The sequence below is a fragment of the Pseudomonas asturiensis genome, assembly GCF_900143095.1.
Taxonomy (GTDB): Bacteria; Pseudomonadota; Gammaproteobacteria; order Pseudomonadales; family Pseudomonadaceae; genus Aquipseudomonas; species Aquipseudomonas asturiensis.
Map to the genome: position 1 here is coordinate 1 of NZ_FRDA01000014.1, position 55,740 is coordinate 55,740.

Sequence of the window (55,740 nt, forward strand, 5' to 3'; positions counted from 1 at the left end):
TACTCAGTCGAAGGGTTGTGCCTGGAAGTCAGTCTTCGTGAGCAAGCTCACTCCCACAGGTTGAAAACCGGTTCATCAGCCAGTGGGAGCGGACTTGTCCGCGAAGGGGCCGGTGTATTCAGTAGAAGGGTAGCGTCTGGAAGGCAGTCTTCGTGGACAAACGGAACGCCGCCCGGTCCACTCCTGCCAGGCTGAAAACCGGTTTCAGCCAGTGCGGACCTGGCGGCGTCTTAGATGCGGTGGGACCTCCCATCCTCACCCATGAACCCTCACCCACACGGTCACCAGAAGCGTCGCGGCGATTAGCCAGGCGACAGCAGCCAGCGCCAGCGAGGCTTCCAGGCGAAGCCGGTCAACCAGCAGGTAAAGCGCTGCGAGGTAGACGAAGTAGGGGATGATCGACCACATGCCGAACAGGATGGTGGTCTTCAGATCATCCAGTGAGCGGCCTTTGCCGACGATGTAGTGGGCAATCAGTGCAAAGGTCGGGAACAGCGGCACCAGCCCCGCGATGTAGTAATTGCGTGTCTTGGCCAGCGCCGCAAGGATCACCACAACGGCTGCGCCCAGCAGGGCCTTGAGTACCAGATCCAACACAATCTCCTGTTGCTATGACGCCATTGCGCTTTGATTGAAAGGCTTAGAGCCCGTATTTTTTGACCTTGTCGAACAGCGTGGTCTTGGCCATGCCCAGCTCCTGACTGGCCTGGCTGAGGTTGCCGCCGCTGCGTTGCAAGGCTTCACTGAGCAGGTTGCGCTCGAACGCTTCCACCGCCTCGGCAAATCCCAGACTCTGATTTTCGATCACCGTGCCGGTTTGTTTGAACGCAGGCAGGCCCAGGGAAAAACGCTCGGCCACGTTGCGCAGTTCCCGCACGTTGCCCGGCCAGTCATGGCTCATCAGGCTGGATATGGTCTGGCGATCCAGCGCCGGGGGCTCACGGTCGAAGCGCAGCGACGACAACTGCAGGAAGTGCTCGAACAGTTGCAGGATGTCCTCGCGTCGTTCGCGCAGTGGCGGAAGTTCGAGGGTCACCACATTCAGGCGGTAGTACAGGTCGCTGCGAAACTGATTGGTCTTGCCCAGCGCATTCAGATCGGACTTGGTGGCGGCAATGACCCGACAATCCACTGCCACGCTCTGGTTGGAGCCCAGGCGTTCCAGGGTGCGTTCCTGCAGGACGCGCAGCAGCTTGATCTGCAGATTGATCGGCATGCTTTCCACTTCATCGAGGAACAGCGTGCCGTTGTCGGCGTGTTCGATCTTGCCGATTCGGCGTTTTCCTGCACCGGTGAAGGCATTGGCTTCATGGCCGAATATTTCGGACTCGAACAGGCTTTCCGCCAGTCCTCCGCAGTTGAGGGCCACGAACTGGCTGTTCTTGCGTCGGCTGAAGTCGTGCAGGCAACGGGCGACCAGCTCCTTTCCGGTGCCGGTTTCGCCTTCGATCAATACATTGGCCGAGGTGTCGGCGACATTGGCGATCAGGGCGCGCAGGTTTTGCATGGCCGGTGAGCGACCGATGATCTTGCCTTCCAGCGAATTACGCTCGGCCAGTTGCCTGCGCAACGACCAGACTTCCCGCGCCAGTCCACGCTGTTCAAGCGCACGACGTGTGACGTCGACCAGACGCTCGGGTGAAAAAGGTTTCTCCATGAAGTCATAGGCACCGTCGCGCATGGCGCTGACGGCCATCGAAATATCGCCATGCCCGGTGATCAGCACCACGGGCAACGTGCTGTCGCGCGCCTTGAGCCGGCTCAGCAGCTCTAGCCCGTCGATGCCCGGCAGACGAATATCGCTGATGACGATGCCCGCAAAGTTGTCGCCGATGCGCAGCAAGGCTTCTTCGGCGCTCGGCACACCTTCGCTGGCGATGTCTTCCAGCGCCAGTGCCTGTTGGCAGCCCAGCAGCACATGCGGATCGTCTTCAACGATCAGCACGGTCAGGTCACTGTTGATGTTCATGGGTGTTGTCTCATGTCGGCTCGCCCGGGCGAGGTTCGGTTGGAGCGCCTTCGATGAACGGCAGGCACAGGACAAAAGTGGTGCCGCCGTCGGCGGGGTGCTCTGCACTCAGGCTGCCTCCCGCCGCGGCGGCCAGGCTTGCCGACAGCGTCAGGCCCAGCCCGAGGCCTTGTTCGCCCGGTTTGGTCGTAAAAAAGGGTTCGAACAGATGCTTGCGGGCCTGGCTGTCGATGCCATGGCCGTTATCGCGCACCAGCAGGCGGTAGCGCCCGTCGACGATGGCGCCCTCAAGCCAGAGTTCGGGGTGTGGCTGCGCATGCATGGCATCGAGTGCGTTGCCGATCAGATTAACGAGAATCTGCTCCAGTCGGGTTTGATCGATGGCCAGTGTGGCGTCGGCAAACGCCTGATGCAGCGTCAGCGCGGATTGCTCCAGGCGCACCGCGAGCAGCTGAAGCGCAGCGTCCGTGGCCTTGCTCAGTCTGGCCTGCCCCTTGTCGTCGCCACGTCGTGCGAAGGCGCGCAGGCTGGCCGTGATACGTCCCATGCGGTCTACCAGGTCATTGATGGTGCGCAGGTTGGCGCTTGCCGTCTCCAGCGCGCCCCGTTCCAGAAAGCGCACGGTATTGCCGGACAGTGTGCGAAGAGCGGCCAATGGCTGATTGAGTTCATGGGCAATGCTGGTGGACATCTGCCCGATAGCGGCAAGTTTGCCGGCCTGAACCAGTTCATCCTGGGCTTTGCGCAGTGTGTCTTCGGCCTGTCTTCGTTCGCGGATCTGCGCCTTGAGCCGTTCGTTACTGGCGCGCAGGTGTTCGGTACGTTCGGCAATCTTGCGTTCCAGCTCATTGTTGGCGGCCTGCAGGGCTTCACGTGCGGCCAGTCGGGTGGCAATCACTTTACGGCGCTCGTTCCAGGCGATCAGCAGAAACGCCACCAATGCGCAGGCTACGGCCACCAGCATGCCCTGGCTCGCGGCTTCACGGCGCAGGTCTTCAAGGGGGGTGAGCAGGGTCAGGTGCCAGGGGCTGTCGCTCAACGGGCGCGTCTGCGCCAGGTAGCTGACCTGGGTATGTTCGCGGTCCACGCTGACATTGGCCGGAAAGGTGAGTTTCTCGACGCCTTCGGAGAGGGACTCACGCTCCAGCGGGACCAACTCGTTGAGTGGCCACCAGTAATATTGCAGGCTGCGCGCCAGACGTTCCTTGATGTCCGGCGTCAGCGGGCGCACCGATTTCAGGCGGCGCGCCGGGTCGCTGGACAGAATGATGATGCCGTTCTCGTCGCTGACAAAGGCTTCCAGTCGCGCCCGCTGCCAGCGCTCCTCGAGGGCCTCCAGACGAACCTTGATCACGGCGACGCCGATGATCCGGCCTTTCTCTTCAAGACCGTGTGCCAGGTAATAGCCCGACTCGCCGGTGGTGGTGCCAATCCCGTAGAACCGTCCGGGCAGACCGCGCACGGCATCCTGAAAATAGGCACGGAAGGAAAGGTCTTCACCTTGATAACTGTCACTGTCGCGCCAGTTGCTGGTCGCCAGAACGCGGCCGGTCGTGTCCAGAACATAGATGGCCCGGCTGCGGCTGCGGCGGTTCAGGCCTTCCAGGTACCGGTTGACCTGCTGCTGCAGCTCGGGGCCTGGATCGTTGAGCAACTGCGAAACGCTGGATTCCAGTTCCAGAACGCTGGGCAGGTAGGTGTATTTGCTGATCTCGCTTTCGACTGTGCGCGCGTGCAGCTCCAGTTGACGTTCGCCGCTTTCGCTCAGGTTCTTGATGCCCTTGTTTTCGCTGACCAGATACGTCACGTAGCCGAGCCCGATCATCAGGAGGAAGATCAGCGGAGGCAGGAACAGTTGGCGAATCAGACGGGGTTTCACGGCGAGTGATGGCGGGGCTGCGCGATAGAGAGTGGGGTCGCATTTCATCACAGTCGTCCTGAACCGAACAGCTACCCGTGCTGCACGGGTAGCTGGCGATGTAGTGCTTAGTGCTGGAGGATCTTGGCGAGAAATTGCTGAGCGCGTTCGGAGCGGGCGGTCACGTCGCCGAAGAACTCCTCCTTGGCGCAGTCTTCAACGATCTGTCCCTTGTCCATGAAGATCACGCGATTGGCGACCTTTCGAGCGAAGCCCATTTCGTGGGTCACGCACATCATGGTCATGCCTTCGTGGGCCAGTTGCACCATGACATCGAGCACTTCGTTGACCATCTCCGGGTCCAGCGCCGAGGTCGGCTCGTCGAACAGCATGACCACCGGGTCCATTGCCAGTGCGCGGGCAATGGCTACGCGCTGCTGCTGACCACCGGAAAGCTGGCCGGGGTGCTTGTGGGCATGTTCGGACAGGCCCACACGATCCAGCAGTTTCAGGCCTTTCTCGGTGGCTTCAGCCTTGCTGCGGCCCAGTACCTTGATCTGCGCGATGGTCAGGTTTTCGACGATGGTCAGGTGCGGGAACAGCTCGAAATGCTGGAACACCATGCCCACGCGTGAGCGCAGTTTCGGCAGGTTGGTCTTGGAGTCGGAAATCGAGGTGCCATCGACCACGATATCGCCCTTCTGGAACGGCTCAAGGGCGTTCACGCATTTGATCAGGGTCGATTTGCCGGAACCGGACGGACCGCACACCACGACCACTTCGCCCTTGCTGACCTCAGTGCTGCAATCGGTCAGTACCTGGAAGTCCCCATACCACTTGTTGACGTTCTTGATGGAAATCATACGGCGAACCTTTTTTGCAAACGCTTCACCAGCAATGAGGCTGCGAAGCTGATCGTGAAATACACCAGACCGGCGATGACCAGGAACTCGTTGGCGCGACCAATGATGTCGCCGCTGGCGCGCGAGGCATTGAGGAAGTCAACCAGGCCGACGGTGTAAACCAGAGAGGTGTCCTGAAACAGAATGATGCTCTGTTGCAGCAGCAGGGGCGTCATCTTGCGAAAGGCCTGAGGCAGGATGATCAAACGCATCATCTGCCCATAGTTCATGCCCAGCGCCTGGGCTGCGCCCATCTGCCCCTTTGAAATCGACTGCACGCCGGCACGTACGATCTCGCAGAAGTAGGCTGCCTCGAACATCATGAAGGCCACGACGCAGGAGGTGAACGCACCGATCGGGGTGTCTTCCCCGGTAATCCAGCGCAGCACGAAGGGCACTGCCAGGTAGAACCAGGTGATCACCAGCAGCAGCGGGATCGAGCGAAAGTAGTTGACGTAGGCGCCCGCCAAATTGGCCAGCAGCTTGTTCGAGGACAGTCGCATCAACGCCAGAAGGGTGCCGAGCACCAGACCGCCGACGACACCCATCGCCATCAGCTTGAGGGTCATGACCATGCCGTTCCACAGACCCGGAAGGGCCGGAACAATGCCAGTGAAGTCCATTATTTACCTCCCACGGAAATCAGGCCGGGCACGGCGACTTTCTTCTCGATCACGCGCATCAGCAACATCAGGCTCATGTTCAGCGTGAAGTAGATGAGGGTGGCCAGGGTGAAGGCTTCGAACAGGTTCGCGGAAAACTCGGCGGTCTGCTTGGTCTGTGCAAGCAACTCCATCAGGCCGATCAGCGAGGCGACCGAGGAGTTCTTGAACACGTTCAGGAATTCGGAGGTAAGCGGCGGAATGATGATGCGATAGGCTTGCGGCAGCAGCACGTTCCAGTAAATCTGCGGCAGCTTGAACCCCATGGCGCGTGCGGCCGATTCCTGGCCTTTTGGAAGCGCCTGGATGCCGGTACGCACTTGCTCGCAGACGCGGGCAGCGGTGAACAGTCCCAGGCAGACCACGACGCTCAGAAACGCCGAGGTCGTCGGGTTGAGATCTTGCTTGTACCACTCCTGCAGGTTTTCAGGCAGCAGGTCCGGCACCAGAAAGTACCAGATGAACAGCTGCACCAGCAGTGGCACATTACGAAAGATTTCCACATAAATCGTGGCAATGCCCGATACCAGACGGCTTGGCACGGTGCGCATGACACCCAGCACCGAGCCCAGTATCAAGGCGATGATCCAGGCGACGACTGCAATGGCGATGGTCCAGCCCAGACCGGATATGAACCAGTCCAGATAGGTTTCGCTGCCGACGCCGGTGGACTTGAAGAACACGCCCCAGTCCCAGTTGTAATTCATCAGGGTCTCCCCCTCTTGTTCTATTGCTGTCGAGATGCACGCAGTGTCGGGTCCCGAGCGGATGATTCAGTCCGCTCGGGGAGCAATCGGTTCAGCGAGGCTGAACCGAAGCATCAGGCTTTCTTTTCTTCAACTGCTTTAGCAGTCTCTGCCGCCTGGTCTGTCGGGTTTTTGATCAGCTCCTGGATTTTCTCGCTCATCGGGAAATTAAGGTTCAAACCTTTTGGCGGAATCGCAGACTTGAACCACTTTTCGTAGATGGTGTTGATGTCGCCCGACTTGTAGGTAGCAACGATGGCGTCGTCCACGGCTTTCTTGAACGGTGCATCGCCTTTTCGAACCATGCAGCCATAGATTTCATAGGATTGCGCGGTGCCGGTTACGGCCCAGTCATCCGGCTTCTTGGCCTTGGCCATTTCGCCTGCCAGCAGCGCGTCGTCCATCATGAAGGCGACAGCACGGCCCGATTCCAGCATCTGGAAGGACTCGCCATGGTCTTTGGCGGAGATGACGTTCATGCCCATCTGCTTGTCGGCGTTCATCGCCTTGAGGATGCGCTCGGACGTGGTGCCAGCGGTGGTCACGACGTTCTTGCCCTTCAGGTCGTCGAAGTCCTTGTAGCTGGAATCTTTCTTGGACAGCAGACGGGTGCCGACTTCGAAGATGCCGACCGAGAAATCGACCTGCTGCTGGCGCTCTACGTTGTTGGTGGTGGAACCGCATTCCACATCAACGGTGCCGTTCTGAACCAGCGGGATACGGGTCTGGGACGTGACCAGGTTGTACTTGACCTTCAGGTCAGGCATGTCCAGTTCTTTCTTGATGCCTTCAACGATCTTCAGCTGGATGTCGTGGGAATAACCCATCGGCACGCCTGAGGCGTCAGCAATGTAGGAGAACGGAATAGAGGCGTCGCGGTGGCCGAGGGTGATGGTGCCGGACTCTTTGATCTTCTTCAGGGTGCCGGTCAATTCAGCCGCGAACACTGGAGTGCTAATCAGAGCGGCAGCGATTGCTGCGCCCAACAGATGGGGAACGATGCGCATCGATGAATCCTCGATTTTCATTTTTTATTGATAGGACGCCCTGAGGTCGCCCATTTCTTAACGATTGCCTCAACGGCGTCCTGGTCAGACACACGCGATTGTCGAAGCTGCCGATGCAAAAGGTAGAGCATGAGTCGTGCCAAGCTATTTGGATCGGCTCATGTCTTTGAAAATAAAGAATTTTTACCGGGTAGGGCGGTGCCGGGATGCCATTCGACGTCCGGGAAGCCGAACTTGAGGCTGACGGCTGTTCGGAAAACCGAATGATCGGGGGCTAAGGGGGGAAATGAAGTGTTACTACGGGAAAGATGTCATTTGCAGCGACAAAGGCACTGTTAGGGTCAGCTACGCGATAGGTCGCCGCAGAAAACGGAGAATGGGAAGTGGCCTGCCTGACAACCACGTCGGCAACCCGCTTCCCATAAAAACCTTTCTTCAGCCAGTGATGTGTTACGTAAACAGGGCGTTGTGCCTGCTCACGCCGCCTCGATCGCCGCCTTGTTGCGTGCAACCGTTTCCAGATAGCTGCGTACAGCCGCCTGTTCTTCCGGCGTGGTGAACAGACCCAGCTTGGTCCGACGCCACAGGATGTCTTCGATGCTGGTGGCCCATTCCTGATCGCACAAGTAATCGACCTCGCGGGCATACAGACCGCCGCCCAAAGGCTGGCCCATGTCTTCCAGGCTCTGCACGCCTTCCAGCAGACGCCAGCTACGGCTGCCATAGGTGATCGCCCAGCGTTTGGCGATAGGTGCCGGCAACCAGGTATGACGCCGGGTCAACTCGTTCGCCAGTGCCTCTGGCGTGGTCATGTCTTCACCACCTGGCAGTGCGGATTTTGCCGTCCAGCTTGGTTTCATCTGCGTGAAGAACGGGGCCAGTTGCGCCATGGCCGACTCGGCCAGCTTGCGATAGGTGGTCAGCTTGCCGCCGAACACCGACAGGATGGGCGCTTCGTCGGCACCGCCAGACAACGACAACGTGTAATCACGCGTGATCGCCGACGGGTTGTCGGACTCGTCATTGCACAGAGGGCGTACGCCTGAGTAGGTGTGCAGCACATCGGCGCGGGTCAGTTGCTTCTTGAAGTGGTCGTTGGCCACTTTGAGCACGTAATCCATCTCGGCTTCGGTGATCTCCACTTTGTTCGGATCACCCTGATATTCACGGTCGGTGGTGCCGACAATGGTGAAGTGCTCCATGTACGGGATGGTGAACACGATGCGCTTGTCTTCGTTCTGCAGAATGAAAGCGTGCTCGCCTTCATATAGCTTGGGCACAATCAAATGGCTGCCCTGGATCAAGCGAATGCCGTAGGCCGACTCAAGCTTGAGGTCTTCACGAATGAACTTGGCCACCCACGGGCCTGCGGCGTTGACCAGCGCCTTGGCGTGAATCGAAAACAGGCTGCCGTCGCTGCGTTCCAGGTGCAAGTGCCACATGCCTTTGATACGGCGCGCGCTGACGCAACGGGTCTGGGTATGGATGTGTGCGCCGTTTTCCCGCGCCGCCATGGCGTTGAGCACGACCAGACGGGCGTCATCGACCCAGCAGTCAGAGTATTCGAAACCACGGGTGATGCTGGAATTCAGCGGGCTGTCCGCGCCGAAACGAATGGTGCGCGAGGCGGGCAGCTTTTCACGCTTGCCCAGGTGGTCATACAGGAACATGCCGGCACGGATCATCCACGCCGGACGCAGATGCGGACGGTGCGGCAATACAAAACGCATCGGCTTGACGATATGTGGTGCTTTGGCCAACAGCACCTCACGCTCTGCCAGCGCCTCGCGCACCAGACGGAATTCGTAGTGTTCCAGATAGCGCAGGCCACCGTGGATCAGCTTGCTGCTGGCCGACGAAGTGTGACTGGCAAGGTCGTCTTTCTCACACAGGAAGACCGACAAGCCTCGACCGGAGGCGTCTGCCGCAATCCCGACGCCATTGATGCCACCACCGATCACGGCGATGTCGTAGACCTCGGAGAGAGGGGCGGCGGTTGTCGCGTGGGTCTGGGGCATTGTTGGCCTCCTGAAGAATGCTTGAGTCTGACTCGAAAGGCGAATCTGAACATTAATGTTCACTTTCGAAAATCATAGCTCAATAAAAATCCCCTAGCCAGCGAGTATTGATTGAAATTACTGATGAAGACTGTAGAAAAGAACAAAAATGAACATTGTAGGACGGGATCGATGGGGGTTCTGAATCGTAGGCAGCGTCTGCGAACAGCGGCCCAGAGCGTTTGATTGAGTCTGCGGCGCAGGTGTTACGGCAGTCGATGCATGACTGCGGGAGACGATTTGCCGGCGAAGCGTTTTTCCAGTCGACCGGTCGGTGCCTGGAATAATGCGGTCATCGGCAAGCCGCCGCCTACCACTCACGTTCCTGCAGCAGGCTCGCGAAAGGCGTCTATTGCTTCATAAGGCTGAATAGCCTGGCCTGCGGCTGTCTTTTCAGACCACTTCAAGCCGAATCTTGTGCTGGGTCAGCAACTGCTGCAGCCCAGGCACGGGCGGCTGGTCGGTCACCAGGCAATCGATCAGCGTGATCGGTCCAAGCCTGACCATCGCATTGCGGCCGAACTTGCTGGAGTCGGCCGCCAGCAGCACCTTTCGGGCGTTGGCAATGATCGCCTGAGACACGCGGACTTCCTGATAATCGAAATCCAGCAGGCTGCCATCCTCATCGATGCCGCTGATGCCGACCAGCGCAAAATCCACCTTGAACTGCGAGATGAAGTCGACACTGGCCTGACCCACCACTCCGCCATCACGGCGCACATTACCGCCCGCCAGCAGCACCTCGAAATCATCCTTGGCGCTCAGGATCGAGGCGACGTGCAGGTTATTGGTGATGATTTTCAGGTTGTTATGGTTGAGCAGGGCGCGAGCAATGGATTCAGTGGTGGTGCCGATATTGATGAACAGCGAGGCGTTGTCGGGAATTTGTGCGGCGATGGCTTCGGCGATTCGCTGCTTTTCATCGCGCATCTGATCCGCACGCATGGCGTAGGCGGTGTTTTCAATGCTGGAGTCGTAGGCTGCGCCGCCGTGGTAGCGACGCAGCAGGGTCATTTCCGCAAGCTGATTGATGTCTCGACGGATGGTTTGCGGGGTCACGACGAACAGCGTCGCCATCTCATCGATGCTGACGTAGCCGCGATCACGGACCAGTTCGAGGATCTGTTGTTGGCGGGGAGGCAGGTTCATTGTTTTTCCTTGGGCGCCCACTGCAAATGGCGCCCATCATGCCGCAGGGACATGGGCTCTGTCAGCCGGAATCCTGCTCACCGCCAGAGCGGGGTGCTTACTCCTCGTTTTCGTGGGGTTCCCAGTCACGGGTACGGGCCACGGCTTTCTGCCAGCCCGCGTAGAGCTTCTCTTTTTGGGCTTCTTCGCACAGCGGTTCGAACACCCGCTCGATCACAGCCTTGTTGCGCAGCTCATCCAGGCTGCTCCAGAACCCGATAGCCAGACCGGCGAGGAATGCGGCACCCAGCGCCGTCGTCTCGCGCATTTGCGGGCGTTCCACGTGCGTACCCAGAATGTCGGCCTGGAACTGCATCAGGAAGTTGTTGGCCACGGCACCGCCGTCCACACGTAGCGACTTGAGGCGTTCACCGGAGTCCTGTTGCATGGCGTCCAGCACGTCCCGAGTCTGGTAGGCGATGGATTCCAGCGCTGCACGGATGATGTGGTCGACTTTCACGCCACGTGTCAGGCCGAACAGTGCGCCACGCGCATACGGGTCCCAGTAGGGCGCGCCCAGACCCGTGAAGGCCGGGACGAGGTAGACGCCGTTGCTGTCCTTGACCTTGTTGGCGAAGTATTCGGTGTCCAGTGCGTCGTTGATGATCTTCAGTTCGTCGCGCAGCCACTGCACGGTCGAGCCACCATTGAAGACAGCCCCTTCCAGCGCATACGCCACTTCGCCCCGCGGACCGCAGCCGATGGTGGTGAGCATGCCGTGCGCCGACTTCACCGCTTTCTTGCCGGTGTTCATGAGCAGGAAGCAGCCGGTGCCGTAGGTGTTTTTTGCCTGGCCTGGCTCAACGCACATCTGACCGAACAGCGCCGCTTGCTGGTCGCCCGCAATACCCGCGATCGGGATGCCGCTCTTGCTGTGACCGTAGACCTCGGACGATGCCTTGACCTCGGGCAGGATCTCACGCGGGATGTCGAGCGCATCGAGCATGCGCTGGTCCCATTCCAGCGTATGGATGTTGAACAGCATGGTGCGCGAGGCGTTGGTGTAGTCGGTGACGTGGACCTTGCCGCCGGTGAATTTCCAGATCAGCCAGGTATCGATGGTGCCGAACATCAAATCACCCTTGCGGGCGCGCTCGCGGCTGCCTTCGACGTTGTCCAGGATCCATTTGACCTTGGAGCCTGAGAAGTACGGGTCGATGACCAGCCCGGTGGTGTCCTTGATGTATTCCTCAAGACCGTCGCGCTTGAGCTGCTGGCAGATTTCGGTGCTGCGACGGCATTGCCAGACGATCGCGTTATAGATCGGGCGGCCGGTATCGCGTTCCCAGATCACGGTCGTTTCGCGCTGGTTGGTGATCCCGATGGCAGCAATCTGGTTGTGGTGCAGATCGGCCTGGGCCAGCGCTTTGGTCATGCACGCGGTCTGGGTGGCGAAGATTTCCATCGGGTCGTGCTCGACCCAGCCCGCTTGCGGGTAATGCTGGACGAATTCGCTTTGGGCAGTGCTCACCACATTGGCGTCGCGGTCGAAGATGATGGCCCGCGAGCTGGTGGTGCCCTGGTCAAGGGCAATGATGTAGTTCTTGTTCTGTGTGTCAGTCATGTCGATTGCCTTGCATTATTGGGTGGAATTCAAGATGACGCTTGAGCCTTGCCGCGAACCGCGTGGGTATCTTTGAGGGTGTTCTTTTCGTTTTCAACAGGGGCGGCGTCAGGCAGGTGACGCGCAATCAATGCGCGATAGCCCGCTGCGCCCAGGCAGGCACCCAGAATGGGCGCAAAAATCGGAACCAGAAAGTAGGGTATGTCACGACCGCCGGTAAACGCTATCTCGTCCCATCCTGCGATGAACGTCATCAGCTTGGGGCCGAAGTCTCGTGCCGGGTTCATGGCAAATCCGGTCAGCGGACCCATGGCGCTGCCGATCACGGCGACCAGGAGGCCGATCAGCAGTGGCGCGAGCGGGCCGCGAGGCAGGCCGTTATTGTCATCGCCCAGCGCCATGATGACGCCCATCAGAATGGTGGTGATGACCATCTCGACCAGAAAGGCCTGGCCTACGGAAATGGCAGGGTTGGGATAGGTCGAGAACACCGCCGCCAGTTCAAGGCTCTGCTCACTGCCACGAATGATGTGGTGGGCATGTTCGAAGTCGAAAAAAAGGCTGATGTACAACAGGTACACAAGACCTGCACCGCAGAACGCGCCGGCGACCTGCGAGGCGATATAAAAGGGCAGTTTTCGTTTTTCGAATCCGGCAAACAGGCTTAGCGCGATGCTGACGGCCGGGTTGAGGTGCGCCCCTGAAATGCCCGCGCTCAGGTAGATGCCCATGCTGACGGCCATGCCCCAGATGATGCATATTTCCCAGAGCCCTAAGGTGGCACCCCCGACCTTGAGCGCTGCAACGCATCCGGTCCCGAAAAAAATCATCAGCGCGGTGCCCAGAAATTCCGCAGTACATTGTCCGGTCAGAGTCGGTTGTCGGGTTGTGATGGTCATGAATACCTCATTCTTGTTTTTGTTGCGGCACCGTATGCAGGCACGGATGCCCATTATCTCGGCGCTTCAGAACGCACTGGGCTTCTGATCACTGAAGCGAGTTATACCGAAAATCAGCGTTCGATAATATTCGTAAACGAAAAAATATAGACAAGAAAGAACCCTGTCAAAGGTCGGAACTGAACGGTCACGGAAAAATATCATGCTCGGGGCTTAGTTCGTTTCTGCATGTTTTGTAGGAAAAGTCTTTATGGTTTTAAATAGCCATCAGTGTTGCAGGCATTGCCAATCAAGGTGCTTGCCGATTATTTGCCTTAAAGTAATGACTGCCTTGAACTGCCCGGAGTGATAAATGACCCCCGCCTTGGATTTATTGAAAAAAGTTCGCGCCGAACATCGCATTCATAGTTATGAGCACGACCCCAAAGCGGCCTCGTACGGTCTGGAGGCAGCAGAAAAGCTGGGGCTGGAGCCTGCGCGGGTGTTCAAGACGCTGTTGGCGAGCACTGAAAAGGGCGAATTGCTGGTGGCGGTGGTGCCGGTCGTCGGAACGCTTGACCTCAAGGCGCTGGCACAGGCGGCCGGGGCCAAGAAAACCGAAATGGCCGACCCTGCGGCCGCGCAACGCTCGACCGGTTATCTGCTGGGGGGCATCAGCCCGCTAGGGCAGAAAAAGCGCTTGCGCACCTTCATCGACGAAACGGCAACACCGTTCGAGACAATATTTGTCAGTGCGGGGAGACGAGGGCTGGAAGTTGAACTGTCAGCGCAGGTGCTGGCGACCCACACCAACGCCGCCTTCGCAGCGATCGGTCGCGAATGAGTGACTGTTCAGACGCTGACCGAATGCGTGGCCACACTGCCGGGCGCGGCGAACAGAACCAGATGATCGGCGGCGACCTGAATACCCACGTCTTCGCCCGTCATGTGATCGGCATGGCTGGGGAAAATCGCTTCCAACTGACTGCCCGTCGGTAACTGCAGGCGATACAGGGTTGAAGCGCCCTGGAAGGTACGGCCGATGACCCGAGCTTTCAGCGGGCTTTGCGGCGCATGGATAATGTCGTCCGGGCGCAGCAACACATCCACTGCGCTGCCGCTCACGCCAGGATACGCCCGGTTACCGCGCAGTACACCCAGTTCTGTGTGGACGGACTCATGGTCGATCATCTGTCCGCGAATGAAATAGCCCTGACCAATGAAGCTGGCGACATACGGTGTCTGCGGTTCATGGTACAGGTTGTAAGGCGTATCCCACTGTTCCAGCCTGCCTTCTTTGAAAACACCTACGTGGTCACTGACCGCGAATGCTTCTTCCTGATCATGGGTCACCAGAATCGCACTGGTGCCACGGGCCTTGAGGATATCGCGTACTTCATGGCTCAGGCGCCTGCGCAGTTCGCCGTCCAGATTGGAAAACGGCTCATCCAGCAACAGCAGTTGGGGTTCTGGCGCCAGGGCGCGAGCGAGCGCTACGCGTTGCTGTTGTCCGCCGGAGAGTTCGTGCGGATAGCGCTTGCCCAGACCGCCCAGGTTGACCAGTTCCAGCAGTTCACTCGTCACCTGTTCAAGGCGCGGGTGCTTGCGAATCCCGAACGCGACGTTTTCAACGACGCTCAGGTGGGGAAACAGTGCGTAATCCTGGAACACCATGCCGATCCGGCGTTTCTCTGGTGCCAGCGTCCAGCCCGGACGAGAAATCACTTCACCTGCCAAGGTGATTTCGCCCGCGTGGACAGGCTCGAAACCGGCGATGGCACGCAGTGTCGTGGTCTTGCCGCAGCCCGAGGATCCCAGCAGGCAGCCTATATCGCCGGCGTTGAGGTGCAGATTGAGGTCCTGCACCACACGCTGGTCCTGATAGCCGCAGGCCAGATTACGCAGGTTCAGCAGCAACGACTGACTCATGCGGGCTGGCAGGCTGGCGCGACGAGAAACTCCAGGAGCGCCTTCTGGGCATGCAGACGGTTTTCTGCCTGATCCCAGGCCACCGAGCGCGAATCGTCGAGCAGATCGACACTGATCTCTTCGCCACGGTGAGCGGGCAGGCAGTGCATGAACAGCACGTCCTTGTCGGCCAGGTCGAGCAACGCGCGAGTGACCTGAAACGGCGCAAACAACGCCATGCGTTTGGCGGTTTCTTCTTCCTGTCCCATTGAGGTCCAGACGTCGGTGCTGACCAGATGCGCGCCTTCGACTGCAGCTTTCGGGTCGCGAACGATCGTCACGCGGTTACCGGCCAGCGTCATGAATTCAGGATTGGGCTCGTAGCCCAGCGGGCAGGCCACACGCAAGTTGAAGTCGAACTTGATCGCTGCCTCTATATAGCTGTTGCACATGTTGTTGCCATCACCGATCCAGGCCACCGTCTTGCCCTTGATCGAGCCGCGATGTTCGAGGAAGGTCTGCATATCGGCCAGCAGCTGGCACGGGTGCAGATCATCGGACAGGCCGTTGATCACTGGCACTCGAGAGTTGGCGGCGAACTCGATCAGGTTGTTGTGGGCGTAGGTGCGGATCATCACCGCATCGAGCATGCGTGACATGACCTTTGCGCTGTCGGCAATCGGCTCGCCACGCCCCAGTTGCGTGTCGCGGTGGGACAAAAAGATGGCCTGACCGCCCAGCTGGATCATTCCGGCTTCAAAGGAAAGACGGGTACGTGTCGAGGATTTTTCGAAAATCATCCCCAGCACCCGATTCTTCAACGGTTCAAAAAGCACGCCGCGATTTCGCAGGTCTTTAAGCTCTACGCCACGACGGATCAAGCCCAGGAGTTCGTCTGGGGTGTAATCCATCATCGAGAGAAAGTGCCTGGCGTTCATGATTAACTACCTTTTTTGCAACAGACCGCAAAATGTCAAAGCCGGGTTTTATCGGGAAAACGGGCGAGATCAGCGGAGAAAGCCGCACTAGGCGACGAATAAGGAAGGCGCGATAGTATAAAAAAATGTCGCGTCTTACCAATGCCATACGTAACTTGGAACATTGCCATGTGTATCGGCGTCAGGATCAATGTCGGGTCTGAGGCCTGATCCGGGCAAAACCCTGATGGCTCAGATGAAGGCTAATAGCCATCTAGTCATTTTCCAAAGGCAGCATTTGTACACTGCCCAAACCGGGCTTGGCAATTAGTACCCATCCTGTAACAGTCCCTCAGGCAAATGCGACCTGCTTCACGCCGTTTGAAGCAGAGCCATTTCCTTAATTTCGGGCGTAGGTTATAAAGCGTTGTCGTACCATCATTTGATCGGGGAGATTGGGAATGGACTCAAAAGAGCGTCAATTAACGGAACTGCTCGGGCTGACTGCCCGTACCTTGACCCACCTGACAGCTTCCATGACCTCAATGTCTTTCGAACTGCTGCGCAGTGAAGACGAGGTGACGCGTTCTGCAGGTCGTCGCATGATCGATCGCATGGCCACCATCAGCTCGGGGCTCGACGAACACTGGCGCCTGATCGGCGATCTGACCGGCGTGCACGTGGCCCAGGAGCAAATCGAGACCGTGACCGAAATCCAGTTGCAGCGCAAAGTGGTTACCCCTATCGGCGGCTAATGATCGAGTCCATCCGCCCGCCTGATGCACCCTGATTCATGAGACGAACCCGAGTGGCGCAGGTCCCCGTCACGCACCATAGTGTCTGTTCCGCAATCGATGGATTGCCATGACAACACTATGAGGCAGCGATGAGCCGGACCGAACACCACCGTGCCTGTCATCTGTGTGAGGCCATTTGTGGTCTGACCATCGAAACCGCCATTGAGCCTGACGCCACGCGTCGCATCACTTCGATCAAGGGTGATCCGCTCGACAGCTTCAGTCGCGGCCATATCTGCCCGAAGGCCGTTGCGCTTCAGGACATCCAGAACGACCCGGATCGCCTGCGCCAGCCCATGCTGCGTTCAGGCGATCAATGGCAACCGATTGCCTGGCAGGATGCGTTTGATCTGGTGGCCGAGCGATTGTCTGCCCTTCAGCAACGCGACGGACAAAACGCGGTGGCGGTCTATCAAGGCAATCCCAGTGTTCACAATTACGGGCTGATGACCCACAGCAACTATTTTCTGGGTCTGCTCAAAACACGTAATCGTTTCTCCGCGACGTCCGTCGATCAGTTGCCTCATCACCTCACCAGCTTTCTGATGTACGGCCACGGCATGCTTTTGCCGATTCCGGACATCGATCACACCGACTTCATGCTGATCCTGGGCGGTAACCCGCTGGCGTCCAATGGCAGCATCATGACTGTTCCCGATGTGGAAAAACGCCTGAAAGCCATCCAGGGCCGTGGTGGCAAGGTTGTGGTGGTCGATCCTCGGCGCAGCGAGACCGCAGCCATTGCCGATCAGCACCTGTTCGTGCGGCCCGGCGGTGATGCTGCGTTGCTGTTCGGACTGCTTCACACCCTGTTCGAAGAGGGGTTGACCCGCGAAAGCCATTTGCCGGTCGAGGGGCTCGATCAGGTACAGGCAGCCATTGGAGCATTCAGTGCCGAGGCCATGAGCGCGCGCTGCGGCATCGCTGCGCAGCAGATCCGTCAACTGGCCCGGGACTTCGCCTCAGCCGACAAAGCCGTCTGCTATGGGCGCATGGGTGTTTCCACTCAGGCGTTCGGCACGTTGTGCCATTGGCTGGTGCAGCTCATCAATCTGGTCACTGGCAACCTGGATCGTGTGGGCGGCGTGCTCTGCACCCAGCCCGCGGTGGACATTGTTGGCTCCACGTCCGGCGGGCATTTCAACCGCTGGCAGAGCAGGGTCTCAGGTTTGCCCGAGTACGGCGGTGAATTGCCGGTATCGGCGCTTGCCGAAGAGATGCTTGTGGAAGGGGAGGGGCGCGTGCGTGCGCTGGTGACGGTCGCGGGCAACCCTGTTTTGTCGACGCCCAACGGGCGCCAACTGGAAAAGGCGCTTGAGGACCTGGAGTTCATGGTCAGTATCGACCTGTACATCAACGAAACCACGCGCTACGCCGACCTGATCCTGCCTTCGACGTCGGCACTGGAGAACGATCATTACGACACCACGTTCAATACCCTTGCGGTACGTAATGTCACGCGCTTCAATCGCGCGATTTTCGATAAGCCCGAAGGTGCATTGCACGACTGGGAAATCTTCGTCGGTCTGGCCGAGGCGTTCGCCACCCGAACCGGCAAAGAACTGAAACCGACAATGCCGCCTGCGCAGATGATCGATTACGGATTACGCAGCGGACGCTACGGTGACGCTTCCGGGCATCAACTCTCGCTGGCGACGCTTGATGCCCATCCCCATGGACTTGACCTTGGTGCGCTGCAACCCAACCTGCGCGAACGCTTGAAAACCGCCAACGGCCACGTCCAGGCCGCGCCTGACGTCATCATGGCCGACCTCGCCCGCTTCAAGGACTCCGCCGTTGTGCCGGCTGGCGAATTGCTATTGATCGGACGCCGGCATGTGCGCAGCAACAATTCGTGGATGCACAATTATCACCGCCTGGTGAAAGGCAAGCCGCGGCATCAACTGTTGATGCATCCCGACGACCTCAGCAGTCGTGGCCTGAGCGACGGGCAGCAGGTGCAGGTCAGTTCGCGGGTCGGCACGATCGAGGTTCAGGTGCTGGGCAGTTCGGACATGATGCCGGGCGTCGTGAGTTTGCCCCATGGCTGGGGTCATGCTCGTCAGGGTGTGCGAATGGAGATTGCGTACAACCAGCCTGGCGTCAGTGCCAATGACCTGACTGATGAGCGGCTGCTCGATGTGCTTTCCGGCAACGCTGTGTTGAATGGTGTGCCGGTGCAGGTCGCCGGTTGTTAAGCTTCAAGGCAGAGCGTCTGACTCGGGATTCCGTTACAATGCGCCACCGTGCCGACAACTGAGTCGGAAAATTCAGCCGAGGTGCTTCATGGATATCATCGAAACGATCAAAGAGCAGATTGCCAACAACACCATTCTGCTTTACATGAAAGGCGCTCCGAACGCGCCACAGTGCGGTTTTTCGGCCAAGGCTTCCCAGGCATTGATGGCGTGTGGCGAAAAATTCGCGTACGTCGACATCCTGCAGAACCCTGAAATCCGCGCCAACCTGCCCAAGTACGCCAACTGGCCGACTTTCCCACAGTTGTGGGTGGCCGGTGAACTGGTCGGCGGCAGCGACATCATCACCGAGATGATGGCGGACGGCTCGCTGCAAGAGCTGGTCAAGAACGCATCGGCCGCCAAGGCCGAGTAAAACCGCACGGTGATGGATCGGTTGTAACAGGCCGATGCATCAAGCGGTTTTAAAGACAAGAAAAAGCCCGCTCTCCAATGGAGGCGGGCTTTTTCATTGCAGCGTGTCCGACGATCAGTCGCCCATCTGCGATTGCAGGTAGTTTTCGATACCTACTTTGTCGATCAGGCCCAATTGGGTTTCCAGCCAGTCGATGTGCTCTTCCTCGGACTCGAGGATATCTTCCAGCAGTTCACGGCTGCCGAAGTCGCCAACGGTTTCGAAGTGGGCGATGGCTGCTTTCAGGTCAGCCAGACCTTTCTGCTCGATCTTCAGGTCGCACTCAAGCATTTCCTTGGTGTGCTCACCGATCAGGATCTTGCCCAGGTCCTGCAGATTAGGCAGGCCTTCAAGGAACAGGATGCGCTTGATGATCTTGTCAGCATGCTTCATCTCGTCGATGGACTCGTGATACTCGTGCGCACCCAGCTTTTTTAGACCCCAGTCTTCATACATGCGCGCATGCAGAAAATACTGGTTGATGGCGACCAGCTCGTTTCCGAGGATCTTGTTGAGATGCTGGATGACTGTAATGTCGCCTTTCATGTTCGCGGTCCTGCCAATGGCTTGTGTATATAAGCCGCGAGTGTGAGCTGCCCTTGAATGTCTGTCAAACCTAAGTTGTTGAATAATAAGTGAAATTAAATAGGAATAAGAATGTTTGAGTTCCGCATCTTGACGCTAAGCGCTTGAATTACAGGCATAAAAAAACCGGACATCAAGTCCGGTTCTTCGAAATGGGGTAATCAGGCCGCTGTAAATTCTGTGGTATAGGCCAGTGCAGCGTGACTGCTTTGCAGCTCGGTCAGGGTATCACGCACCACTTCCTTCGCCAGGCAGGCGCATTTGCCGCACTTGCTTGCAACACCCAGCGTCTCGCGAACTTCACGATAACTGCAGCAGCCTTCCAGAATGGCTTCCCGGATTTGACCGTCAGTAACACCTTGGCAGAGACAAACATACATAAGCTATGGACCATCGCTGGTTTATGGCTGGGTGATCAGGAGACTAATGGTAATGAGAATGCTTGTCAAAACTGTTTTGGGTTAGATTCAGGCAGAGCGATGAGTGGTCATCCTGATTTGGACGTCGAGCAGGTTTACTGGCGGGGGAAACATGAAAAAACCGGCACAAGGCCGGTCTGTTCATCAGCAGGGCATGACTCAGTCGTCGAAGTCTTCCCAGCCGCCCATTTCCTTCCAGCGATTGACGATGCCGCAGAACAGCTCGGCAGTCTTTTCCGTGTCATAGCGGGCCGAGTGGGCTTCACGGCCGTCAAAATCGATACCGGCGGCCTGACAGGCCTTGGCCAGTACGGTCTGACCGTAAGCCAGGCCCGCCAGTGTTGCGGTGTCGAAGCTTGAGAACGGGTGAAACGGGTTGCGTTTCATGTCCAGTCGAGCGACGGCAGCGTTCAGAAAGCCAAGGTCGAAGCTGGCATTGTGGCCGACCAGCACCGCGCGCTTGCAGCCATTGGCCTTGAGAGCCTTGCGCACGCCACGGAAGATATCGGTCAGCGCGGTCTCTTCGCTGACCGCCATGCGCAGCGGGTGATCGAGCTTGATACCGGTGAACTCCAGCGCAGCGGCTTCGATGTTCGCGCCTTCGAACGGCTCGACGCGGAAGAAATGCGTGTGCTCCGGGAACACGAAGCCTCTTTCGTCCATGCCGATGGTGACAGCTGCAATTTCCAGCAGCGCATCGGTGGCTGAATTGAAGCCACCGGTTTCTACATCGATGACGACCGGCAGGTAACCGCGAAAGCGGGCAGCCATCGGATGGCGTGATCCAACGCCACCACCATGACCTTCCAGTTCGTCGTCGAAATGATCTTCACTCACGCGTTTTCCTCCAGGCGCCAGCGCAGTTTTTCACCTGCGCGCAGCGGTATTACGGACAACTCGCCAAACGGCAGGCTGGCAGGGGCGGTCCACTCTTCACGCACCAGCGTGATGGTGTCCTGGTTGGCAGGCAGGCCGTAGAACGCCGGACCGTGAAGGCTGGCAAAGCCCTCCAGTTGGTCCAGGGCATTACGTTGCTCAAAGGCTTCTGCGTACATTTCGATGGCAGCGTAAGCGGTGTAGCAGCCGGCGCAACCACAGGCCGCTTCCTTGGCATGTTGCGCATGCGGAGCGGAGTCTGTGCCCAGGAAGAACTTGCCGTTGCCACTGGTAGCGGCATCGAGCAGGGACGACTGGTGCGTGTTGCGCTTGAGAATCGGCAGACAATAGAAGTGCGGCCGAATACCGCCTACCAGCATGTGGTTGCGGTTATAGAGCAGGTGGTGCGCGGTGATGGTCGCTGCGACATTGGCCGATGCTTCGTTGACGAACTGCACGGCCTCGCCGGTGGTGATGTGTTCGAACACCACTTTGAGCGTCGGGAAGCGTTCGACAACGCGTCGCAGGTGTTCATCGATGAACACCTTCTCGCGATCGAATACGTCGATTTCGCCCCGCGTGACCTCACCGTGCACCAACAGCAGCATGCCGACTTCGGCCATGGCTTCAAGCGCAGGGAAAATCTTGTCGATGCCGGTCACGCCCGAGTCGGAATTTGTCGTGGCGCCAGCCGGATACAGCTTGGCCGCGTGGACAAAACCGCTGGCCTTGGCGGTGCGCACGTCTTCCGGCGTTGTCTGGTCGGTGAGGTACAGCACCATCAACGGCTCGAAGCGGCTGCCGGCCGGGCGTGCAGCGAGAATGCGCTGACGATAGGCATCGGCTTGCTGTGCATTGCGAACGGGCGGCACAAGGTTGGGCATGATGATTGCGCGGCCAAAGGTGCGCGCTACGTCAGCGACGGTGTGGGGCAAAACAGCTCCGTCACGGAGATGGATGTGCCAGTCGTCGGGACGCAGTAGGGTCAGGCGGTCAGACATTGGGGATTCCAGGCGGGTCAAACTCGCAGGGAATGCTACCGGAAAAGACTCTCTCAGGCACCCGCTATCAAGTTTTGTAGGAAGTTACCGATAGCTCGACATAGAAAGCGTTTTTTGTTTCGCGATCATTTCAAGTGGAGCCTCCCGTGCGCCAGCGATATCTAGCCCTGCTCAGCGTGTTCGCCAGCCTTCCAGCGATGGCCATCAGTTTCCAGACGCGTCTGGAGAGCATCGAGTGGAAAGTGGAGGGCGATCAGTTCGAGTGCCGTCTGACTCAGCCCATCACCGATTTCGGTGTGGGTGAGTTCGTGCGCCGTGCGGGTGAGCAGGCCACATTCCGGCTCAAGGCGTCCTACAACATGCTGGGCAACGGTTCTGCGACATTGCTGGCGGCTGCGGCGCCCTGGCAGCCGGGGCGGGGCGACATCAACCTGGGGTCGGTGCGCGTCAGCAACGGCGAAATACCGTTCAATACCTCTCATGCTCAGGCCGGACGTCTGATCAACGGCCTGATGGAGGGACGCACCCCGCTGATCCGTCACTATTCCCGCGATGGCGGGCAGATGGAGGTGCGCCTGCTGCCCGTCAAGTTCAGCAAGGCGTTCACCGAATATCAGGCCTGTACCGCGAAACTGCTGCCGATGAACTTCGATCAGGTCAAACAGGCCGAGGTCGGTTTCCCTGGCGGCGGCATCGAACTGGACGCCGCTGCCAAAGCGCGTCTGGACAATATGGTTGCGTATCTGAAGGCCGACCCGACGGTCAACCATATCGAGCTCGACGGTCACTCCGACAACAGCGGCAATCGCCTGACCAACCGCGACCTGTCACGTCGTCGTGCCCTTGCAGTCATGGATTACCTGAAAGCCCAAGGCATTCCAGAGCAGCAGATCACCTTGCGCTTCCATGGCGAGCGATACCCGTTGGCGCCCAACACCAACAACGCCAATCGCGCACGCAACCGTCGGGTCAACGTTCACCTTGAGCGTGTTGCGCCCGAAGAACGCCCGGTGCCAGTGGCCTCGGCCAGCGCTGCTCACATGTCTTGACAACCCCTCCTTATCTGTCGCGAGGCTGACAAAACCTGTCGCCTCGTCGTCACAAGCTGTCGCGCCCCTGTAAATTTGCTGCTTTGAACGGTAGAATCGTCGGTTTTCCGTACAACGCGGTGGAGTGATGGCATGGCGGACGTAAACAAGGTAGTTCTCGCGTATTCCGGTGGTCTGGATACTTCGGTAATCCTCAAGTGGCTGCAGGACACGTACAACTGCGAAGTGGTGACTTTCACTGCTGACCTGGGTCAGGGCGAGGAAGTCGAGCCTGCACGCGCCAAGGCTCAGGCCATGGGCGTCAAGGAAATCTACATCGACGATCTGCGTGAAGAGTTCGTTCGCGACTTCGTGTTCCCGATGTTCCGTGCCAACACTGTCTACGAGGGCGAGTACCTGCTGGGTACTTCCATCGCACGTCCTCTGATCGCCAAGCGTCTGATCGAAATCGCCAACGAAACCGGCGCTGATGCCATTTCCCATGGCGCAACCGGCAAAGGCAACGATCAGGTGCGTTTCGAGTTGGGCGCCTACGCACTCAAACCGGGTGTAAAAGTGATTGCCCCTTGGCGCGAGTGGGATCTGCTGTCGCGTGAGAAGCTGATGGACTATGCCGAGAAGCATGGCATTCCGATCGAGCGCCACGGCAAGAAGAAATCGCCGTACTCCATGGACGCCAACCTGCTGCACATCTCCTATGAAGGCGGCGTGCTGGAAGACACCTGGACCGAACACGAAGAAGACATGTGGCGCTGGACCAAGTCTCCTGAAGACGCGCCGAATGTCGCGACCTACCTGGAGCTGACTTATCGCAATGGCGATATCGTCGCGCTGGACGGTGTTGAAATGACCCCGGCGACTGTCCTGGCCACCCTGAACCGCATCGGCGGCGAGAATGGTATCGGTCGTCTGGACATCGTGGAAAACCGTTATGTGGGCATGAAGTCCCGTGGCTGCTACGAGACCCCTGGTGGCACCATCATGCTGCGCGCCCACCGTGCGATCGAATCGATCACCCTGGACCGCGAAGTCGCTCACCTCAAGGATGAGCTGATGGCCAAGTACGCCAGCCTGATCTACACCGGTTACTGGTGGAGCCCTGAGCGTCTGATGCTGCAACAGATGATCGATGCGTCTCAGGCGCACGTGAACGGCGTTGTGCGTTTGAAACTGTACAAGGGCAACGTGATCGTGACCGGCCGCAAGTCCGACGATTCGCTGTTCGATGCCAACATTGCAACGTTCGAAGATGACGCGGGTGCCTACGATCAGGCTGACGCTGCAGGGTTCATCAAGCTCAATGCCTTGCGCATGCGCATCGCTGCGAACAAGGGTCGCAAGCTGTTCTGATCCAGTGGTTCGTTCGTTTGAAAATGCAGCCCTGAACGGGCTGCATTCAAAATTCAGGTTCGTTGATCGACCAGTTACGCTTTAAACGTTTTTCCCCTGCCTGCTTTACGTGCCTTTCCCTCGCGTCCTCCGTCAGCCGTTTTCTGCTCGCTCACGTTATTTGCAAAGAGTCCGAAAGGTGAGTTCAGAAAACTCAACAGGTCTTCTTTTTTCAGGCTGTAACGATTCATCAGCGAAAACAGTCTCTTCTCAAACTCCATCTCCTTTGACAGTTGGCTGTTGCCTTTCAGGCATTCCAGTCGCTCCATAAGAGCGTTCAGTTTTTTCTCAAGGTCTCGATACTCGCTTAACTTCGACATGGTGTGTCCACCGAAAGTTGGTTGAAAGAAAGGGTGTGTCACGGGTCAGGCTTTCCGGTGCGGCACGCCGTTTCATACCGCATGGAATGTTTATATATTTCACTGCATGTATAACCGTCTGGCGGCGTGTGCAGCGGCGCTGCATGAGCGTGTTGTGACGGTAAATAAAGCGCCTTGGGATTGAAGTTTATCGTCAGAAAAAACAGCAGCACCAACGCGGAGGGGAACGCGATCAGGAACCAGATATAAATCTGCTGATTGTGTTCGTCCAGGTACGGCAGTACGGCAGTCGCCGAGGCCTCCGATAAACTTGCGAATATCGCAATCATGCTGATCGGGTTCATGACAGGAAGACGATTTTTCATGGGTTGACGTGCTTCTGTGAATGTAACGTTATCGAATAAGGCGCTGATCATGCTGCCTGCCTCAATGCGACGTGCAGTGCGCAGGTATTGGATGATCAGCGCCGCGTCATGGAAGTGTTTTACGGCAATGTTCGGGTGGTGTGCGTTAACGTTATATTGAATGGCTTTTGATCGAACTGCTCCCTTCCGTATCAACGCCCATGTTTAAATGACACCGGTGCGGCCATCGGCTTCCAGCCGAAACTGTGTTAACGGTCCGGTTCGTGGCTGGCAAGTCCGCGTCGCTGGTTGAACTCGAACCGATAGGCCTTGCCGATGTTCCATACCTCGCGAAGGCTCAAGCCCAGTACCTGTGCGATCTCGGGCGCTGTATACCCCAGGCTGGAGTAATGCATCGCGTGGCCGGCAACGACGTCGTCAATATCGGTAGTGTCGTATCGATTCTCCTTCTGGCTTAAACGTATCGGTCGACTGAAGTTAAGTTTTATGCCATTTTCAACCGCCATCTGGCGGATGGCTTTCTTATTCATGCGCAGGGAATACTGAAGGGTGGAAACGCCAGCCCCCTTGGCCACGAGGCCTTTCAATAGTTCGAGTTTGGCGAGTTTTTCAGCCTCAGAATCAAGCGTCGTTTCGCGATTCAATAAAGGGCCTGACGTTTCTGTTCTTTCATCGTCATCAATGACGGCGATGACCCCACCCTGTGCAACGAACGCCTCCACGGCGCTGATCAGATCAAGTCTGGCGGGGTCGTCAGAGGGGTTACAAGCTTTTTTGATGTTCATGGTCTATCCCTTTTTGAACATGGTTATACACATGGCCCCACCCGCGGTTGTGCCCGTCCTGATAGGGCACTGTCCACGGGCCGATGCAGGTGATGGGCCATGTTCATGTCGCCAGAATCCTTTCTGCTCTCGATAACAAGAGTCTATATAAGTGTTGTTTTTATAATGTTGATGCTCGGCAGTGCGTGTCACAACACTTTAATAGTAGTGAAGTGAGTGTGCGCATCAACATTAATGAATGTGCTGTTAAAAAAGTAACGACTGGTAATAAAATTTGCAAGTAAAAAAGTAGAGCGTTACATGAATTGATTTGCGGGTTTTGACGTCGTCTTACGTACTCTATAACGTTGTCTGTAAGTTTTGTAGTACATTTCTTCTTTGCTCGACTGGCTATGGCTTTATAGGTGGATATGGTATTAGCTACTTGTCGGATGAGCTGTTTCTGACAGTCGTCGTAAGACGCCAATGAAGGTTTTCGTAAGAAATACCTGTGCCGGTCGCTGCCTTGATTGGCTCGCAGGCCCGGAAAGTAGGCATCACTATGGGGCGTCGAGCTTTTCGAGAAGTCAACTGGGTGTAGGAAGTTTCTGTAATTTCTGTAGCTGAAGTCGTTAAACATTTATTTGTACAAAACTGCTGCTGTATGCGTGTAATTTCTCAACGGGATCCAATGATGAATGATGGCCATTTACGGGTTAGTCGACCGATATGGGCGCCTTAGAAAGCGTGCCTGTTTCCTTGGCGTTGACGCCAGTGCTCCATCAGGAACGGGATTATCAGACAAGGCGCGTGGGCGTTGGGTCGTTGGAAGTGCACACTGAATGCGGCATGGATATCTGGGCTCGCTTGTTTTTAGACGGTATAGGCATAACGCAAGCCCGGCTTTATGTTCTTTGAGTGTGTGCAAGCAGCTTCTGTTGCAGAAGGTCGCGAACCTGGCTTTACCTGGGGTTGCTATCAGATTCTTCGACCCGTTGTGAGGGGTATTGCTTTACCTCCAACTCATGGGTTCTAACGCCAATGCCTCTATATCGGCGTTCTCTGTGGTCACAAATTATTGGATTCTCAAAAGGAAGGCTTCGTGAAAACTGTAAAAAAAGTGTTCGCTCACGGCGAGATTTGTAGGAGTTTTCTGCTGTGGTTGTATGAATGGTCTTTGGCTGTTAGTCCGCGGGGGTAAGCGCCATGCAAAGCACTAAACGACTAAGCTATTGTGCTGACTCTAAAAACTCGAATAGCGAAAATTGGACTGCCCATGAATAAAGTGCTGATCGTGGATGATCATCCCGTCATTCGCCTCGCTGTACGCATGCTGATGGAGCGTCATGGCTACGAGGTCATTGCGGAGACTGACAATGGAGTGGATGCGCTGCAGCTTGCCCGTGAACACCTGCCGGATATCGTCATTCTGGATATCGGTATTCCCAAGCTCGACGGGCTGGAGGTCATTGCGCGCCTGTCGGCGATGACCCTGCCGTTCAAGGTTCTGATCCTGACGTCCCAGGCTCCCGGCCATTTCTCGATGCGCTGCATGCAGGCGGGCGCAGCGGGCTATGTCTGCAAGCAACAGGACCTCACCGAGCTGTTGAGCGCCATAAAGGCCGTGTTGTCGGGCTACAGCTATTTTCCCAACCAGGCGTTGCACACGGTTCGTTCCAGCATGGGGAATGCGAGCGAATCGGATATGGTCGACCGGCTGTCCGGGCGCGAGATGATGGTTCTGCAACAACTCGCAAGGGGTAAAACCAACAAGGAGATCGCGGACGGCATGTTTCTGAGCAACAAGACCGTCAGCACGTACAAGACGCGTCTGCTGCTCAAGCTGAATGCGCACTCACTGGTCGATCTGATCGAGCTGGCACAACGTAACGGGCTGGTGTGAGGTGAGGCCCGTCAGGGGCCGTGTGGCTGTGTGCCGTTCAATGCGCAGTACGTCAACCCGATTGAAGCCCCTTGCCAAAAGAGGCTTCAATGACGCTGGCATGCTCTGGCTATCCCGTGCTCGAAATGGCTAAAGGTCGAAATCGTAGTCGGCCAGTTGCTTTTGCAGACGTCGCTCCTCAAGCAGATTATCAATGGTGCGCCGCTTGCTCAGATTGGTCTTGGCCGGTTCGTTAGGGGCTTGCTCGGTCTCATCCGCTTCGACGGCGACAAATTCGTCATCGATGTCTAATTGCTCTTTGCCAGTACTCATGAAGGTGACTCCAGGCTTCGGCTCTGTTGGCGCACCTTATATCGACAAACATGAAGCGGGTAAAAAAGATTTTTTCAATCGATCAGCCGGCAACAATCTATCTGCATCAATCGTCGGACGTTTTCAGTTTGTAATCGCACAAGTCTTCGATCCGGCAACTGCCGCAGCGGGGCTTGCGTGCCTGGCACACATAGCGCCCGTGCAGTATCAGCCAATGATGCGCATCCAGCAGATAATTTCTGGGTACAAATTTCATCAACTGCTTTTCTACCTCCACGACGTTTTTGCCAGGAGCAATGCCGGTTCGGTTGCTGACCCGAAAAATGTGCGTATCAACGGCCATGGCAACCTGGCGGAAAGCCGTGTTGAGTACCACGTTGGCGGTTTTACGTCCTACGCCCGGCAATGCTTCCAGTGCTTCGCGGGTTTCTGGTACTTCACTGTTGTGCTGCTCCATGAGCAACCGGCAGGTTTCAATGACGTTTTTGGCCTTGCTGTTGTACAGGCCAATCGTCTTGATGTATTCGGACAGCCCATCGACGCCCAGCGCGTAGATCGTCTCGGGTGTGTTGGCGACGGGGTACAGGCGTGCGGTTGCCTTGTTGACGCTGACGTCGGTTGCCTGCGCCGAAAGAATCACCGAAATAAGCAGCTCGAACGGGGTGGTGTACGCCAGTTCGGTTTTAGGATCGGGGTTGTCCTCGTGGAGCCTTCGGAAAATTTCCAGACGTTTTGCAGCATTCATGAAAAACGCGATTCCTTGGGTAGGTCCGACTGCCAGATGGCGGCTGGATCGTAATTTGCCACTGTACCGTCGGTTTGCCAAATGGGCTGGTGACAGTGGCTCAGGTCGGTTGGTCAGCCGATGTCGACAGCGCACGTTCTTGCGCGTCGAGTTTGCGCTGCGCATCCTGCAGTTGCTGATTCAGCGCGTCCAGCTGGTCTGGTGTAGACGCTCCCGCCTGTGCCTTCGCAAGGGCTGCACGGGCCATGGCCTGCTGAATTCTGGCACGCTTCACCGCGCTGTCATCCTTCTTGGCTATCGGGGTTGCCACCACAGCGTGTGTAGCGCCAAGAAGCTGTTCCAGAGCCTGCTCGGCGGCCTCGTACTCGAGCTGAAGTTCGACCAGCCGCCTGGCCTGTTCGGCAATGGGCGGGTGTCCGAACGCCTTGAGGGACTTGTTCAACTGCGCTCGACTCATGGCAACCGTGATGCGGGCTTTTTTCAGTGCCTGTTCATCAATGCCAGCGACTTCAGTCCTGCCGGTCTCTTGTCGAGACGTCGGGCCTGGAGCCGTTTTCTGCGCTCTGGCCATACGTTCGGCCTGACGCTGGTCCTGTTCGCGCTGCAGGCGTCTGTTGCGCGATTCGAAGCGGCGGCGGGCCTGGTCGCGCTTGTGGAGACGGGCTTGCCGCTGCGGTGCGCTCAGTGCCAGGTCACCCACCAAGGGGATAATTGCGTTCGCGGGCGATACCAGGGCTGGTAGAGGATGCATTTCAATGCAGTCCACAGGGCACGGTGCCACACACAAATCGCAGCCTGTGCATTCGTCGATGATCACTGTGTGCATCAACTTGGCGGCGCCGACAATGGCGTCGACCGGGCAGGCTTGAATGCATTTGGTGCAGCCGATGCACTCGGCCTCTCGAATAAAGGCGACCTGCGCCGGTGCCGATCCGCGCTCCGTGTCCAGAGGCAAAACCGGAAGGGCCAGCAGTTTTGCCAGCCCGGCAATGGTTTCGTCACCACCGGGCGGGCATTTGTTGATCGCCTCGCCATCGGCAATGCCTTGCGCATAAGGCTTGCAACCGGGGTGCCCGCACTTGCCGCATTGTGTCTGCGGAAGGAGAGCGTCAATGTGCTGAATCAGGTTCATGCGCTTGCCGGGGAGCGAACAGGCGTTAGCCAGTAGGGTTCAAAGGGTCATTGTTGCGGATATGCAAAAGCCCGGCACCCGCCGTCTATCGGCGAATACCGGGCTTTTCTGTCGCTTACTTGATGCGTTGGCCGGGCTTGGCGCCGCTGTCCGGGCTCAACAGGTAGATTTCTTCACCGCCAGGACCTGCCGCCATCACCATGCCTTCCGAGATGCCGAAGCGCATTTTGCGAGGCTTGAGGTTGGCAATCATCATGGTCAGGCGACCTTCCAGCTCGCTCGGGTTCGGGTAAGCGCTCTTGATACCCGAAAACACATTACGCTGCTCGTCGCCGATATCCAGTGTCAGGCGCAGCAGTTTGTCTGCCCCCTCCACGTGCTCGGCCTTGAGGATCAGGGCAACGCGCAGGTCGACTGCTGCGAACGCGTCGAAGTCGATTTCCGCTGAGAGAGGATCCTTGACCAGCTCGCCGTTGCCTTGAGGCGCGGTGTCGGTGGCGCTTGCTGCCAGATCTTCCCTGGATGCGGCGGTCATGGCTTCAACCTTGACCGGATCGATCCGCGTCATAAGTGCCGAGAACGGATTGAGCGTGTGGTTGACCAGCAGTGTCTTGTGGTCATCCCAGGTCAAGGGGGCGACGTTGAGGAACGCCTCGGCGTCGGCAGCCAGTTTCGGCAATACCGGCTTGAGGAAAATCACTAACTGGCGGAACAGGTTGATGCCAAGGGCGCACACAGCCTGGACTTCATCCTGCTTGCCTTCCTGTTTGGCCAGCGCCCAAGGGGCCTTTTCAGCGATGTAGGCGTTGGCGCGGTCGGCCAGGGCCATGGTTTCGCGCATGGCGCGGGCGAAATCGCGGGCTTCATAGGCCTCGGCAATGCCTGGCGCAGCGGCAAGAAATGCGTCGGTCAGCTCCGGCGCAGGGTTGGCAGACACCATGACCCCGGCATTGCCTTTATGGATGAAGCCTGCGCAACGGCTGGCGATGTTCACCACCTTGCCGATCAGGTCGGAATTGACCTTCTGAATGAAGTCTTCCAGGTTGAGGTCCAGATCATCCACGCCACGGCCCAGTTTGGAGGCGTAGTAATAGCGCAGGTACTCGGGCGACAGGTGCTCGAGGTAGGTGCGCGCCTTGATGAACGTGCCACGGGATTTGGACATCTTCTGGCCGTTGACGGTCAGGTAGCCGTGAACATTGATCGCGGTTGGCTTGCGCAGGCCAGCGCCTTCCAGCATGGCTGGCCAGAAGAGGGCGTGGAAGTTGACGATGTCCTTGCCGATGAAATGGTACAGCTCGGTGGTCGCGTCCTTGCCCCAGTAAGCGTCAAAGTCGAGTTCGGGACGGCGTGCGCACAGGTTCTTGAAGCTGGCCATGTAGCCGATGGGCGCATCGAGCCATACGTAGAAATACTTGCCTGGCTCGTCGGGGATTTCGAAACCGAAATACGGCGCATCGCGGGAGATATCCCACTGTTGCAGGCCGCTGTCCAGCCATTCGGCAATCTTGTTGGCGACGGCATCCTGCAGGGTTCCGCTGCGCGTCCAGCGCTTGAGCATGGCGTCGAACGCCGGCAGGTCGAAGAAGAAGTGCTTGGAGTCTTTGAGGACGGGTGTCGCACCGGAAATCGCCGACTTAGGGTCTTTCAGGTCGGTTGGGGCATAGGTCGCGCCACATTTTTCGCAGTTGTCGCCGTACTGATCCTCGGTGCCGCATTTCGGGCAGGTGCCCTTGATGAAGCGGTCCGCCAGGAACATTTTCTTTTCCGGGTCGAAATACTGAGTGATCGAGCGCGTGGCGATATGGCCTGCATCGCGCAGACGGGTATAGATCATGCTCGACAGCTCGCGGTTTTCATCCGAGTGCGTCGAGTGGAAATTGTCGAAATCCACCAGAAAATCGGCAAAGTCGGCGCTGTGTTCGGCCTTGACGTTGGCGATCAGTTGTTCAGGGGTGATCCCTTCCTTTTCGGCACGCAGCATGATTGCCGAACCATGGGCGTCGTCTGCGCAGACATAGGTGCACTGATTGCCGCGATGCTTCTGGAAACGCACCCACATGTCGGTCTGAATGTACTCGAGCATGTGACCAAGGTGGATGGAACCATTGGCATAGGGCAGGGCGCTGGTAACGAGAATCTTGCGTGGCTCGGACATGGGGCTCGGCTACTTGAACTGAAACGGAGGTCGGCCACTATAAAGGTCTGAGCGATTTTTTTCACCTCGTGCGGTTGTGGGAATGCTCCTGGATGAGGAGTGAAACCATGTCGGCGTCCGGCAGAAGAGGTAGGATAGCCGCCTGTTTTACTCAGTCTTTTTTCGGAGCGAGCCCATGAGCGCTGTCAATCGCGCGGCGGTGGAGACGATTCTTCGCCAGTACACCGACCCCTATCTGAATCAGGACCCGCTCAGCGCTGGCTGTGTACGGGCCATCGATATCGAGGGGTCGCAGGTCACTTTGCGACTCGAACTGGGCTACGCCGCCGACTTGTTCAAGAACGGCTGGGCGCACGTCCTCAAGACGGCCATCGAGAATATCGAAGGTGTATCGGCTGCCAAAGTCGAAATCACCACCGTCATCAGTGCGCACAAGGCTCAGAGCCAGATCCCCGGCCTTGCCAATGTGAAAAATATTGTGGCTGTGGCTTCTGGCAAAGGCGGTGTCGGCAAATCCACCACGGCGGCCAATCTGGCGCTGGCGCTGTCTCGCGAAGGCGCGCGTGTGGGGATTCTCGACGCAGACATCTACGGGCCGAGCCAGGGCGTGATGTTTGGCATTCCCGAAGGCACACGGCCAAGGATCAAGGACCAGAAATGGTTCGTGCCGATAGAGGCCCATGGTATCGAAGTGATGTCGATGGCGTTTCTGACCGATGACAACACGCCAATGGTCTGGCGCGGGCCGATGGTGTCGGGTGCGTTGTTGCAACTGGTCACGCAGACAGCATGGAATGATCTGGATTACCTGATCATCGACATGCCGCCAGGCACGGGTGATATCCAGCTTACGTTGGCACAGAAAGTCCCGGTGGCTGGTGCTGTCATCGTCACTACGCCGCAGGATCTGGCGTTGCTGGATGCGCGCAAGGGCGTCGAGATGTTCCGCAAGGTCAATATTCCGGTGCTGGGCGTCGTTGAAAACATGGCGGTACACATCTGCTCGAACTGCGGGCATGCCGAGCATCTGTTCGGTGAGGGGGGGGGCGAGAAGCTGGCTTCGCAATACGACGTCGAGTTGTTGGCCTCATTGCCACTGTCGATGCTGATTCGCGAGCAGGCCGATGGCGGCAAGCCTACGGCGATTGCCGAGCCGGAAAGTCAGATTGCGATGGTGTATCAGGAGTTGGCTCGCCATGTCGGCGCGCGGATCGTCTTGCAGGAGGCGGCCAGTCCGGCCATGCCGACGATCTCTGTCAGTGATGACTGATCGGTAAGGCGTTTGTCGAGAGCGGGTCGGCCCTGTTCGGCCCGTTTCCAGCGTGCATTGCGGCTAAGCTCGAATTACAGGCAAAAAAAAACCCCGCTTTTGAGGGCGGGGTTTTTAAGCTGATCAGTACAAGTTAGATAACTTGAACTTCTTCAGCTTGCATGCCTTTCTGACCGCGGGTAGCGATGAAAGAAACCTGTTGGCCTTCTTTCAGGCTTTTGAAGCCGTCGGATTGGATAGCTTTGAAGTGCACGAACAGGTCGTCACCGGATTGTGGAGTGATGAAGCCGAAGCCTTTTTCATCGTTGAACCACTTAACGGTACCAGTTTGGCGATTGGACATAGTATATCTCCTTGGACAAAGTTAACTGCGGCGTAGGAAGAGCCCAGGCCGAGACTGAGTGCAAAGAGCTGGAAAATTCATGGAGATGGTTGGATCGAAATTCAACATCGTGTAGAGATTCTCAGTGACACAAGCAACACAGTGACGCCACCTTAACCCTTTTTGTCGGACGTGCCAATGGTCTGTCGAGGATTATTTCCATTCGCGTCGAAAGTGCGGCTCAGGTCTCATGGATGGCAGATATGTTGCCTTTGAACACGTGGCGCAGGCCCGGTAAGATGCCCCACATCTTTTTCACCTCGTAAATCAGGACATTCCCATGAGCATCAAATCGGACAAGTGGATTCGCCGCATGGCGCAAGAGCACGGCATGATCGAGCCCTTCGTCGAGCGTCAGATGCGTGGCGAAGGCGCAGACCGACTGATCTCCTTCGGGGTGTCCAGCTACGGCTACGACGTGCGATGCGCCGATGAATTCAAGGTCTTCACCAACATCAACTCGGCCACCGTCGATCCGAAAAACTTCGACGAGAAAAGCTTCGTCGACGTCAAGAGCGACGTCTGCATCATCCCGCCGAACTCATTCGCACTGGCACGTACCGTCGAATATTTCCGTATTCCGCGTAACGTCCTGACCATCTGTCTGGGAAAAAGCACTTACGCGCGCTGCGGCATTATCGTCAACGTCACGCCGCTGGAGCCGGAGTGGGAAGGTCATGTGACGCTGGAATTTTCCAACACCACAACCTTGCCGGCGAAAATCTACGCCAACGAAGGTGTGGCACAGATGCTGTTTCTGGAGTCTGACGAGGAGTGCGAGGTTTCCTACAAGGACCGCGGGGGCAAGTATCAAGGGCAGCGCGGCGTCACCCTGCCACGCACCTGATTTTTTTGGTGTTCTCTGTCCCGCGATGGAATTAATGTTCGTTTTCGCACTCTATTGCCTCACATGCATTCGTTTACGGTTGTAGGCGAAAGCCATTGATCAGGAGTGACCTATGAAGACCACGTTCAAAACCTCTGAACAGGAAACATCTCCTCCACTCAACGAGATCGGACTGCTGGCCTGGTCACTGATGGCTCACACCGAGCTGAACATGGTGGGGGGCGGGATTCCGGGAGACCCGGGACCGGACACGCCTTATCCCGAGCCGAGCGAGCCGGGTGTGCCTACCGTGCCGGACGAGCCGCCACCTGCGCCAGTCGCCTGATTCCCGAACGCCCGCTGTCTCTATCGAGGCCGCGGGCGTTTTCGTTTATCAGGCCCTCAGGCTACAGGCCATATTGCCCCATCCCCGGTGACATAAATCAACGTGTCCTTCGCTGGCCGGATAGCAAAGCCCCCCGTGAATTCGCCGAAAGCAGGCAGCAGGCTCACCTTCTGGCCGAGGTAGAAGCACGCCAGTCTCAAGCTCTGTCGACCCCGCCCATGCAACCGGTAAACCGGGTGGACATGCCCGGCCAGCACATGATGCGTCGCGTGCGCGTCGGGTTCGTGTTGCAACGCGAACGGGCCTAGCAACAAGGGTTCTGCCACCACCTCGATTTCGAGGCTGGCCGGAGGGTCGCCTGCGCGTTTGTCGTGGTTACCGCGTATCAGGGTGATTCTCAGGCCTGCCCGGCTCGCCCGCCATGCTTGCAGCGAACCGAGCGTGCCCGGGGCGTGGGATTCGGGGGCGTGCAGGAAGTCGCCGAGAAAGATCAGGTGCTCGCAGAGGTAGTCATCCAGTAGCCGGTCCAGACGACGCAAGTTGGCCTGTGTGGTGCCGTGCGGTACCGGCTGGCCCAGTTTGCGGTAGGCGGCTGCTTTGCCGAAATGCGCGTCGGCGATCAGCAAGGCGCGTTCGGCAGGATAGTAAATGGCCTTGTCGGCCAGCAGCCAAAGCTCTTCATCTGCCAGCGTGATAGCAATGCAGGGCTTCATCGATCAGATTCCGGGCCGGCGGCTTTTTCCAGATCGCGCACCATGCGCGCGATACGGTCAGCCAGTTTTTCCGAGCTGAGGCTCTCGCGAAAGCGCTCCACCAACAGGGGGAAGGCAAGTGGGGTGGCGCGTTTGATTGGATGCAGGTCGAGCCTGCGGGTGTTGATCTGACGCAGGGTATGCTCCAGTCGAGCCAGGTCCAGCTCCTGGCGCAAGACCTCCTGCTCAGCCTGCGTCAGCAACATGTTGTCGGCGTCGTATTGTTTGAATACCTCGAAAAACAGCCCGCTGGACGCCTGTAGCTGACGGTTGCTCTTGGCCGCGCCAGGATAGCCCGAGAACACCAGGCCCGAGATGCGGGCGATCTCGCGAAAGCGCCTTAGCGCCAGCTCGCCCGCGTTGAGGCTGGCCAGGATGTCGGCCATCAGGTCCGCTTCGGAAAACAAGTCTGCCTGCAATGCCTGTCCCCAGTCGATTTCGCTCGCGCTCAGCAACTCCAGGCCGTAATCGTTGACGGCAATCGAGAAGGTCAATGGCCGGTGCTGGCTCAGGCGCCAGGCGAGCAGGCTCGCCAGCCCCAGGTGTACGTGCCGGCCGGCGAACGGATACAGAAACAGGTGCCAGCCTTCACGGGACTTGAGCGTTTCAGCCAGCAGCGTGTCGCGTTGCGGCAGCCCGGACCATTCTCGTTGTACTTCCAGAAGGGGTTTGACGGCCTGCATCTCGGGGCTGTCAAAATGGCCATGCGCGGCGGCGTCGAACTTCTCCACCACGGCATCCGCCAGTTCGCTGGACAGCGGCATGCGCCCGCCACTCCAGCGGGGCACAGCGGCTTTCTTGCCGGTGGCACGTTTGACATAGGCGGTCATGTTCTCGACCCGCACCAATTCCAGCAGGCGCCCTGCGAACAGAAAGCCATCGCCGGGCTTGAGGCGTGCGATGAAGCCCTCTTCGACACTGCCCAGCGAGCCGCCACCGCCGCCTTTCTTCCAGTATTTGAGATTGATCGTCGCGTCGCTGACGATGGTGCCGACGCTCATCCGGTGCCGACGTGCCAGACGGGCATCCGGCACGCGCCAGATGCCGTGCTCGTCCGGCTCGACGCGTCGGTAGTCGGGGTAGGCCGTTAGCGAATGGCCGCCATTGCGTACGAAGGCCAGCGCCCATTGCCACTGTTCATCGCTCAGGTCGCGATAGGCCCAGGCGGTGCGCACTTCTGCCAGCAACTCATCAGGCAGAAAGCCTCCGCCCAGTGCCACACTGACCAGATGCTGCACCAGTACGTCCAGTGGCTGGTGAGGCGATTCCCTTGGCTCGATCATCCGTGCAGCGACCGCATCATGGGCGGCGGCGGCCTCCACCAGTTCAAGGCTGTGTGTCGGCACCAGCGTTACTCGCGAAGGGCGGCCCGGTGCGTGCCCCGAACGCCCTGCGCGCTGCATCAGACGCGCCACGCCTTTCGGGGAGCCAATCTGCAGCACGCGCTCCACGGGCAGGAAGTCCACGCCCAGGTCCAGGCTGGAGGTGCAGACCACCGCCTTGAGCGAACCGTCCTTCAAGGCCCGCTCAACCCAGTCGCGCACCTCGCGGGCCAGGGAACCGTGATGCAGAGCGATCAGCCCGGCCCAGTCCGGGCGGGCTTCCAGCAGCGCCTGATACCAGATTTCCGATTGCGCGCGGGTATTGGTGAACAGCAGGCAGCTGGCGCTTTTTTCAACCTCTGCGACGACTTGCGGCAGCATGCGCAAGCCCATATGACCCGCCCAGGGAAAGCGTTCGATGGAGGGCGGCAAGAGCGTGTCGACCTGCAACGCTTTGACGACCTTGCCCTGAACCGTGACGCCGCCTTCGCCCAGCAGCACTTCCTGCGCGTGCTGCTGATTGCCCAAGGTTGCAGAAATACCCCACACGATCAGTTGTGGATTCCATTGGCGCAAGCGGGCCAGTGCCAGTTGCAACTGAACGCCGCGTTTGTTGCCGATCAACTCATGCCACTCATCGACCACGACCATGCGCAACGTCGAGAGCGTCGGCTGGGCGTCGGCTCGGGTCAGGAGCAGGGTCAGGCTTTCAGGGGTGGTGATGAGCGCTGAGGGCAGTCGACGCCCTTGCCGGGCGCGTTCGCTGCTGCTGGTGTCGCCGGTGCGCAGGCCAACTGACCAGTTGATGTCCAGCTCGGCCAGCGGCGCTTCAAGCGCGCGTGCAGTGTCGGCGGCCAGTGCGCGCATGGGCGTGATCCACATGACACTCAACGGCGCGGCAGGCGGTTTTTTCTTGCGGGGTTTGTCTTCGGTCGGGGATTGGGTCGAGGCGAACCGGTTGAGCGCTGCGAACCACACCGCGTAGGTTTTGCCTGAGCCGGTACTGGCGTGCAACAGGCCGGACTCACCCTGTTTCACCGCCGCCCAGACTTCCTTTTGAAAGGCGAACGCCTTCCAGCCTCGGGCCCGAAACCATCGCTGAGCGAAATCGTTGGGTCTGCTCATGCGGTCGAAATGCTCTGAAGGGCGATAACTCAGAGACAGCGACAAAAGGGTAATAGTTTTAAACGGTTATCGAGGGACACCCTAATGTTTGATACGTGGGAGGCGGCGTGCCGACGATGCAGGCGGCGCGATGCGTCAGACAGACCGCGTCATATCGTTTATCGCCGGCAAGCCGCCTCCCACAGGTGCCGGATCGTGCCCGCGCGCTACGTCACCTCCAGCGGTTACTTCAGGTTTCCGCTCAAGAACTGCTGCAACCGCTCGCTCTTGGGATTGTTCAGCACATCATCCGGGTGTCCGGATTCTTCGATCTGGCCCTGATGCAGGAACACCACCTGGCTGGCGACCTTACGGGCAAAGCCCATCTCATGAGTCACCAGGATCATGGTACGGCCTTCATCTGCCAGACCCTGAATCACCTTCAGCACTTCACCGACCAGCTCCGGGTCGAGCGCCGAGGTCGGTTCATCGAACAGCATGATCTCCGGTTCCATCGCCAGCGCACGGGCAATCGCCACGCGCTGTTGCTGGCCGCCGGACAGAAACGCCGGGTACTGGTCGGCCACGCGCTCGGGCAGGCCGACCTTGTCCAGGTATTTGCGTGCACGGGCTTCGGCTTCGGCCTTGGGCACACCCAGCACCCGGCGTGGCGCCATGGTGATATTTTCCAGCACGGTCATGTGCGCCCACAGGTTGAAGTGCTGAAACACCATGGCCAGTCGGGTGCGGATACGTTGCAGCTCGTCCGGGTCGGCCACACGCATGCCATCCTTGTCGCTGACCATGCGCACTTGCTGGCCGTCCAGGCTCATGGCGCCGTCGTTGGGCTGTTCCAGAAAGTTGATGCAACGCAAAAACGTACTCTTGCCCGAGCCGCTGGCGCCGATCAGGCAGATGACATCGCCGCTGCTGGCCTTCAGCGACACGCCTTTGAGCACCTCGTTGTCGCCATAGCGCTTGTGCAGGCCATCGATGGTCAGTTTGTACATGAGAGGTCCTCAAGGAGAAAGTAGGTAGCCGCTGCGATAGGCCCGCGTGCCCGCTATATGGGCGATGACCATGCCTGCGGTGGCCATGCGGCGCAACGAGCGCGCATACAGCAGACCCGCATTGAGCGAATGAATGCTGGTCACCGCGTCGCTGATTGGATCGATGATCTCGGCGATCAGTTGTCCGGCTTCGACGTGCTCGCCAGGCGTCGCACAGAACACCAGCAAGCCGCCGACCGGTGTCGCGACCGGCTCGACCGCGGCCAGAGGCGTCGCGGGGTAGAGCAGTTCGGGTGGCATCTGCCGTTCGCCGTCGATCAGGCCGGCATCGACCAGGTAATTGATGATTGCCTGGCTGTCACGGCTGGCCAGTGAGTGATTGACGTCGCCTTGCCCACGCAGCTCAAGGGTCACCGAGAAGCTGCCCATCGGGATCGGGAAGCGCTCGCCGAAGCGCTGCTGCAATTGCCACCAGACCAGCGTGAAGCATTCGTCGAACGACTGACCGCCTGAATCGGTCGCCAGCAGGCTCGCCTGTGCGCCGAGGTAACGTGACAGCGGCTCGACCTTCGGCCAGGCTTCGGGCGTGGTGTACAGGTGCTCGACCGACTCGAAGTCGCAATGCAGGTCCAGCACCATGTCGGCATCGCACGCCAGGCGCTGGAGCGTCAGGCGCAATGACTGCAACTGGGTGGTCGGTATCCGGGCGTTGAGCGCGGCGCGCAGGCTGTCGCGCACCAGGGTGCGGTTCTGAATCGGGTCCTGGGTCAGCCGCGCTTCAATCTCGTCGCCCACCTGTTGCCCGAGGTCGATGAACCCGCGATTGAAGTTCTGCCCGCTTTCCAGCTCGTAGCGTCCCAGCGGCGTGTCCATCAATACCTGTTCGAGACCTATGGGGTTGGCCACCGGCACTACGACGATTTCGCCCAGCAGGCGACCGGCGTTTTCCAGCTCGGCCAGCCGCTGCTTCAAGTACCAGGCCACCAGCATGCCGGGCAGTTCGTCGGCATGCAGGGAAGCCTGAATGTAGACCTTGCCCGCGCCGGTCTGAGGGCCGTAGTGAAAGCTGTGAACGCAACGCACGGTGCCCGGCAGCGGCGACAGCACGTCATGGGTGTGATGGTGCATGGGCGCTGTCCTGATTAATGAGCGGGGCCGAGGAAGGCCAGCCAGCGACGTTCGGCGAGCCGGAACAACCCGACCAGAATGAACGTAACGGTCAGGTACATGACGGCAGCGATCCCGAAGGACTGGAAGGTCATGAAGGTCGCCGAGTTGGCGTCCCGCGCGACTTTCAGAATGTCCGGCACGGTGGCGGTGAACGCCACGGTGGTGGAGTGCAGCATCAGAATCACTTCGTTGCTGTAATAAGGCAGCGAGCGGCGCAGCACCGACGGCATGATCACATAGGCATACAACTTCGAGCCGCTCAGGCCGTAAGCCTTGGCCGCTTCGACTTCGCCATGGGCCATGCTGCGGATCGCACCAGCGAAAATCTCGGTGGTGTACGCGCAGGTGTTCAGGGTGAACGCCAGGATGGTGCAGTTCATCGCATCGCGAAAGAACGCATCCAGCAAGGGCTGCTCACGCACCGCCGCAATGCTGTAGATGCCGGTGTAGCAGATCAGCAACTGAATATAGAGCGGGGTGCCGCGAAACAGGTAGGTGTAGAACTGCACCGGCCAGCGTACCCATCGTTTGTTCGACACGCGGGCGATGGACAGCGGAATCGACAGGCAGAAGCCAATGGCGATGGAGGCGCTGAGCAGCCACATCGTCATCGCCAGACCGGTCACATTCACGCCGTCTGTATAAAGGAAGGGCTTCCAGTATTCCTGAAGCAACTCGATCATCGCTGTGCCTCCCGGCTGCCTGCGGCGTAGTGCCGTTCAGCCCAACGCAGGGCGAAGTTCGATGCGCTGGTGATCGCGAGATAGATCAGTGCCGCCAGAACCAGGAAGTAAAACAGTTGATAGGTGCTTTTACCGGCATCCTGCGAAGCCTTGACCAGATCGGCCAGGCCAATGATCGACACCAGCGCGGTTGCCTTGAGCAGCACTTGCCAGTTATTGCCGATGCCGGGCAGCGCGTAGCGCATCATTTGTGGAAACACTACAAAACGAAAACGCTGGCCGCGCGTGAGGCCATAAGCGGTGGCCGCCTCTACCTGACCACGTGGCACCGACAGAATCGCGCCGCGGAAGGTCTCGGTGAAGTACGCCCCGTAGATGAAGCCCAGCGTGATGACGCCCGCGCTGAACGGATCAATCTCGATGTATTCCCACTCCATGGCGTCGGTCAGGCTGGTCAGCCAGGTTTGCAGGCTGTAGAAAATCAGCAGCATCAACACCAGATCCGGAACCCCACGAATCAGGGTGGTGTAGACCTGTGCCGGCACGCGCAGCAGCGCTGAGCTCGACAGCTTGGCGCTGGCCCCGATCAGTCCGAGCACGATGCTCAGAAACAGGGACAGCACCGAAAGTTTGACGGTCATCCAGGTGCCTTGCAGCAGCAGCGGGCCGAAGCCCTTCAGGCTGAAGGCCGAAAGTCCGAGAGTGTGCATCAGTGAGTCGAGCATGGATAAAACCTTGAGCGGTCACGAACAGAAACGCCCATCGAAAGGGCGGCGAATCATCGCCGAAATCGATGGGCGTCGAGGTGTTATTTACCGCTGTACAGATTCAGGTCGCCAAAGTGCTTTTTCTGGATTTCGGCGTAGGTGCCGTCATCGTGCAGCGCTTTGATACCTTTATCGAGAAGGGCTTTGAGCTCTTTGTTGCCTTTGGCGATGCCGATGGCGGTTTTGGCGGGCAGCAGTGGGCTGTCTACGGGTTCGCTGACTTCGTAACCGGCACCGGCTGGCGATTTCAGGAAGCCCAGTTCAGCCTGCAGCATGTCCTGAATGGATGCGTCCAGACGGCCGGAGGTCAGGTCAGCGTAAACCTGATCCTGGTTGGCGTAGGCCTGGGTTTTCACGCCAGCCTTGTCCAGTACGGCCTTGGCATAGGCTTCCTGGATGGTGCCTTGCTCGTAGCCCACGGTCTTGCCTTTCAGGCTGGCCGGGTCGGCGGTGAGGCCTGCACCTTTCTTGAACACCAGCGAGGTCGGGCCGGAGAACAGTTCGTTGGAGAAATCGATGACCTTCTCGCGAGCCGGGGTCACGGTCATGGAGGAGATCACACCGTCGAACTTGCGGGCTTTCAAGCCAGGGATCATGCCGTCGAAATCACTTTCGACCCACTTGCAGGTGACTTTCAGCTCTTTGCAGATAGCGTTGCCCAGGTCGATATCGAAGCCCACCAGGCTGCCGTCGGCGGCTTTGGATTCGAACGGTGCGTAAGAAGGATCGACGCCGAAGCGCAGCTCCTTGTACTCCTTGGCCATCGTGTTACCAGCGGCCAGGCACAAAGCCAGTGCGGAAAGGGTCAGCCATGCTTTTTTCATTATTCAGTCCTTAAAACCTGATGGGGGTGTTGGGAACGCGCGAGGCTTGTTGCTACCGGCGGGTGCCAGACGCTCTAAGGTAGCAATTTCCGAACCAGAGAGACGAACGTGCGTTTGAAGTGTAAGTGGTTGTCGCTATTTCATATAAATGCATGGCGTTCTGCCTTCGCGTCGCCGCCAAGGTCCGCAAGGATGTCCCTTTTGCGCAAAGCTGATCGCGTAAAAGAGGGTGCGGGAAGCAGATTGGTAACGATCCTGGCGAGCGCGCAACAGCAGAGTGTGTAGGAATGATCAGATTTGGTGCGCCTTATTTCGGGCGCACCCTTCAGGTGCGTCAGCTCAGCAGGTCTTGCAGCGTGGCCAGGCTGTCGGCTTCAGACACGGGCTTGTCCTGCCTCCAGCGCAGCATTCGTGGAAAGCGTACGGCAATCCCGCTCTTGTGCCGTTTGGACAGCGCGATGCCCTCAAAACCCAATTCGAACACCAGCGTGGGGCTAACACTGCTCACCGGGCCGAACTTTTCGACGGTGGTCTTGCGCACGATGGCGTCCACCTTGCGCATCTCTTCATCGGTCAGGCCTGAATAGGCCTTGGCAAACGGCACAAGGGTACGTTCGCTCGATTCAGGCGGGCCGTCCCAGACCGCAAAGGTATAGTCGCTGTACAGGCTGGCGCGGCGTCCGTGGCCGCGTTGTGCATAAATCAGCACCGCGTCCACGCTGAACGGATCGACTTTCCACTTCCACCAAACCCCCATGTCCTTGGTGCGCCCGACGCCATACAGCGAATCACGCGCCTTGAGCATCATGCCTTCGACACCCAGGCTGCGGGACGCTTCGCGCTGGCTGGCCAGGTCCAGCCAGTCCTTGCCGGTCAGCACCGGAGAGGGCATGAGCACTTCACTGCGCGCCTCGCCGATCAAGGTTTCCAGTTGCGTGCGGCGTTCATGTTGCGGACGGCTACGCCAGTCGTGGCCTTCCCATTCGAGCAGGTCGTAGGCCAAAACCACGACCGGCACATCCGTGAGGATCTTCTTGCCCAGCGTCTTGCGTCCGATGCGTTGTTGCAGCAAGGCAAACGGTTGAACCGACGGGCTTGTCTTCGGAGAGTCGCTGTCCAGCGCGAATTTCGCATCGCGGTCGGGTGCCGTTTCGGGTGCTTTCCAGACCACGATTTCGCCGTCGATCACGGTGCCGTCGGGCAGGCACTGAACCAGACTGTGCAGCTCGGGGAAGCGATCCGTCACCAGCTCTTCGCCACGCGACCAGATCCATAGTCGCCCATCGCGCTTGACGAGCTGTGCACGAATGCCGTCCCACTTCCATTCCACCTGCCATTGCCCGGCCGGACCTAACAATTCCTCGAACTGGTCGGCAGGCTGTTGCAGCGAGTGGGCGAGAAAGAACGGGTAGGGCTGGCCGCCGCGCTGCGCGTGTTCGTCTTCTGACTCGGCGGCAATCAATTTCAGGTAGCGCTCGGCGCTTGGCCGGTGCGACAGATCGGTGTAGCCCACCAGCCGTTGCGCGACCCGTTTGCTGTCGATATCGGCCAGCGAGGCAAGGGCGCGAGTGACCAGCAGCTTGGATACGCCCACCCGGAAGCTGCCGGTGATCAGCTTGATGCACACCATCAGACTGCTACGGTCCAGTTGCGACCAGAATGCAGGCAGGCGCTCGGCCAGTTCTTCCGGTGGCAGACCGCGCAAAGGCAGAAGCTTCTCTTCCATCCAGACCGCAAGGCCTTCATCGTTGCTGTGCTCGGCCTGTGGCAGCAGCAAGGAGAGGGTTTCCGCCAGATCGCCTACCGCTTGATAGCTTTCCTCGAACAGCCACTCTGGCAGGTTACCCAAGGTCATTGCCTGTTCGCGCAGAACGCGGGTTGGCACCAGTTGCCGAGGTCGTCCACCCGACAGGAAGTACACTGCCCACGCCGCGTCCTGTGGATCGGTCTGTTCGAAATACTCACGCATGGCCGCGAGCTTGGCGTTGCTTGAGGTGGTGGCGTCCAGCCGGCTGTACAGTTCGGCGAAGGCTTTCATGACGCGGTCTCGCTCGTTTTATCAGACTCCGCCTGCGCGGGTGCGTCGTCTTCGTCGCCGTATTCGGTGGTAAAACCCTGCGCGTCCAGGCCCAGTTCGCGCAGGTAGCGCACCAGTACGCCGACCGAGCCATGGGTGACCATCACACGCTCCGCCCCCGTCTGTTCGATCGCCCACAGAAGTCCCGGCCAGTCCGCATGGTCAGAAAGCACGAACCCTTTGTCCACGCCGCGTCGACGTCGTGTGCCGCGCAGCATCATCCAGCCACTGGCGAACGCATCGCTGTACTCGCCGAAGCGCTTCATCCAGCTGCTGCCGCCCGCTGAAGGTGGTGCCAGAATCAGGGCCTGCCGCAGCGCCGGATCGGTTTTCTTGAAATCGCCTGCGTAGTGGGTTTCAGGGATTCGAATGCCGCCTTCGCGGTACACCCGATTCAAGGGTTCGACTGCGCCATGCACCAGAATCGGGCCGATGCTGGCGTCGATGCCGTGCAAAATGCGCTGGGCCTTGCCGAACGAGTAGGCAAACAGGACGCTCGCTTTGCCTTGGGCCGCGTTGGCGCGCCACCAGTCGTTGATCCCCTCGAAAATCTGCGACTGCGGTGCCCAGCGGTAGATCGGCAGGCCAAAGGTCGATTCCGTGATGAATGTGTGGCAACGCACCGGTTCGAATGCGGCGCAGGTGCCGTCCGGCTCGACCTTGTAGTCGCCCGATGCCACCCAGACTTCACCTCCGTATTCCAGCCGAACCTGCGCCGAGCCCAGCACGTGACCGGCCGGATGCAGGCTGAGCTTGACGCCGTGATGCGTGATGGACTCACCGTATTCGAGGGTTTGCAGGTTGATGTCCTGCCCCAGACGCGAACGCAGAATCCCTTCGCCACTGGCCGCCGACAGGTAATGCTCATTGCCCGTACGGGCGTGGTCGCCATGCGCATGAGTAATCACCGCCCGCTCGACCGGACGCCAGGGGTCGATATAAAAATCACCAGGTGGACAGTACAAACCTTCAGGGCGCGCAACGACAAGATCCATGGGGCAACCGTATGGATGGGCTTGTTAGCTATGAGCCGGGGCAGGGCGGGAAGTTCGTGGAGTTTTGGGGGGCTGGGCTGTCTTGCCGCAAACGTGGGAACGGACTTGTCCGCGAAAGAGCCAGTCGATCCAACAAGAATTCAGCGACTGAACCACTGTATTCGCGGACAAGTCCGCTCCCACCCATGACGATGAGTGCTCTGCCCAGATTATCAGGCGCAACTCAAAACCGTGGGAGCGGACTTGTCCGCGAAAGAGCCAGTCGATTCAACAAGAATTCAGCGACTGAACCACTGTATTCGCGGACACGTTGGCTCCCACGAAGGTGCTGGGCGATAGCGTTCCGTCGGGGCGTGGTGGAACCTCCCTCGGTCCAGGAGTCAGGCCGAGGGAGTGAAGGTTTTACTTCCCGGGCGTCAACGTCAGACGCTGCTTGCCATAACCCTTCTCATAGTTCGGCTGCTGCAGCGGCATGGACATGTATTGCGCCTTCAGCCAGGGTTCGATGCTGTTGGCGTAATACGGGCTGGCCGGGTTGCCGGACTGGCCGGTGCTGATCACCCCCGTCATCGGCTCCACCAGGCTGAAGTCGACGATCATGCGCAGACCGGGTGCCATGCGTGCATCGAAGCTTTTGCCCCATTCATAGCCGGACATGTTGATCGTTGTGTGATCGCCACCTGCCGGTAAAGCGCTGCGGTTGTACTCGACGCCGCCCATTTGCTTGACCAGCGGGTAGGTTTGCGTCCAGTTATCGCGATGCAGCTTGCCCCACTGCCAGGCCTTGTGATCACTGCCCAGCAGGCTGTCGCCACTGGTCACGGCTGCGGCGAGGCTGCGCGCCAGAATGGCGGGTTTGTCTTCTTTCTGCGGGGTTTTGACGTCGTCCCAAAAAGGGCTGTCGTCGCGGCCCAGCAGGTGGTCGGCCTGAGGCGAGTAAGACGAGCCAGCATTGGCGACCAGCGCCTGCCAGGCAGGGCTGCTTTCCGGGCCCAGTTCATCCAGGAAAATCTGTTTCGCGCTTTCCTGCAGAAAGAGTTCGTACAGCGCAGCATCGGCCGAGGTAGCGCTCAGCTTGCCGTCGAACGCCATCAGGCGGGTGTAGGCTTCGCGGGCTTTATTGCGCTCGGCCTCGGGCAGTGCGTCGATCGCCTGCTTGAGCGGTTTGCTCATGCCCGGTGCTTCGAACATGGTTTTGAGCTTGCCGGCAAAGGTGGTGGTCTGGTCGTACTGCATGGCAATGGTGCTGCGCAAATCCTGCTTGGCGCCGTTGGCCAGTTCGGCAATGCGCTCGGCGCGCTCCGGGTTGCCCCACGAGTTGGAGAGCTGCATGCCGTAGCCCTTCGGAATCGTGCGCTGGTTGGCCGTGGCAATCCAGCCCTGGCGTGGGTCCTGATCATAGGGATGCAGCATCGAGTCGGCGAAACCGTCCCAGTCGTACTTGCCATCCCAGCCCGGCGACGGCAGCAAGCCCTGGCCTTCACGACGATTCGGGAAGCGGCCCGTGACCTGCCAGCCGATGTTCGAGGCGTCAGCAAACACCATGTTCAGGGTGATCGCGCGGATCTCGCGACTCGTGTCGAAGGCTTTTTCCACGTTAGGCGCACGGGACAGATCGAAGAACGCATCCAGGGTCTTGTCGTCCTTGAAACTTGGCGTTTGCAGCGCCAGGCTCAGGCCATTGCCAGGCGGTGTGGCACTGGCATTGAGCAGCGCGCCGTGACGTGTGGCGTAAACCGTTTCGCGAATGGCCCGGTTACCTTTGACCAGGAAGGTCTCATCGTGAGCAATGGCGGGCACCCATTTGCCGTCGGCCATGTAAGACACACGATTGCCTTCGCGTTTGATCTTCTCCAGGAACAGGTCCTGATTGTCGCCTTTGACGTTGCTCATGCTCCACGCCAGCTTGCCGTTGAAGCCACTGAGCACCAGCGGCAGACCTGCGATGGAGACACCGGACACTTGATATTTCGGTGCGCGGATCTGCACGAAGCTCCAGGCCGAGTTCAAACCGCCGGGAAACTGCATGTCGGTGGCCAGCAGGCTTTTGCCGCTGCGGCTGCGCTGTGGGGCGATGGCCCAGTTGCTCGACGCCGCCACGCCCAGCATGTTCAGGTCGGAAAGCTGCAGCGCGACCTTGTTCAGATCGCTCAGGTCATTGACCTGGTTGTTGAGGTTCAGGCCTTTGAGCTTGTCGGCCTCGGCGAATGGGAGTTCTTCATCGGGATAAGTCGGCAGCAGCCAGGCAAGTTTGTCGGCACCCACTTTTTGCGCCAGAACGAGCCCGGACAGTTCTTCTTGCAGGTTCACCGACTGGCTGAAGTTGAGCAGGCTGAAAATCAGCGCCGAGTCTTCGGGTTTCCAGTACTCAGGCTTGTAGCCGGAGCTGGCCACGTCGGCTGGCAATTTGTCGCGGTAGCGGAACAGGTAGGCGTTCACGCCGCGTGCATAAACGTCGAAGAAGCGCTTGAGACGGGGCGATGAGGCGTTGTAGAGATCACTGGCGTTCTGCTTGAGGTTGACCGAGCGCATCAGGCGGTCGACTTCCAGCGCATCGGCGCCTGCCATTTCCGACAGACGGCCCTGCGCCAACAGACGCATGCCAAGCATTTGGCTGATGCGATCCCCGGCATGCACGTAGCCCAGCGTGAACAGGGCGTCGTGGTAGGTGCTGCTTTCAATGAGCGGCATGCCCATGCTGTTGCGCCGTACCGACACGTTTTGCGCCAGGCCTTTGAGCGCTACGGTCCCGGAAGCGGGCAGCACCGTGTCGTTGTCACCACCGCCCAGTTGGCAACCAGCCAGGCTCAGGAAACTCACCGCAGCGGCGGCAGCGCCAAATCGGGGCAGAAAATGAAGAAAGGCTGGCGAGGCCATGGGCAAGCTCCTGGAGGGGTAACGTACAAAAGTCGCTACGTTAGAGAGCAGGCAGGCAGCGCGCAAGCGGGCAGAGTGAGTTTATTTCAGGATTTTACAAAGCATGTCGTGCCAACGCAGACGCTGGCACGCTGGAAACCCTCAGGGCCTGGAAGGATTGATCCGCTCGGCCAACGCATAGGCCCGTTTGGTTGCATCACGATTGGCGATGCTGTCGAACCAGCGCTTGAGGTGCGGGAAGTCGTCCAGATCCTGCTGCTGATAAGTGTGCGGCACGATCCACGGGTAGATCGCCATGTCCGCAATGCTGTAGTCGCTGCCTGCGACGAAGTCGCGATCCGCCAGGCGTTTGTTCAGCACGCCATAGAGGCGGGCGGTTTCGTTGACGTAGCGCTCGATGGCGTAGGGGATTTTCTCCTTGGCGAAACGATTGAAATGATGATTCTGCCCGGCCATTGGCCCCAGTCCGCCCATCTGCCAGAACAGCCATTGCGACACTTCCTGACGGCCACGCAGGTCGGTCGGTATGAAGCGGCCCGTCTTTTCGGCCAGATACAGCAGGATCGCACCCGATTCGAACAGGCTCAGGGGCGGGCCGTCGTCCGCCGGGTGGTGATCGACGATTGCCGGAATGCGATTGTTAGGGGCGATTTTCAGAAAGTCGGGCTCGAACTGTTCGTTCTTGCCGATGTTGACCGGAAACACTTTGTACGCCAGGCCCGACTCTTCCAGAAACAGGCTGATTTTGTGACCGTTGGGCGTGGTCCAGTAGTACAGGTCGATCATTGAGCGCTCCTTGTGGGTGATCGTAGCCCTCTGTTTTACGCTTTTCGCAACGCATCGCACAAATAAAAACGGCCTGCGAGGCAGGCCGTTGGCAGAAAACCCGGCGTGTCAGGCGCCGTGGCATTTCTTGAATTTCTTCTCGCTGCCGCATGGGCAAGGGTCGTTGCGACCCACGTCTTTCAACGTGTTGCGCACCGGTTCCTGATGAGCGTGGCCGCAGTTGGGGCCATGAACGTGGCCGTGCTGGTGGTCGTGATGATCATGATCGTGATCGTGGTTGCAATCAGGGCCATGAACATGGGCTTGCTGGTTCATCGGGGTTACTCCGCAATTAAATCGACGCGCATTATCCCGCAAATGGTCGCGAAGCTGTATCGAAGTGTTTTTGCTGGAAATTCAGCCGTTTTTTAAGCATGCTTACATCGTTGCGGCGTCAGGCGCTCGCTTCTATTTCCTCACACGCTGTAAGGCAGGACGTATGAACAGACACGAACGCATTGCTCGGGCCATCGCGTTGAGTGGCAGAAAGAAGGGTGAGATCGCCGCTGCGTGCGGTGTCGCCAATTCTGCCGTCACTCAGTGGGTCAGTGGTGAGAGCAAGAGCCTGCGCCCGGAAAATCTCTACGCGCTGGCCAGAGCCACGGGCTTTCGTGCTGAATGGCTGGCGATTGGCGAAGGACCGGAACGTGATTCGCCTGATGAGGCCAACGTCGCACTGATTGATCAACCCAGAATGTCTTTCCGCTACCCGGTGATCAGTTGGGTCTCGGCAGGCTCGTGGGAAGAGGCGGTCGAGCCCTACCCTGAAGGGTTTTCAGATCGCTACGAAATTTCGGATTACGACTCCAAGGGACCGGCGTTCTGGCTGGAGGTCAAAGGCGATTCGATGACGGCCCCCACCGGCGTCAGCGTGCCTGAAGGCATGATGATTCTGGTGGACACCGAAGCCGATGTTCAGCCGGGCAAACTGGTGATTGCCAAGCTGCCGGCCAGCAACGAGGCAACGTTCAAGAAGCTGGTGGAGGATGGCGGCGTCCGCTATCTCAAACCCTTGAACCCGGCGTACCGAATGATCGAGTGTGGTGCCGACTGTCGCATCATTGGCGTGGCGGTCCGGATGACCGGCAGGCTCTGAGTCGGATCCGGCAAGGCTGCGGACGTTCTGCGTTCAACACTGAGTCGATACTTTTCCTACTTGTACCTTGCCGACATCCTACAGCTGGAATACTGTATATAAATACAGTTATGCCAAGGAGGTTGTCATGGCTAGCGATCTGTATTCCACGGCCAGCGTTGCGTCTTCCTACCAACAGATTGGAAGACGCATCCAGCGCATGGTCGCAGCGCCCAATGTGCAAAAGGTCCAGTTCGTCACCGTCACTCGTCTTGACGGCGAGCCTTCCGATATCTGGGACACTGTGCTTCAGGAAATCGAAGACACCGAAGGCATCCAGGTCGATCGCCTTGAGGACGGCTCGGTGTGCATAGGCTGGAAGCGGTATATCGACAGTTGATTCCCACTGTGAAGCCGAGCGTGGGCAGGATCCTTATAAGCCGATCTTTCCCGCGCCTAGCCTGTTAATGCCGCTCCACATGCTCTGCGTGCGCTCCAGAGTGCGCGTACATTTTTCCACACAGCTCTGGCTTTAATCGGTTTGAATTCAGCATGCTTGACTTAATATTTAAGCATGCTTAAATATTGTTTCAATACTGAAACTCGACGCGGTGTGAATTTCATCATTTTTGATACGGAGTCAGGCTCATGGAGCTCTTGAACGGCTTGGTAGACAGAGGCGACTGGTTGCTGGCCGGGGTGGTCGGCGCAATCATTTCTGGTTGGTGGCACCAGGCGAGCCTGCTGGACTGGCGCGCCTGGACGGTATTTCTGATCACAGGGGTGGCATGCGCCGTGTTTCTGACCGGTATCGCCAGTAATTACCTGGGTGTTCACGAGCCGCGCAACATCGCCGGAGTCGGTTTTCTGCTGGGCTCGTTTGGCGGCGCACTGATCGCGGCCATCAATCGCGCCTTGTGGTCGGCAGATATCTGGAAGTTTCTGATGGATTTGATCAAGGGCAGACTGGGCGGTTAGGCGGTACTGTCTCAACGTCTATGGATCAGTTCCTCGGGCGCCACGTCGCCCGAGCGGCCTATCCGGATGCTGTTTCTGAACACCAGGCCCGTCTTGAGTTTGCCCTCAAGCCGATAATGAATGGCCTCATCGGGCCTCTTCAACAATTGGGCGATGTACTTTGCGTGCCGCCACAGATTGGTGCGGATCGGCACCACAAAGGTCCGGGTGCTGTGGGCATCGACGAAAAACCAGTCGTTGGACCGGTCGTCGGCCAGCACCATGTCGTTAAGGGTGATCTTGTACTGGAAGGCGCGTACCAGAATCCGCGAATCGTTGGGGTTGTCGATCTCGAAGTGCAGCTTGAAGTCCTGTTGCGTCAGCCTGGCCTTGACGACCTGAACCTTCAGCAAATGCACTTCCGGGTCCTGGAAACTGTCAAAACTCCAAAGGGAGCATCCCGAGAGCCCCAGCATGATCAGCGCAAGGCTCAAGGTTCTTGTAATGTGCGCCTGAAAAAACATGTGGTTGCTCCGAATGAGGCTTGAGTTTAGCAACTCGCGGGCCAAGGGTAACCCGCTTGTCCCGTTCTCCGACGCTGCGTCATACTTTGTCCACGTGCAACCGGGTGTCTCTCATGAGTCAATACGAAATCGTCTTCGACGGCCAATTGGTTGTCGGAGCCCAGCCTGAGAGGGTCAAGGCCAACCTGGGAAAGCTGTTCCAGGCAGACGCTGCGCGTCTGGACCTGCTGTTCTCGGGACGACGGTTGGTGCTCAAAAACGGACTTGATGCGACCACCGCGGAAAAGTATCGAGCAACGCTCGAGCGGGCAGGTGCGCACGTTGAAGTCGTACCGATGGCCGTAATCGACTCACCGCCCGATGAAATGGAAGTGGAGGAGGTCGAACTGGCCAGGCCGCCTGACGAGCCGACCTGGCTGCGCAAGACCCAGGTCAGCCCCGGTCGTCTGCAGGTCAAGCCACGTGATCTGTATATGGCCGCGTTCGTGGATGTCGACGCACCGGACTATTCCCTGGCCGAAGCAGGCAGCGACATCCTGCCTCCACAACCCCAACCTGTGCCGCCGCTGCTGGACCTTTCCCGGCTGAGTGTTGCGCCGGTGGGCACCAACATTGGGCAAGTCAGGAGCGCTGATAATGAAAAGGCGCCCGATACCTCCCACCTGAAGCTGGTGTAACCCGATACCGGGTCTTTCAACGCGCAGGCACAGCAGATTTCCTGAAACGGAATTATTTTCAATCAGCTCTGTCACTTTCCGGTTTTCGCTCGGCTAACAGGCATTGAGAATATTCCCGTCAGGAGTTGCCCGATGTCCCGTTCGCTAGACACCCTTTTGCGCCCCAGCATGTTGGCGGTGGCCATTGCCCTTTGCGCGCCGCTGGCCAGCCCCTTGCTGATGGCCGCGCAACAGGCTGCCGAGGTCATGCCGTACGACCTGCCTGCGGCCCCGCTGACGACCACGCTGAACCGGATCGCCAGCCAGAGCGGCCTGGTGCTGAGCCTTGATCCGGCGCTGGCGGCGGGGAAATCCAGCGCGCCGGTCAAAGGGCAATTCGACGCAGCGGGTGCCTTGCGCGAAGCACTGCGCGGCAGTGGGCTGCAATTGGTGCAGAGCAGCGCCGGAACCTACACCCTGATGGCGATGGAAGAGGGCACGCTTAGCCTCTCGGACGTGAACATCAACGCGAGCGCCACGGCTGCCGAGGGTTCGGAAGCAGCGGGCTATCGCAGCGAAAACGTCAGCAGCGTCGGCGCGCTGGGCGGCATGAGACTGCAGGATGCGCCTTACTCGATCAGCGTGACCCCGCAGGCCCTGCTGAAGAACATTCAGGCGACATCGCTGGATGACGTTATCAAGCACAACCCCTTCACCCAGATGTATTCCCCCACCAGCGCCGGATATGCCAGCGCCGTCAATATTCGCGGTTTCAGCAACGCGGGCAGCCTGAACATCGCCAACGACGGCCTGCGCTTCACCAACGGCGCAGACGGCAGCAACTACCTGGAAGAAATGGAGCAACTGGAAGTCATCACCGGTTTGACCGGCTTCCTCTACGGTCCTGCTTCACCGGGCGGTCTGGTCAACTACGTGATCAAGCGTCCGACCTACCAGCGCTATAACAGCGTGACGATGGGCAATGCCGGTGGCGAGAACTACTACCTGCACGGCGACTTCGGCGGTCCGATCGACAGCGAAGGGACCTTCGCCTATCGCCTCAACGTGTTGACCCAGGATGGTGAAACGGCTGTCGACCTGAACAAGCGTCGCCGCGAGATGATCTCCCTGGCGCTGGACTGGAACGTCTCCGATGACCTGCTGGTGCAGTTCGATGCGTCGCACAAGAAAACCCAGATTCGTGGCCTGACCAGCTACTGGTTCTTTGGTGATCAGTCGCTGCGTCCGAGCGCCGCGTCACTGGACAACGACAAACTGTACAGCCAGAAGTGGTCGTTCTCGGACTTCGAGTCGGACAAGGCGGGTGTGCGCGCCAAATGGCGCCTGAACGACACCTTCACCCTGCGCGCGGCGTTCGCTGCTCAGCAGTACACCAGTGAAAATACCTATACAGGTCCGACGGTTTACAGCGCAGGCTCCTACTCGCAGCCGCTTTACGCCTTTGCGCCTATTGAAACCGAAGAGAAAACCGGGTCGTTTTTCCTCGACGCGGCGTTCGAAACGGGCTTTCTCGGGCACAAGGTCACGATGGGCTATCAGGGCAACACGTCTCGTCAGAAACAGTACGAAGACCACATTCCCTACACCCCGAGCCAGCCCGGTCCGCAGTACACCTCGCCTGTCGGCACGATTGGCTTCGACCAGACCCCGCAGGTCGGCAAGCCTGCGTATTCCATTGGCCATGGCAATCAGCGCCTGGCCAACAGCTCGGAAAGCAATAATTTCCTGATCGGCGACGTGATCACGTTCAACGAGCAGTGGTCGGCGATCCTGGGTGTCACAAACACCCAGATCAAGACCTACGCCAACGAGTTCGTCTACGCCAGGGCCTTTGGTTCGGCGGAAACCGAAACCCGGTACAACGAAAGCAAGACGTCGCCGAACATCTCGCTGGTCTATAAGCCTGTGCCATGGCTGACCACCTACGCGACGTACATCGAAGGGCTGCAATCAGGCGGTATCGCACCGAGCGGCACCACCAACGCGGGTCAGGCCTTCGCGCCGGAAGTCAGCGAGCAGTACGAGATTGGCGCCAAGGCAACGCTGGGAGAAACGCTGTTCACCCTGGCGCTGTTCAACATCGAGAAGCCCAATGGCTACACCACCGCCTCGAACATCTACGTCGTCGATGGTCGTCAGGAGAACAATGGCCTGGAGTTCAGCGTGACCGGCAAGGTCATCCCGGAACTGACGCTGGTCGGTGGCTTCACGCTGCTGGACCCGAAGATCAAGAAGACCGGCGTTGCGGCAGATGAAGGCAACGCGCCGACCAACGTCGCCAAGCAACTGGCCAAGGTCTACGCCGAATACGACATCAATCAGGTGCCGGGTCTGGCGATGACGGGTGGCGCGTTCTACACCGGCAAACAGTACACCGACCAGAGCAACGATAACGACCTGCCATCCTTCACCACCTTCGACGCGGGTGCCCGCTACCGCATGCGCGTTTCAGAGAACGACCTGACCTTGCGGGTCAACGTCAGCAATTTGGCCAACAAGGAATACTGGCTGAACAGCAGCTACCTGGGCGACCCACGGACCGTGGCGTTCTCGGCGCAGCTGGAGTTTTGATGGGGCTCGGGTGAGCCTGTGTCCTGGGAGGTCTGCGATCAGGACGGTGTGTGCAAGCCCGTTTCCACGCACCGGGCTCATCGTTGTATGCACGTCTGGAAGATGCGCAAAAAGTGGCCAAAGCTAAAGTGTCTGACTGAATGCATATTGGTTGCAGCAAGACTTGTGTTTAGCGATGAGCGCGTCGCGTGTGGATGCAGGCTGTGACACACAGGTCCAGAAAAGGCGCAAAAAGGGGTCAAAGCTAAAGCGTCTGACTGAATGCGCAGCCTGTGGGAGGCGGCTTGCCGGCGATTGCGTCCGTTCAGTCACTTATGTATCGCTTCAGAAAAAGCATCGCCGGCAAGCCGCCTCCCACAAGATCGCACTTCCTTTAGTAAATATCGTTTTGGCCCCGTCTCGTGCTTCTGTCGGGCTCAACTAACCGACATACGCCGAACAGCATTTCTTGAATTTCTGCTCGCTGCCGCAAGGACACGCATCATTGCGTCCGGCCTTGAGGGTTACGGTGGAGTCGATGAAGTACCAATGGCCCTGATTCTGCACGAACGAGGAGCGCTCCTTGTGGCTGTGCTCGCCATTG

General features: G+C 58.6%; 54 protein-coding genes (1 of these 54 only partly in view). 15 read left to right on the forward strand and 39 right to left on the reverse strand.

Annotated elements, in window-relative coordinates; all coding sequences use genetic code 11:
• Positions 1 to 255: 255 nt before the first annotated feature.
• The 11 genes from BUB69_RS20960 to BUB69_RS21010 form a co-directional block, all read right to left on the reverse strand.
• Positions 256 to 594 (reverse strand): GlpM family protein, encoded by a 339-nt coding sequence (locus BUB69_RS20960; RefSeq protein WP_073170099.1) that lies wholly within the window; start codon positions 592 to 594, stop codon positions 256 to 258.
• A gap of 46 nt (positions 595 to 640) precedes the next feature.
• Positions 641 to 1,969 (reverse strand): two-component response regulator AauR, encoded by a 1,329-nt coding sequence (gene aauR, locus BUB69_RS20965; RefSeq protein ID WP_073170101.1) that lies wholly within the window; start codon positions 1,967 to 1,969, stop codon positions 641 to 643.
• A 10-nt stretch (positions 1,970 to 1,979) separates the two neighbouring features.
• The gene (gene aauS / locus BUB69_RS20970) at positions 1,980 to 3,896 is read right to left on the reverse strand and encodes a two-component sensor histidine kinase AauS (RefSeq protein ID WP_073170103.1); all 1,917 of its coding nucleotides are present in this window, start codon (positions 3,894 to 3,896) and stop codon (positions 1,980 to 1,982) included.
• 59 nt (positions 3,897 to 3,955) lie between these two features.
• Positions 3,956 to 4,690, reverse strand: a complete 735-nt coding sequence (locus BUB69_RS20975; protein WP_024686849.1) for an amino acid ABC transporter ATP-binding protein — start codon at positions 4,688 to 4,690, stop codon at positions 3,956 to 3,958.
• The gene (locus tag BUB69_RS20980) at positions 4,687 to 5,355 is read right to left on the reverse strand and encodes an amino acid ABC transporter permease (RefSeq protein WP_175561817.1); all 669 of its coding nucleotides are present in this window, start codon (positions 5,353 to 5,355) and stop codon (positions 4,687 to 4,689) included. The genes BUB69_RS20975 and BUB69_RS20980 overlap by 4 nt, the downstream gene beginning before the upstream one ends.
• Positions 5,352 to 6,098: an amino acid ABC transporter permease gene (locus BUB69_RS20985; RefSeq protein ID WP_073170107.1), complete on the reverse strand. Its 747-nt coding sequence runs from the start codon at positions 6,096 to 6,098 to the stop codon at positions 5,352 to 5,354. The genes BUB69_RS20980 and BUB69_RS20985 overlap by 4 nt, the downstream gene beginning before the upstream one ends.
• Before the next feature lie 113 nt (positions 6,099 to 6,211).
• Positions 6,212 to 7,144, reverse strand: a complete 933-nt coding sequence (locus BUB69_RS20990) for a glutamate/aspartate ABC transporter substrate-binding protein (RefSeq protein WP_073170109.1) — start codon at positions 7,142 to 7,144, stop codon at positions 6,212 to 6,214.
• Between the two features lie 476 nt (positions 7,145 to 7,620).
• The gene (gene glpD / locus BUB69_RS20995; protein WP_073170111.1) at positions 7,621 to 9,162 is read right to left on the reverse strand and encodes a glycerol-3-phosphate dehydrogenase; all 1,542 of its coding nucleotides are present in this window, start codon (positions 9,160 to 9,162) and stop codon (positions 7,621 to 7,623) included.
• A 432-nt stretch (positions 9,163 to 9,594) separates the two neighbouring features.
• Entirely contained in the window at positions 9,595 to 10,350 is a 756-nt protein-coding gene (locus BUB69_RS21000; protein WP_073170113.1) for a DeoR/GlpR family transcriptional regulator, read from the reverse strand.
• A 97-nt stretch (positions 10,351 to 10,447) separates the two neighbouring features.
• Positions 10,448 to 11,953: a glycerol kinase GlpK gene (gene glpK / locus BUB69_RS21005; RefSeq protein WP_073170115.1), complete on the reverse strand. Its 1,506-nt coding sequence runs from the start codon at positions 11,951 to 11,953 to the stop codon at positions 10,448 to 10,450.
• A 29-nt stretch (positions 11,954 to 11,982) separates the two neighbouring features.
• Positions 11,983 to 12,852 carry an MIP/aquaporin family protein gene (locus BUB69_RS21010; RefSeq protein ID WP_073170117.1) on the reverse strand — a complete coding sequence of 290 codons (870 nt, stop codon included), beginning with the start codon at positions 12,850 to 12,852 and terminating at the stop codon, positions 11,983 to 11,985.
• 352 nt (positions 12,853 to 13,204) lie between these two features.
• Here BUB69_RS21010 and ybaK point away from each other — a divergent pair, with 352 nt between their 5' ends.
• Positions 13,205 to 13,675, forward strand: coding sequence for a Cys-tRNA(Pro) deacylase (ybaK, locus tag BUB69_RS21015; RefSeq protein ID WP_073170119.1), 471 nt, complete (start codon positions 13,205 to 13,207; stop codon positions 13,673 to 13,675).
• A gap of 8 nt (positions 13,676 to 13,683) precedes the next feature.
• Here the strand turns inward: ybaK and BUB69_RS21020 are convergent, their stop codons facing one another.
• Both BUB69_RS21020 and argF read right to left on the reverse strand, forming a co-directional pair.
• A complete protein-coding gene (locus BUB69_RS21020) occupies positions 13,684 to 14,760 on the reverse strand; it encodes an ABC transporter ATP-binding protein (RefSeq protein WP_073170121.1) in 1,077 nt (358 codons plus the stop codon).
• Positions 14,757 to 15,677, reverse strand: coding sequence for an ornithine carbamoyltransferase (gene argF, locus BUB69_RS21025; RefSeq protein WP_073170122.1), 921 nt, complete (start codon positions 15,675 to 15,677; stop codon positions 14,757 to 14,759). Before argF ends, BUB69_RS21020 begins: the two co-directional genes overlap by 4 nt.
• 440 nt (positions 15,678 to 16,117) lie before the next feature.
• Between argF and BUB69_RS21030 the strand changes: the two genes are divergently transcribed.
• The 3 genes from BUB69_RS21030 to grxD all read left to right on the forward strand — a co-directional run bounded on the left by BUB69_RS21030 (position 16,118) and on the right by grxD (position 19,066).
• Entirely contained in the window at positions 16,118 to 16,411 is a 294-nt protein-coding gene (locus BUB69_RS21030) for a hypothetical protein (RefSeq protein ID WP_024686861.1), read from the forward strand.
• A 131-nt stretch (positions 16,412 to 16,542) separates the two neighbouring features.
• Positions 16,543 to 18,651, forward strand: coding sequence for a molybdopterin oxidoreductase family protein (locus BUB69_RS21035; RefSeq protein WP_073170124.1), 2,109 nt, complete (start codon positions 16,543 to 16,545; stop codon positions 18,649 to 18,651).
• Between the two features lie 88 nt (positions 18,652 to 18,739).
• Positions 18,740 to 19,066: a Grx4 family monothiol glutaredoxin gene (gene grxD, locus BUB69_RS21040; RefSeq protein WP_073170126.1), complete on the forward strand. Its 327-nt coding sequence runs from the start codon at positions 18,740 to 18,742 to the stop codon at positions 19,064 to 19,066.
• Positions 19,067 to 19,180: 114 nt separating this feature from the next.
• On the opposite strand, the gene bfr is transcribed toward grxD, so the two are convergent.
• The 4 genes from bfr to pyrC all read right to left on the reverse strand — a co-directional run bounded on the left by bfr (position 19,181) and on the right by pyrC (position 21,986).
• Positions 19,181 to 19,651, reverse strand: coding sequence for a bacterioferritin (gene bfr / locus BUB69_RS21045; protein WP_024686864.1), 471 nt, complete (start codon positions 19,649 to 19,651; stop codon positions 19,181 to 19,183).
• Between the two features lie 200 nt (positions 19,652 to 19,851).
• Positions 19,852 to 20,070: a bacterioferritin-associated ferredoxin gene (locus BUB69_RS21050; protein WP_004881868.1), complete on the reverse strand. Its 219-nt coding sequence runs from the start codon at positions 20,068 to 20,070 to the stop codon at positions 19,852 to 19,854.
• A gap of 198 nt (positions 20,071 to 20,268) precedes the next feature.
• The gene (gene rnt / locus BUB69_RS21055; RefSeq protein ID WP_024686865.1) at positions 20,269 to 20,946 is read right to left on the reverse strand and encodes a ribonuclease T; all 678 of its coding nucleotides are present in this window, start codon (positions 20,944 to 20,946) and stop codon (positions 20,269 to 20,271) included.
• Entirely contained in the window at positions 20,943 to 21,986 is a 1,044-nt protein-coding gene (pyrC, locus tag BUB69_RS21060; protein ID WP_073170128.1) for a dihydroorotase, read from the reverse strand. Before pyrC ends, rnt begins: the two co-directional genes overlap by 4 nt.
• A 146-nt stretch (positions 21,987 to 22,132) precedes the next feature.
• Between pyrC and BUB69_RS21065 the strand changes: the two genes are divergently transcribed.
• Together BUB69_RS21065 and BUB69_RS21070 are read left to right on the forward strand one after the other, a co-directional pair.
• Positions 22,133 to 23,035 carry an OmpA family protein gene (locus BUB69_RS21065; protein ID WP_073170130.1) on the forward strand — a complete coding sequence of 301 codons (903 nt, stop codon included), beginning with the start codon at positions 22,133 to 22,135 and terminating at the stop codon, positions 23,033 to 23,035.
• Between the two features lie 132 nt (positions 23,036 to 23,167).
• Positions 23,168 to 24,385, forward strand: coding sequence for an argininosuccinate synthase (locus tag BUB69_RS21070; protein ID WP_004881872.1), 1,218 nt, complete (start codon positions 23,168 to 23,170; stop codon positions 24,383 to 24,385).
• A gap of 74 nt (positions 24,386 to 24,459) precedes the next feature.
• Here the strand turns inward: BUB69_RS21070 and BUB69_RS21075 are convergent, their stop codons facing one another.
• The 3 genes from BUB69_RS21075 to BUB69_RS21085 form a co-directional block, all read right to left on the reverse strand.
• The gene (locus tag BUB69_RS21075) at positions 24,460 to 24,744 is read right to left on the reverse strand and encodes a hypothetical protein (protein ID WP_073170132.1); all 285 of its coding nucleotides are present in this window, start codon (positions 24,742 to 24,744) and stop codon (positions 24,460 to 24,462) included.
• A 38-nt stretch (positions 24,745 to 24,782) separates the two neighbouring features.
• A complete protein-coding gene (locus BUB69_RS21080) occupies positions 24,783 to 25,160 on the reverse strand; it encodes a hypothetical protein (protein ID WP_073170134.1) in 378 nt (125 codons plus the stop codon).
• A 197-nt stretch (positions 25,161 to 25,357) separates the two neighbouring features.
• Positions 25,358 to 25,894, reverse strand: a complete 537-nt coding sequence (locus BUB69_RS21085) for a hypothetical protein (protein ID WP_073170137.1) — start codon at positions 25,892 to 25,894, stop codon at positions 25,358 to 25,360.
• Positions 25,895 to 27,149: 1,255 nt separating this feature from the next.
• Here BUB69_RS21085 and BUB69_RS21090 point away from each other — a divergent pair.
• Positions 27,150 to 27,776 (forward strand): response regulator transcription factor, encoded by a 627-nt coding sequence (locus BUB69_RS21090; protein WP_002554843.1) that lies wholly within the window; start codon positions 27,150 to 27,152, stop codon positions 27,774 to 27,776.
• A 129-nt stretch (positions 27,777 to 27,905) separates the two neighbouring features.
• On the opposite strand, the gene BUB69_RS21095 is transcribed toward BUB69_RS21090, so the two are convergent.
• The 4 genes from BUB69_RS21095 to metG form a co-directional block, all read right to left on the reverse strand.
• Positions 27,906 to 28,088: a PA3496 family putative envelope integrity protein gene (locus BUB69_RS21095; protein WP_073170139.1), complete on the reverse strand. Its 183-nt coding sequence runs from the start codon at positions 28,086 to 28,088 to the stop codon at positions 27,906 to 27,908.
• Between the two features lie 106 nt (positions 28,089 to 28,194).
• Positions 28,195 to 28,833 (reverse strand): endonuclease III, encoded by a 639-nt coding sequence (gene nth, locus BUB69_RS21100; protein ID WP_024686873.1) that lies wholly within the window; start codon positions 28,831 to 28,833, stop codon positions 28,195 to 28,197.
• A gap of 100 nt (positions 28,834 to 28,933) precedes the next feature.
• A complete protein-coding gene (rsxB, locus tag BUB69_RS21105; RefSeq protein WP_073170141.1) occupies positions 28,934 to 29,965 on the reverse strand; it encodes an electron transport complex subunit RsxB in 1,032 nt (343 codons plus the stop codon).
• A 115-nt stretch (positions 29,966 to 30,080) separates the two neighbouring features.
• Positions 30,081 to 32,123, reverse strand: coding sequence for a methionine--tRNA ligase (gene metG / locus BUB69_RS21110; protein WP_073170143.1), 2,043 nt, complete (start codon positions 32,121 to 32,123; stop codon positions 30,081 to 30,083).
• Positions 32,124 to 32,298: 175 nt separating this feature from the next.
• On the opposite strand from metG, the gene apbC reads away from it, so the two are divergent.
• Positions 32,299 to 33,393: an iron-sulfur cluster carrier protein ApbC gene (apbC, locus tag BUB69_RS21115; protein ID WP_073170145.1), complete on the forward strand. Its 1,095-nt coding sequence runs from the start codon at positions 32,299 to 32,301 to the stop codon at positions 33,391 to 33,393.
• Between the two features lie 133 nt (positions 33,394 to 33,526).
• Here apbC and BUB69_RS21120 read toward each other — a convergent pair whose 3' ends face one another.
• Positions 33,527 to 33,736 (reverse strand): cold-shock protein, encoded by a 210-nt coding sequence (locus tag BUB69_RS21120; protein WP_002554837.1) that lies wholly within the window; start codon positions 33,734 to 33,736, stop codon positions 33,527 to 33,529.
• Positions 33,737 to 34,055: 319 nt separating this feature from the next.
• On the opposite strand from BUB69_RS21120, the gene dcd reads away from it, so the two are divergent.
• Together dcd and BUB69_RS21130 are read left to right on the forward strand one after the other, a co-directional pair.
• Positions 34,056 to 34,622 (forward strand): dCTP deaminase, encoded by a 567-nt coding sequence (dcd, locus tag BUB69_RS21125; RefSeq protein WP_003184751.1) that lies wholly within the window; start codon positions 34,056 to 34,058, stop codon positions 34,620 to 34,622.
• A 112-nt stretch (positions 34,623 to 34,734) separates the two neighbouring features.
• Entirely contained in the window at positions 34,735 to 34,947 is a 213-nt protein-coding gene (locus BUB69_RS21130) for a hypothetical protein (protein WP_024686878.1), read from the forward strand.
• Positions 34,948 to 35,003: 56 nt separating this feature from the next.
• Here BUB69_RS21130 and pdeM read toward each other — a convergent pair whose 3' ends face one another.
• The 12 genes from pdeM to BUB69_RS21190 form a co-directional block, all read right to left on the reverse strand.
• A complete protein-coding gene (gene pdeM / locus BUB69_RS21135) occupies positions 35,004 to 35,660 on the reverse strand; it encodes a ligase-associated DNA damage response endonuclease PdeM (RefSeq protein WP_073170147.1) in 657 nt (218 codons plus the stop codon).
• A complete protein-coding gene (locus tag BUB69_RS21140; protein ID WP_073170149.1) occupies positions 35,657 to 38,146 on the reverse strand; it encodes a ligase-associated DNA damage response DEXH box helicase in 2,490 nt (829 codons plus the stop codon). The genes pdeM and BUB69_RS21140 overlap by 4 nt, the downstream gene beginning before the upstream one ends.
• 224 nt (positions 38,147 to 38,370) lie before the next feature.
• The gene (locus tag BUB69_RS21145; protein WP_073170151.1) at positions 38,371 to 39,135 is read right to left on the reverse strand and encodes an ABC transporter ATP-binding protein; all 765 of its coding nucleotides are present in this window, start codon (positions 39,133 to 39,135) and stop codon (positions 38,371 to 38,373) included.
• A gap of 9 nt (positions 39,136 to 39,144) precedes the next feature.
• Entirely contained in the window at positions 39,145 to 40,263 is a 1,119-nt protein-coding gene (locus BUB69_RS21150; RefSeq protein WP_073170153.1) for a succinylglutamate desuccinylase/aspartoacylase family protein, read from the reverse strand.
• Positions 40,264 to 40,277: 14 nt separating this feature from the next.
• On the reverse strand, positions 40,278 to 40,988 hold the full coding sequence (locus tag BUB69_RS21155; protein ID WP_073170155.1) for an ABC transporter permease: 711 nt from the start codon (positions 40,986 to 40,988) through the stop codon (positions 40,278 to 40,280).
• On the reverse strand, positions 40,985 to 41,713 hold the full coding sequence (locus tag BUB69_RS21160) for an ABC transporter permease (protein WP_073170157.1): 729 nt from the start codon (positions 41,711 to 41,713) through the stop codon (positions 40,985 to 40,987). The genes BUB69_RS21155 and BUB69_RS21160 overlap by 4 nt, the downstream gene beginning before the upstream one ends.
• An 83-nt stretch (positions 41,714 to 41,796) precedes the next feature.
• Positions 41,797 to 42,579: a transporter substrate-binding domain-containing protein gene (locus BUB69_RS21165; RefSeq protein ID WP_073170159.1), complete on the reverse strand. Its 783-nt coding sequence runs from the start codon at positions 42,577 to 42,579 to the stop codon at positions 41,797 to 41,799.
• 334 nt (positions 42,580 to 42,913) lie between these two features.
• Positions 42,914 to 44,617 (reverse strand): ATP-dependent DNA ligase, encoded by a 1,704-nt coding sequence (locus BUB69_RS21170; protein ID WP_073170161.1) that lies wholly within the window; start codon positions 44,615 to 44,617, stop codon positions 42,914 to 42,916.
• Complete coding sequence (locus BUB69_RS21175) at positions 44,614 to 45,651, reverse strand: ligase-associated DNA damage response exonuclease (RefSeq protein ID WP_073170163.1); 1,038 nt, start codon at positions 45,649 to 45,651, stop codon at positions 44,614 to 44,616. The genes BUB69_RS21170 and BUB69_RS21175 overlap by 4 nt, the downstream gene beginning before the upstream one ends.
• 402 nt (positions 45,652 to 46,053) lie before the next feature.
• Positions 46,054 to 48,528, reverse strand: a complete 2,475-nt coding sequence (locus BUB69_RS21180) for a penicillin acylase family protein (protein WP_073170165.1) — start codon at positions 48,526 to 48,528, stop codon at positions 46,054 to 46,056.
• Positions 48,529 to 48,669: 141 nt separating this feature from the next.
• Positions 48,670 to 49,314 (reverse strand): glutathione binding-like protein, encoded by a 645-nt coding sequence (locus BUB69_RS21185; RefSeq protein ID WP_073170167.1) that lies wholly within the window; start codon positions 49,312 to 49,314, stop codon positions 48,670 to 48,672.
• A gap of 108 nt (positions 49,315 to 49,422) precedes the next feature.
• Positions 49,423 to 49,629 carry an SEC-C metal-binding domain-containing protein gene (locus BUB69_RS21190; RefSeq protein WP_032610343.1) on the reverse strand — a complete coding sequence of 69 codons (207 nt, stop codon included), beginning with the start codon at positions 49,627 to 49,629 and terminating at the stop codon, positions 49,423 to 49,425.
• Positions 49,630 to 49,792: 163 nt separating this feature from the next.
• Between BUB69_RS21190 and BUB69_RS21195 the strand changes: the two genes are divergently transcribed.
• From BUB69_RS21195 to BUB69_RS21205, 3 genes are all read left to right on the forward strand, one after another.
• Positions 49,793 to 50,449, forward strand: coding sequence for a LexA family protein (locus BUB69_RS21195; RefSeq protein ID WP_073170169.1), 657 nt, complete (start codon positions 49,793 to 49,795; stop codon positions 50,447 to 50,449).
• Between the two features lie 127 nt (positions 50,450 to 50,576).
• Positions 50,577 to 50,828 (forward strand): DUF1654 domain-containing protein, encoded by a 252-nt coding sequence (locus BUB69_RS21200; protein WP_024688262.1) that lies wholly within the window; start codon positions 50,577 to 50,579, stop codon positions 50,826 to 50,828.
• A gap of 248 nt (positions 50,829 to 51,076) precedes the next feature.
• Positions 51,077 to 51,406, forward strand: a complete 330-nt coding sequence (locus BUB69_RS21205; RefSeq protein WP_073170170.1) for an MFS transporter — start codon at positions 51,077 to 51,079, stop codon at positions 51,404 to 51,406.
• Positions 51,407 to 51,417: 11 nt separating this feature from the next.
• Here the strand turns inward: BUB69_RS21205 and BUB69_RS21210 are convergent, their stop codons facing one another.
• A complete protein-coding gene (locus tag BUB69_RS21210; RefSeq protein WP_024688260.1) occupies positions 51,418 to 51,909 on the reverse strand; it encodes an LEA/WHy family protein in 492 nt (163 codons plus the stop codon).
• 113 nt (positions 51,910 to 52,022) lie between these two features.
• Between BUB69_RS21210 and BUB69_RS21215 the strand changes: the two genes are divergently transcribed.
• Entirely contained in the window at positions 52,023 to 52,586 is a 564-nt protein-coding gene (locus tag BUB69_RS21215) for a hypothetical protein (protein ID WP_073170172.1), read from the forward strand.
• Positions 52,587 to 52,718: 132 nt separating this feature from the next.
• Positions 52,719 to 55,157, forward strand: coding sequence for a TonB-dependent receptor (locus BUB69_RS21220; RefSeq protein WP_073170175.1), 2,439 nt, complete (start codon positions 52,719 to 52,721; stop codon positions 55,155 to 55,157).
• A 420-nt stretch (positions 55,158 to 55,577) separates the two neighbouring features.
• Here BUB69_RS21220 and BUB69_RS21225 read toward each other — a convergent pair whose 3' ends face one another.
• Positions 55,578 to 55,740: the end of a YchJ family protein gene (locus BUB69_RS21225; protein WP_073170177.1), read on the reverse strand. The gene runs 311 nt beyond the window's last position; the window shows 163 of its 474 coding nt (coding positions 312–474); its start codon lies off the right edge, out of view — the gene reads right to left on this strand; its stop codon occupies positions 55,578 to 55,580.

What these genes read in the sequence shown, in the direction of transcription:
- aauR (WP_073170101.1), bottom strand. Translation starts at nt 1,969, where the DNA reads ATGAACATCAACAGTGACCTGACCGTGCTGATCGTTGAAGACGATCCG.
- aauS (WP_073170103.1), bottom strand. Translation starts at nt 3,896, where the DNA reads ATGAAATGCGACCCCACTCTCTATCGCGCAGCCCCGCCATCACTCGCC.
- BUB69_RS20975 (WP_024686849.1), bottom strand. Translation starts at nt 4,690, where the DNA reads ATGATTTCCATCAAGAACGTCAACAAGTGGTATGGGGACTTCCAGGTA.
- BUB69_RS20985 (WP_073170107.1), bottom strand. Translation starts at nt 6,098, where the DNA reads ATGAATTACAACTGGGACTGGGGCGTGTTCTTCAAGTCCACCGGCGTC.
- BUB69_RS20990 (WP_073170109.1), bottom strand. Translation starts at nt 7,144, where the DNA reads ATGCGCATCGTTCCCCATCTGTTGGGCGCAGCAATCGCTGCCGCTCTG.
- glpD (WP_073170111.1), bottom strand. Translation starts at nt 9,162, where the DNA reads ATGCCCCAGACCCACGCGACAACCGCCGCCCCTCTCTCCGAGGTCTAC.
- BUB69_RS21000 (WP_073170113.1), bottom strand. Translation starts at nt 10,350, where the DNA reads ATGAACCTGCCTCCCCGCCAACAACAGATCCTCGAACTGGTCCGTGAT.
- glpK (WP_073170115.1), bottom strand. Translation starts at nt 11,953, where the DNA reads ATGACTGACACACAGAACAAGAACTACATCATTGCCCTTGACCAGGGC.
- BUB69_RS21010 (WP_073170117.1), bottom strand. Translation starts at nt 12,852, where the DNA reads ATGACCATCACAACCCGACAACCGACTCTGACCGGACAATGTACTGCG.
- ybaK (WP_073170119.1), top strand. Translation starts at nt 13,205, where the DNA reads ATGACCCCCGCCTTGGATTTATTGAAAAAAGTTCGCGCCGAACATCGC.
- BUB69_RS21020 (WP_073170121.1), bottom strand. Translation starts at nt 14,760, where the DNA reads ATGAGTCAGTCGTTGCTGCTGAACCTGCGTAATCTGGCCTGCGGCTAT.
- argF (WP_073170122.1), bottom strand. Translation starts at nt 15,677, where the DNA reads ATGAACGCCAGGCACTTTCTCTCGATGATGGATTACACCCCAGACGAA.
- BUB69_RS21030 (WP_024686861.1), top strand. Translation starts at nt 16,118, where the DNA reads ATGGACTCAAAAGAGCGTCAATTAACGGAACTGCTCGGGCTGACTGCC.
- BUB69_RS21035 (WP_073170124.1), top strand. Translation starts at nt 16,543, where the DNA reads ATGAGCCGGACCGAACACCACCGTGCCTGTCATCTGTGTGAGGCCATT.
- grxD (WP_073170126.1), top strand. Translation starts at nt 18,740, where the DNA reads ATGGATATCATCGAAACGATCAAAGAGCAGATTGCCAACAACACCATT.
- bfr (WP_024686864.1), bottom strand. Translation starts at nt 19,651, where the DNA reads ATGAAAGGCGACATTACAGTCATCCAGCATCTCAACAAGATCCTCGGA.
- BUB69_RS21050 (WP_004881868.1), bottom strand. Translation starts at nt 20,070, where the DNA reads ATGTATGTTTGTCTCTGCCAAGGTGTTACTGACGGTCAAATCCGGGAA.
- pyrC (WP_073170128.1), bottom strand. Translation starts at nt 21,986, where the DNA reads ATGTCTGACCGCCTGACCCTACTGCGTCCCGACGACTGGCACATCCAT.
- BUB69_RS21070 (WP_004881872.1), top strand. Translation starts at nt 23,168, where the DNA reads ATGGCGGACGTAAACAAGGTAGTTCTCGCGTATTCCGGTGGTCTGGAT.
- BUB69_RS21075 (WP_073170132.1), bottom strand. Translation starts at nt 24,744, where the DNA reads ATGTCGAAGTTAAGCGAGTATCGAGACCTTGAGAAAAAACTGAACGCT.
- BUB69_RS21080 (WP_073170134.1), bottom strand. Translation starts at nt 25,160, where the DNA reads ATGATCAGCGCCTTATTCGATAACGTTACATTCACAGAAGCACGTCAA.
- BUB69_RS21085 (WP_073170137.1), bottom strand. Translation starts at nt 25,894, where the DNA reads ATGAACATCAAAAAAGCTTGTAACCCCTCTGACGACCCCGCCAGACTT.
- BUB69_RS21090 (WP_002554843.1), top strand. Translation starts at nt 27,150, where the DNA reads ATGAATAAAGTGCTGATCGTGGATGATCATCCCGTCATTCGCCTCGCT.
- BUB69_RS21095 (WP_073170139.1), bottom strand. Translation starts at nt 28,088, where the DNA reads ATGAGTACTGGCAAAGAGCAATTAGACATCGATGACGAATTTGTCGCC.
- nth (WP_024686873.1), bottom strand. Translation starts at nt 28,833, where the DNA reads ATGAATGCTGCAAAACGTCTGGAAATTTTCCGAAGGCTCCACGAGGAC.
- rsxB (WP_073170141.1), bottom strand. Translation starts at nt 29,965, where the DNA reads ATGAACCTGATTCAGCACATTGACGCTCTCCTTCCGCAGACACAATGC.
- metG (WP_073170143.1), bottom strand. Translation starts at nt 32,123, where the DNA reads ATGTCCGAGCCACGCAAGATTCTCGTTACCAGCGCCCTGCCCTATGCC.
- apbC (WP_073170145.1), top strand. Translation starts at nt 32,299, where the DNA reads ATGAGCGCTGTCAATCGCGCGGCGGTGGAGACGATTCTTCGCCAGTAC.
- BUB69_RS21120 (WP_002554837.1), bottom strand. Translation starts at nt 33,736, where the DNA reads ATGTCCAATCGCCAAACTGGTACCGTTAAGTGGTTCAACGATGAAAAA.
- dcd (WP_003184751.1), top strand. Translation starts at nt 34,056, where the DNA reads ATGAGCATCAAATCGGACAAGTGGATTCGCCGCATGGCGCAAGAGCAC.
- BUB69_RS21130 (WP_024686878.1), top strand. Translation starts at nt 34,735, where the DNA reads ATGAAGACCACGTTCAAAACCTCTGAACAGGAAACATCTCCTCCACTC.
- pdeM (WP_073170147.1), bottom strand. Translation starts at nt 35,660, where the DNA reads ATGAAGCCCTGCATTGCTATCACGCTGGCAGATGAAGAGCTTTGGCTG.
- BUB69_RS21140 (WP_073170149.1), bottom strand. Translation starts at nt 38,146, where the DNA reads ATGAGCAGACCCAACGATTTCGCTCAGCGATGGTTTCGGGCCCGAGGC.
- BUB69_RS21145 (WP_073170151.1), bottom strand. Translation starts at nt 39,135, where the DNA reads ATGTACAAACTGACCATCGATGGCCTGCACAAGCGCTATGGCGACAAC.
- BUB69_RS21150 (WP_073170153.1), bottom strand. Translation starts at nt 40,263, where the DNA reads ATGCACCATCACACCCATGACGTGCTGTCGCCGCTGCCGGGCACCGTG.
- BUB69_RS21155 (WP_073170155.1), bottom strand. Translation starts at nt 40,988, where the DNA reads ATGATCGAGTTGCTTCAGGAATACTGGAAGCCCTTCCTTTATACAGAC.
- BUB69_RS21160 (WP_073170157.1), bottom strand. Translation starts at nt 41,713, where the DNA reads ATGCTCGACTCACTGATGCACACTCTCGGACTTTCGGCCTTCAGCCTG.
- BUB69_RS21165 (WP_073170159.1), bottom strand. Translation starts at nt 42,579, where the DNA reads ATGAAAAAAGCATGGCTGACCCTTTCCGCACTGGCTTTGTGCCTGGCC.
- BUB69_RS21170 (WP_073170161.1), bottom strand. Translation starts at nt 44,617, where the DNA reads ATGAAAGCCTTCGCCGAACTGTACAGCCGGCTGGACGCCACCACCTCA.
- BUB69_RS21175 (WP_073170163.1), bottom strand. Translation starts at nt 45,651, where the DNA reads ATGGATCTTGTCGTTGCGCGCCCTGAAGGTTTGTACTGTCCACCTGGT.
- BUB69_RS21180 (WP_073170165.1), bottom strand. Translation starts at nt 48,528, where the DNA reads ATGGCCTCGCCAGCCTTTCTTCATTTTCTGCCCCGATTTGGCGCTGCC.
- BUB69_RS21185 (WP_073170167.1), bottom strand. Translation starts at nt 49,314, where the DNA reads ATGATCGACCTGTACTACTGGACCACGCCCAACGGTCACAAAATCAGC.
- BUB69_RS21190 (WP_032610343.1), bottom strand. Translation starts at nt 49,629, where the DNA reads ATGAACCAGCAAGCCCATGTTCATGGCCCTGATTGCAACCACGATCAC.
- BUB69_RS21195 (WP_073170169.1), top strand. Translation starts at nt 49,793, where the DNA reads ATGAACAGACACGAACGCATTGCTCGGGCCATCGCGTTGAGTGGCAGA.
- BUB69_RS21200 (WP_024688262.1), top strand. Translation starts at nt 50,577, where the DNA reads ATGGCTAGCGATCTGTATTCCACGGCCAGCGTTGCGTCTTCCTACCAA.
- BUB69_RS21205 (WP_073170170.1), top strand. Translation starts at nt 51,077, where the DNA reads ATGGAGCTCTTGAACGGCTTGGTAGACAGAGGCGACTGGTTGCTGGCC.
- BUB69_RS21210 (WP_024688260.1), bottom strand. Translation starts at nt 51,909, where the DNA reads ATGTTTTTTCAGGCGCACATTACAAGAACCTTGAGCCTTGCGCTGATC.
- BUB69_RS21215 (WP_073170172.1), top strand. Translation starts at nt 52,023, where the DNA reads ATGAGTCAATACGAAATCGTCTTCGACGGCCAATTGGTTGTCGGAGCC.
- BUB69_RS21220 (WP_073170175.1), top strand. Translation starts at nt 52,719, where the DNA reads ATGTCCCGTTCGCTAGACACCCTTTTGCGCCCCAGCATGTTGGCGGTG.